Origin of the sequence: Kribbella sp. NBC_00889, assembly GCF_045207705.1 — a bacterium.
Lineage (GTDB): Bacteria > Actinomycetota > Actinomycetes > Propionibacteriales > Kribbellaceae > Kribbella.
In genome coordinates this window covers 2,502,147-2,557,894 of sequence record NZ_CP108783.1, presented here as the reverse complement: position 1 = coordinate 2,557,894, position 55,748 = coordinate 2,502,147, and the positions used below count along the sequence as shown (strand labels likewise).

Below are 55,748 nucleotides of genomic sequence, written 5' to 3'. Positions count from 1 at the left end.
CCGACGGCGGCCTCCCGGCGGTCCGGCTGGTCAACTTCGTCCTGGACGACGACACCATCGTGTTCAGCACCGGCCCGGGTGACAAGCTCAGGGCCGCCGAACGTGGCGATGTGGTCGCCTTCGAGGCCGACGATGTGGACCTCGAGCGGCACCTCGGCTGGACGATCACCGCCGTCGGCCACCTGTCCGTCGCAACCCCGGACGAGACCGCGGCGCTCCGCGCTGCCCTGCCGCTGCGTTCCTGGCTGCCGCTGGACGATCCGCAGGTGGTCCGGCTGGGCATCGAGTCTCTCGACGGCCGGCGCCTTCTCCCGTGGGGACAGCGTCCGCGAGCAGGCGTCTAGGCCACGCTTTTCCAGCTACTGCAGCCACCTGATTCCAGCGCCTTGCGCGAAGACCTCCAGGCACTGGTCACGGAGTACGCCGAACCGCTCGGTTTCCGGCCTCAGTTGATCTGCGCCGGCCCGATCGACACCGTCGTGTGGAGTTCAGGGCCCCCGACCGGCGACCGACCGACCGCCGAACGACTTCCCGAGTCGGGACTCTTGCCCGCAGCGCCACCCTCCTCCCCGGCGCAACGCTGAAGTATCAGCAATGGGAGGAGTAGTCATGACCACCACCCTGCAACAGGAGATCGAGCGCTGGGAGGCCGACCTCGAGCGCATCGCGGAGAACTGCGCGTCGGACAACTGGTTCCTGGAGGAGCGGCGCTTCGCCGAAGCGCAGCACACGATCACGGCCTTTCGCGGCCACATCCTGCCCCTCGTCGCGCACCAGCAGCCACACGACGCGATCGTCTCGCACGAGATCGAGCACCTCGTCGACCACCTCGAGGACCTCCGCAACGACCTCTACCGCACCGTCCACCCGCCCACCTCCCACCAGGAGATCGCCGAGACAACGGCCGCGCTTCGCGCCCTGTCCCGAGTCGCTCTCCGGATCGAGCAGTCACTCGAACACGTGCGATGACCAGCCTTCCTCGGCGCCGCCGAGACAGTGACCGGCACCAGGTTCCTGAGCCACCCCGAGCGGGTCCGGCTCTGATCAGGCGCCGCCTGCGCGCATGCGGCGCGCGTACCAATCGGGCTCAGGGTTGGTCGGCGTCAGGCGCATCCTGACATCGACCGCGAACGCACCGGACGGGCCGGCGATCAGCGGGTTGATGTCGAGTTCAGCCAGTTCGGGGACCAGCTCGGCGAGCCAGGCGATGCGATGAATGACATCCAGGACAGCCTCCTCGTCGGCGGCCTGTGCGCCGCGGTAGCCGGCCAGGAGTGGTGCGCAGCGCAGGGAGTGGAGCATGTCGGTGGCGTCCAGGTCTGTGAGTGGCAGGCCTCGCCATTGGCGGTCGGCCAGGATGTCAGTCAGGATGCCGCCGCTGCCGGCCATGAGCAGCGGGCCGAACAGCCGGTCTCGAACGACGCCGATCACCAGTTCGGTTCCGCTGGGCGCCATGGCCTGGACCACAACACGCGGATCCCCGGTCGCCGCGGTGACCTCGGCGTACGCGGTGCCTAGTTGCGCCGAGTTGACCAGTCCCACCCGGACGCCGCCGATGTCGGTCTTGTGCAGTACGCCGGGGGCGTCGGTCTTGAGCGCGACCGGATAGCCCGCCGACTCAGCCGCCGCGATCGCCTCAGAGCGACTCGAAGCGGAGAGAACCGGGATCGCCGGAACTCCTGCGCACTGCAGAAGCTGACCGGTGTGTAGGGGCTCCAGCCAGCCACCCTCCGGGTTGCGCTCGAGGAACCACCGCACCACAGCCCGCGCCGCGGTCGCATCGACCCGAGGCAGATCCGGTACGACGCCCTGCGGCCGGGACCGCCATTCGGCGTACCGCACGGCGTGGGCCAAGGCGCGGACGGCACTCTCCGGGAACGGGAACACCGCCAACCGGCGACCGTCCGCCAGCGCGATCTCCGGCGCGGCGTGGGTTGAACCGATACAGTTCACGACGATCGGCACATCGGCCTGGACTGCGGCGCCGGCGACAGCGTCGTAGATGCGCTCGACCCGGCCGGCGCGCGTGGCCGCGTAGCAGACCAGCGCGGTGTCGACCTCGCCGCTGTCGACGATGATCTTCAAGGCTTGCGCCAGGCTCGTCGGTGACGCGGCGGCGCCGAGGTCGACGGGATTCCCGCTGCCCACGGCGCCAATCGCAGCCAACTCCCTTTGAACGGTCTCACTCAGCTCCGGCAGCTCGAGGCCCAGGCGACCGGCCGCATCCGCCGCGAGTACGCCTGCACCACCGGCGTTTCCGACAACAGCAAGCCGACGGCCACGAGGCAACGGCCGGACCGCGAGCACCCGGGCCGTCTCCACCAGCTCCTCGACGGTGTCCATCCGCAGCACGCCGGACTGCGCGAACAGCGCGTCCACCGCGGTCTCCGGCGTCGCCGCCGCGGCAGTGTGCGAGGCACCTGCCCGGCGCCCGCCCGCCGATCGGCCGCCCTTGACAACCAGGATCGGCTTGGTCCGGCCGACCAGCCGGGCCAGCCCGCCGAACTTGCGCGGGTTCCCGAACGACTCCAGATACAGGCCGATCACCGCGGTCCGCAAGTCGCCCCACCAGTGCAGCAGCAGGTCGTTGCCACTGACATCGACTTTGTTGCCGAGTGAGACGAACTCCGAGATGCCCAGCCCGGTCCGGGCGGCCTGGTCGAGTACGGCGATGCCGACAGCGCCGGACTGCGCCGCGATCGCCAGCGCTCCAGGCATCGGTGACACCTCCGCGAAGGTCGCGTTCAGGCTGATCGCGGGGTCCGTGTTCACCAACCCGAGGCAGTTCGGACCGATCAGCCGGATGCTGTGTCGGCGAGCAGTTTCCAGGATCTCCCGCTGCAGCTGGCGCCCCGCGGCCCCGAGCTCGGAGAAGCCGGCGGTCAGCACCACCGCTCCCCCGACGCCCTTGGCGGCACAGTCCGTCAGCACGTCTCGCACCTGCTCGGCCGGTAGCGCGATCACCGCGAGATCAACCACGCCGGGCACCTCCACGACCGACGGGTACGACGGAACATCGGCGATCCGGTCCGCGTGCGGATTCACGGCGTACACCGATCCGGTGAAGTTGCCCTTGACAACGTTCAGCAGGACCTCGTGGCCGATCCCGCCCGGGGTCCGGCCGGCTCCGATCACCGCCACCGCGCGAGGTGAGAACAGCCGATGCAACGAACGGTCCCCGGCCGCACGCTCGCGGTCGGCCATCCGCTCCAGCGTGGACGGGCGGTACGCCGTGTCGAGGACCAGCTCGATGACCCCGCTGTCGAGCTTGCGGACCTGTTCGAAGCCGGAGCCGGCGAACACGCGGAGCATTGGGGCGTTCTCGACCAGTGTGTCGGCGCGCAGCCGCTGGATCCCGTTCTCCCGGGCCGTCGCGGCGAGTTGCTCCAGCAGCAACGTCCCGATCCCGCGGCCGTGGACCGAATCTTCGAGCAGGAAGGCCATCTCGGCCTCGCCCGCGCGCAGCGGCTCGTAGCTCGCCACACCCACCAGTTGATCGCCGTACTCCGCCACCAACGCGACATGACCGTCGTGGTCTGTCGCCAGGTGGTGCGAAAACTGTCCGGCCAGTGACCGGCTGATCCCGAAGAAGCGAAGATAGATCGAGCGATCCGAGACCCGCTCGTTCATCGCGTCCAGCGCAGGCTCGTCGTCCTCCCGGAGCGGACGGATCCGCACCACCGAACCGTCCGACGCCAGCACATCCCAGCCCGCGCCCGGCCGTCCGGCCGCCTGCTCGATCGACCTCATGGGCGTCTCCTTCCGACGCCCCACCAGCTCACCGCGGCGCCGCCTGCCGGGCCAGTGCCGATCGGTCCCGCGACGGCGGGACCTTTGACTCTGGGTGACCGCATGCCGCTACCGGGACGCTGGGAGCCATGGATGAGCTCACCGGTAAGCCGTTGTCCGCCGACGAGGTGTCCAACCTCGATGCCTATTGGCGGGCGGCCAACTATCTGTCCGCAGGCCAGATCTACCTACTCGGCAACCCCCTGCTCACCGAGCCACTACGGCCAGAGCACATCAAGCCGCGTCTGCTCGGTCACTGGGGTACAACGCCTGGGCTCAACATGCTCTACACGCACCTCAACCGGGTCATCCGGCGGCGTGACCTGAGCATGATGTACGTCATCGGTCCGGGACATGGCGGACCGGCCATCGCGGCGAACACCTGGCTCGAAGGCAGCTACAGCCACACCTACCCGGACGTGTCCCGTGACGCGGACGGGATGGCGAAGCTTTTCCGGCAGTTCTCGTTCCCCGGCGGCATCCCGAGTCACGTCGCGCCCGAGCTGCCCGGCTCGATCCACGAGGGCGGCGAGCTGGGTTACTCCCTCAGCCACGCGTACGGCGCCGTCCTCGACAACCCCGACCTCGTGGTCGCCTGCGTGGTCGGCGACGGGGAGGCCGAGACCGGACCGCTGGCCACCTCGTGGCACTCGAACAAGTTTCTCGATCCCCGCACCGACGGCGCGGTCCTGCCGATCCTGCACCTCAACGGCTACAAGATCGCCAACCCCACCATCCTGGCGCGCATCGGCGACGACGAACTGACCCGTCTCTTCGAGGGATACGGCTACCGTCCGTACCTTGTCGAAGGCAACGAACCCGAACACGTTCACCAGGCGCTCGCACTCACCCTCGACCAGGTCCTCGACGAGATCGCCGACATCCAGGCCGAGGCACGCACGGGCCATGAGACACCCCGCCGGCCCTGGCCGATGATCGTCCTGCGCACGCCCAAAGGCTGGACCGGACCGCACGAGGTCGACGGCGTACTGGTCGAGGGGACGTGGCGGTCGCACCAGGTGCCCCTGTCGCAGGTACGAACATCGCCGGACCACCTGCGCCTCCTGGAGCAATGGCTGCGTAGCTATCGGCCGGAAGAACTGTTCGACGCCGAGGGCCGGCCCGTGGAGCGGCTCCTCGCACAGGTTCCGCCCGATGACCGCCGGATGGGTTCCAGTCCGCACAGCAACGGCGGCCTGCTCAGCCGGGATCTCGAGCTGCCGGAGCTCGACGGGTACGCCGTACCGGTGGCCGCTCCGGGCGAAACCGAGCACGAGCCGACCCGGGTCCTCGGCTACTACCTGCGCGATGTGATGCGCGACAATCTGGCCCACCGCAACTTCCGCGTCTTCGGTCCGGACGAGACCGCCTCCAACCGGCTCGACGCGCTCTACGAGGTCACCGGCAAGGCCTGGAACGCCGAAGTCCTGCCCACCGACGAGCATCTGACGGTGGACGGCCGGGTGATGGAGATCCTCAGCGAGCACACCTGCCAAGGCTGGCTGGAAGGCTACCTGCTGACCGGCCGCCACGGCTGGTTCTCCTGCTACGAGGCGTTCGTGCACATCGTCGACTCGATGGTCAACCAGCACGCGAAGTGGCTCAAAGTCACCCGCTCGCTCCCGTGGCGACGACCGATCCCCTCACTCAACTACCTGCTCACCTCGCACGTCTGGCGGCAGGACCACAACGGCTTCTCCCACCAGGACCCTGGATTCATCGACCACGTGGTGAACAAGAAGGCCGAGGTGATCCGGGTCTATCTGCCGCCGGACACCAACACGCTTCTGTCGACCGCCGAGCACTGCCTGCGCAGCCACGACTACATCAATGTGATCGTCGCCGGGAAGCAGCCCCAGGCGGACTGGCTCGGTCCGGAGGCTGCCGCCTTGCACTGCGCTCGCGGCCTCGGCATCTGGGACTTCGCCAGCAACGACGACGGCGCCCCCGACGTGGTGATGGCGTGTGCGGGCGACGTACCGACGCTCGAGACGCTCGCCGCGGTGAGCCTGCTGCGCGAGCACCTGCCGTCGTTGAAGGTCCGGGTCGTCAACGTGGTCGACCTGATGCGCCTGCAACCGGCCAGCGAGCACCCACACGGCTTGGCCGACGCCGACTTCGACGCGCTGTTCACGACGGACAAGCCCGTCATCTTCGCGTACCACGGGTACCCGTGGCTGATCCACCGGCTCACCTACCGCCGGACGAACCACCGCAACCTCCACGTCCGCGGGTACAAGGAGGAAGGCACGACCACGACGCCGTTCGACATGGTGGTACGCAACGACCTGGACCGGTACCACCTGGCCCTCGACGTCATCGACCGCGTCCCCGGTCTCGGTCAGCGTGCCGCCGACGTACGCCAGTGGCTCATCGACCAGCGGGCCCGGCACCACGCCTACATCCTGGCCCACGGTGAGGACATGCCTGAGATCACGAACTGGCAGTGGACCGGAACGACGTAACCGAGAAGATGGTCGTCGTAGGCATCGATGACGCCAGGGCGGCCGCGCGGCCGTTGGGGTATAGGTTGGCCGAGTGCTGCTGAAGTGGATCCGGTGCGCGGTGGGTGATCGGGATCTTTTCGATCAGGGGCAACAGGACTGGGCAGATCTCCAAGGCGTCCCGGGATTCCTCGGTCAACGCGGCGGTTGGGACACGGATGCCTCGAGCATCGCTCACATCTTCGGCCTGTGGGCGGAGCGTGGAAGTTATCAGGCCTTCATGCGCGGACCGCACGATCTGCTCGCCAAGCGCCAAGTCGGGACGTACACGGACATAGATGTACGGGTGTACGAGACATTGCAGATCATCGGTCATTCTCCCGGAGACGTTGCCGGGCGGGAGATGCTGCGGGTGGCGCGCTGCGAGATCTACGAGCCACGCATCAGCCATTTCACCGACGTTCAGGCCTCGGTCTGGAATCCGGGCATGATCCGAGCGCTCGGTTTTCAAGGCGGGCTCTTCGCTCGGCGGGACGCGAACGAGTTCCTGGTGGTGACGCAATGGGAGAGCGCCGAGGCCCACAACGAGTACCGGCGGGAGCACTTCCCACGACTGCACGAACGCGCCGAACCGACTCGCGATATCCAGTTCATGATCGGCCACAAGATACCGCTCGAGGCGGCCTGGTACGTGCCGCCCACAACCTGACGCCTCATCAAGCAGCGTTTGAGCAGATAGTCGGGTGGTAGGGCCAATCCCCGGTGGCCGGCCGGGTCTGGTCCTGGTAGATCAGCGGTCCAGGTCGTGGGTGCGTAGGCGGGCGCGGGCTTCGTCGAAGTCGTCGCGGGTCATCTTGCCGGCGGCGAAGCGGCGCTCGAGGATGTCGAGCGGCGACGGGAGCGTGGCCGGGTGCGGACGCGGACGGGAGATCAGGGAGATCGTGACCCAGGTAGCGCTTCCGGCAAGAAGAATCCACAGCGCCACCAGGAAGATGATCCAGCCCGCTCCAAGACCAGTCGAATGCATCAGCATGGCCGCCTCCTCAAGTCAGTACGTCGGTACGGCGAGCTCGCCGCGCCGGGCATCGCGCTGCACTGTCACGTGCTCGCGCTCAGCTGTAGTCAGGTGATGTGGCACGATCGCGACCGGGCACGTCATCGCGGCCACCGAACGGCGCGCGACCGGATCGACCGGCAACGGACCAGCGTGCGATCCGACCACGATCAGTCCGACCTCGCGACTCTCGTGCACCAGAGCGGCAGCCGGCTGACGGCTGCTCAGGAACCGCGTCACTTTCACGTCCGGGAACCGGCTCGTCCATGGGGCGAGGGTCTCCGACAGCAGGTGATCAGCTCGGCTGATCCACGAGTGCTCGGAGTCTTCGTCGTTCCAGGCATGGTCAGTGGGAAGACCAGCGTGCACGACGATGAGGTCCGCCTCCCGGCCCGCCGCCACACCGAAGGCGAACTCGAGCGCCTCCGACGACAGCGTCGTACCATCGATGCCGACGGCAACCTTCCGATCCACCAGTGACGGCTTCCACGACGCCGGTACGACGACCACCGGGCAGCCGGCCCGACTGGCCAGCGTCAGGCTGGCGTGCGTGTTGATCAGCCGCTGCGGACCGCGGCTGCGCGCCCTGCCGACCACCAGCATCCGCGCCTTCCGCGCCGCATGCGCAAGCACTCGCATGCGGGAGCCCTCGCCGGCGACCGCGGCCAACTCCATCGCATAACCGTCTCGATGCCGCACATGCGCGACAGCCGCCCTCAAGGCGGCATCCGCGACCTCGGCCGGCGCCTTCGGCGCATACCCCGGCATCATCGGCGAGAACGAACCATGCGCCGAGTACGGCGCCACCAGCACGAGCTCAGCGCCACTCCGGAGCGCCTCCGCGGCCGCATAATCCACGATCCGCAGGTTCTCCGCGCTTCCATCGACCTCAACCACTACCGGCCCGGTCCGTGTCCACGTACTCATCTCTGTCACCTCTCTGTCAATTCGAGCCTGTCGCGATCTCGGCGGCTTCGGCAGAGCCGAGGATGCCCTCTGCGCCCGCCGGACGGACGGATGTGGGGAGGACCTTCGGCCAAGAGCTTCTACCGCTTGTGGGCCGCCGGTACGACGGCCAGCGGGCACGTCGCGTGGTGGAGCACGCCCCGGGTCACGGAGCCGACCACAAAGGACCGCAGCCTGGTGTGGTGTTGAGTGCCGACGACCAGGAGCTGCGCGTCGTACTCCGATGCCGCTGTGACGACGCCGTCGACCGGGTGGCCACGGCGGACATCTGCGTGGATCTCCAGTCCGGGGTACTTCTGCCGCCACGCGGCTACCACGTTCTCGAAGTGGCCCTTGGCGTTCTCGGTCCATTCGGCGCTGACGCCGGCGACGTTCATCGCGTCCCACCTGTACATCGCCGGCAGGTCCCACGCATGGACCAGCCGCACGGCCAGCCCGCGGCCAGTCGCTTCCTCGATGCCGAACTCGATGATCGCATCGTTGTTCTCGGAATCGTCCACCGCGACCAGCACCGGACCGGAGTGGACGCCGGGCTGCCAGTGCTCGGGCACGATCACGACCGGGACCATCGCGGTGCCCGCGACCGCCTCCGAGGTGGATCCGATCAGCAGTCGCTTGAACGTCCCCATCCCCCGACGGCCGACCACCAGCATCCTGCTGCCGGCGGCGAGTTCGGTCAGTGTCCGAGCCGGTGGCCCGACCACGAGATCAGCCTCGTGGTCGAGCGAGCCGGGGCTCTCGTCCAGGTGCTTCTGGACCTCGCTGACGATCTCCAGCGAGGAGTCGTCGACGACGTCCAGGTCCCAACCCGGCGCGTGCCGGAGTTTGCCCTCGATCACGTGCACCGCCTGGAGTGACTCGTGCCGGAGCAGCGACTCCTGCAGGGCCCACTCCAGGGCACCGGTGTCACGCCAGGAGCCGTCGACTCCCACGTGGATGACCGGCCGGACAGGCATCGTGGTCACCGCAGCCACGGGTAGCGGCGGACGATGTCGAGCTTGCCCCACCAACCGCCCAAGCCCCACACATTGCCAGCAGCAACGAGCGCGAGAACGACGAGCGTGATGGCACCCAGGATGTGCTCATCCAGCACCGGGTTGTTCTCCGGCGGAAGATTCGCCGACCACATCATCAGATACAACAGCGAACCGCTGACAGCCGCGATCCGCATCCCGATACCCAACGTCAGCGCCAGACCGATACCGGCCAGCGCGACCATGAACAACGGAGTCACCCACCAATCACCCACCAGAGACTGATAGAAGTCCGCCAACGGGCCACTGGTGCCCTTACCCAAGAAACCCGCAGTCGGGTCGCCACCGTCAACCCAGCCCTTACCGGCCGGAGTGGCGTAGCCGAACCCGAACAGCTTGTCGAAGAACGGCCACAAGAAGGTCAGGCCGAAGGCAATCCGCAGTACGGCGAGCGCACGCCCGGCCGCCGTGGTGATGACTGGGTACCGATCACCGTCGGGCGTGATCGTGGGAGCCGGTAGGTGGTCCCGGTTCGGCGTGGTGGTCATGGTGTCTTCCTTTCACTCGATTCGGACACCTCGATCGTGGGGTCGTACCCCATCCGCCGGTCAGGGCCGTTCTCACCTCAGCATCATCAGCCGAACGGCCCGTCACCTAGGGACTCTTGCCGCTAGGACCGGACCACCACGCGGCCCCAGGCTGGAAAAGGGCTCTGAGAGCACAGGAGGTCAACACAATGTCGTCACAACCCGCTCCGATCGTCGTGGGCTACGACGGCTCGCCGGGCAGCCAGAGCGCTCTGCGCTGGGCCGTCGGCGAAGCCGTCCGCGAACTGGCTCCGCTGCGGATCCTGGAGGCGTTCGAGCTCATCGTCACCGTGCGCCCCACTCCGGGGCACGTCGTTCCGCTCGACGCCTTGCGAACGGCGCGGCAGAAGGGGCTCGACGCGGTGGCCGAAACCGTCCGGCTGCAGCACCCCGCACTGCAGGTCGCAACGAGTCTCGTCGGCGGAGCGGCCGTGCCGGCCCTGCTCGAGGAGGCTGGACACGCCCGCCTCGTCGTTCTCGGTTCGCGTGGCCTCGGCGGCTGGAGCGGAATCCTGGTCGGGTCTGTCGCGGTCCAGGTGACCACGCACGCTCCGTGCCCGGTCATCGTGATCCCGCACGACCTGCGGCCGCACGCCCACGAGGGATCGACCGTGGCCGTCGGAGTCGACGGGTCCAAGGCATCGGCCAAGGCGATCGACTTCGCCTTCGACCAAGCCGAGGCACTGCACGCCCGGGTCGTCGCCCTGCATGCCTGGACGAGTCCGTTCCTCACATACTCCGACGGCGCATCGATGCTCCAGTTCGACGAGGACAAGATCCAGGAAGAGGGTCGCCTGCTCGTCGCCGAGTCCGTGGCCGGCGCGGCAGCGGATCATCCGGACGTGCAGTGGACGACCGAACTGGTCAGCGGGTCGGCCGCCCAGGCTCTCGTTCGCCGGGCGAATTCGGCCGACCTGATCGTCGTCGGCTCCCGCGGCCGGGGCGGATTCACGGGTCTGCTCCTCGGCTCGGTCGGCCAGAGCGTCCTGCACCACGCCCAGTCTCCCGTCGCCATCGTGCGCTGATCCCATCCTCAGCCTCTCCCGGCCGGCCCGAACAGCACAGCCGCGGTCCGCGACGCCAGGTCGCGGACCGCGGGTGTCATGCTGCTACTCGACTCCGGCTTCGCTGAACAGCGCGACCTTCAGGGCACCGGTCACCGCCGGACGCGAGAAGACGTCGTACGCGTCCTGCATCTCGCCGAGGCCGAACCGGTGCGTGATCAGCTCGGGCACCTCCAGCCGGCCCGCCGCGAGCATCGACAGCAACCGCGGCGTCGACGACGTGTCCACCAGGCCGGTGGTGATGGTGACGTTCTTGATCCAGAGATCCTCCAGGTGAAGGGTCGCCGGCGCACCGTGCACACCGATGTTCGCGACCGTCCCGCCGGGCCGGACGACACGGGTGCACAGCTCGAAGGTGTCCGGGATTCCGACCGCCTCGATCGCAACGTCGGCACCCAGTCCACCAGTGAGCTCGCGAACCGTCTTCTCCACGTCCTCATCCGGACCGAGCGCGACATCCGCGCCCCGCTCCAGCGCCGCCTTACGCCGCGAGTCCGCCGCATCGACCACGACGATCCGCGACGGACTGAACAGCTTGCTGGTGGCGATCGCCGCGAGACCGATCGGACCCGCCCCCACGATCACGACCGTGTCGCCCGGCGAGACCTTGCCGTTGAGTACGCCGACCTCGTACGACGTCGGCAGGATGTCGGCCAGCAGCACCGCCGCCTCGTCACTGACGTTCAATGGCCCACCACACCGGTCCTGACAGCAGCCGAACTACACCTCCAGGCAGGACCTTCTACCCTCCCCGCGGCACCTACCCACGGCTTGACTGGAACTGCAGGAGTACGAACCGAGAGGTGTCTCATGTCAGCGGAACTGCCGGTACTCGTCGGGATCGATGGATCGCTCGACGGCCTGATCGCCCTCGGTTGGGCGGCGTCGTACGCCACCCTGCGCCGGGCGCCATTGCATGCCGTGTATGTCCTGGATGAGCATCGGCAGCTGCCCGCGAGCACACCACCCACCGGACCGGACGATGGCAGCGAGGTGCTGGCAGACGCCCTCCAGGAGCTCGAGCGGCTTCGATTCACGGCCGCCTCGCTGGAGGTGCGCCACGGCCATCCGACCAAGGTGCTCCTCGAGCTGTCCGAGCGCGCCCAGGCGCTCGTCGTCGGCCGTCGCGGCATGGGCGGCTTCGCGGAGCTCGTGCTCGGGTCGACGTCCCAGGCGTGTACGGCGCTCAGCACCGACGTGCCACTGATCGTCGTACCCGATACCTGGAACCCCACGGCACCGCCGCACCGGCGGATCGTCGTGGGCATCGACGGGTCGGTGGAGGGCCAGGAAGCGCTGCGCTTCGCCTTCGAACTGGCCGACGCGACGAACGCTGAACTCCTCGGCGTCCATGCTGTCGCGGTCCGCGAGAGCTACCCCGATCCCAATGTCTGGGTCGACCCGAGCCGACAACCTTGGGCGGGTGCGGCCGACCAACTCCTGGCGCAGACGCTGGACGACTGGAGAGCCAAGTATCCCGAGGTCCGCGTCGACCAACGTGCTGTCGCCGATCATCCGGTCCGTGTGCTCGCACGCGAGTCCGAGCTCGCCGACCTGTTGGTGGTCGGCGGACTGGGCCACACCGCGTTCTCCGAGCTCCGGCTCGGATCGGTGGCCCGTGGCCTGCTCCACCACTCGCACTGCCCGGTCGCCGTCATCCACCACACCTGAGGACGCGTTGCCATGACACCCAAGGGGGACATCGTCATCAAGACCCGGCGACTGACCAAGCGGTTCGGCCACCGGACCGCGCTCGACGGTCTGGACCTGGACGTCCCGGCCGGCGTCATCCTCGGATATCTCGGACCGAACGGCGCCGGCAAGACCACAACGATCCGCCTGCTCGCCGGGCTGATCCGGCCGACGTCCGGCTCGGCGGTGGTCTTCGGGTTCGACGCCAACGATCGGTACGACGTACTCCAACGGCGGATCGGCTACCTGCCCGGCGACTTCGTCGCCTACCCGGATCTCACCGGCGTGCAGTACCTGGACTACTTCGCCCATCTGTACGGCGGTGTCGACCGGGACCGGATCGAGCTCCTGGCCAAGCGGTTCGACCTCGACCTCGGTGTCCGGATCGGCGCACTGTCTCGCGGCAATCGGCAGAAGGTCGGCATCGTCCGGGCCTTCATGCACGACCCCGACCTGCTGATCCTGGACGAACCCACGACCGGTCTCGACCCGCTCATGCAGCGCGAGTTCCGCGACCTGCTGCGTGAGACCCGGGACGCCGGACGGACCGTCTTCCTCTCCTCGCACGTCCTGTCCGAGGTCGACGCCGTCGCCGACACTGTCGCGATCCTGCGAGCCGGCCGGCTGGTGACGACACAGTCCGTGCAGACGTTGCGGGACAGCGCCCGCCGCCGTCTCGATCTCACCTTCGCCGGCACCCCACCCGGCGACCGGATCCACGCCGTACCAGGTGTGCAGGACCTCACGCTCGACGGCCGGACCGCACACGTGGTCGTCACCGGATCGACGGCGGAGCTCATCAAGACGGTCGCGCCGTACGAGGTGATCAACGTCGTCAGCCACGAGGCCGACCTGGAGGCCGCGTTCCTCGACTACTACACCGACCGGGAGTGAGCCATGTTCCGCACTGTCTTCATGAAGTCGATGTACGACGCGCGCCGCGGCCTGATCGGCTGGTCGATCGCGATCGTGGCACTCGTGCTGCTCGAGAGCGCTCTGTGGCCGTCGGTCCGGGACATGCCGAACCTCACCGAGCTGTACCAGTCGTTTCCCGAGGAACTCCGCAGGTTCTTCGATCTCGACGCGATGAACACCGGCGCCGGCTTCCTCAACGCCGAACTGTTCACCCTGTTGCTGCCCGCGCTGTTCCTGGTCTACGCCATCGGGCACGGCGCCCGCGCCCTGGCCGGCGAAGAGGAACGTGGAACGCTCGAACTGCTGCTGGTCACCCCTGTCTCCGGCTTCCGCATCGTCGCCGACAAGGCGCTCGCACTGACGCTGTCGATCACGGTCCTCGGGTTCGCACTGTTCGTCGCAACCACGCTCGGCAGCCTGATCTTCGGCCTCGGTATCAGCGTTCCCGCGGCCGCGAGCGGTGCCCTCGCGATGACGCTGCTCGGCGCGGAATACGGCGTACTGGCGCTGGCCGCCGGGGCCGTCACCGGACGCCGACCCGCCGCGATCGGCATCGCCTCAGCCGCCGCAACCGCCGCGTACGTCGTCTACGCCGCCGGACTCATCCTGCCGCGCTTCGAGTCGTGGCAGCCCTACTCCCCCATCCATCAGGCGTTCAACGGCGGACCGCTCGGCGCCGGCTTCCAGCTCAGCTACCTCTGGCTTCTCGCCGGCGCAGCCATCCTCTTCGTGATCGCCGTCCCGGCCCTCGACGGCCGCGACATTTCAACCGCGCACGGCGGCTGAAGCCATGACCTCCTGTCACAGCGACCTGGCAACGAGCTCGGTCAGGTCGACCAGTCGACTGGTGTAGCCCCACTCGTTGTCGTACCAACCGAAGACCTTGACCAGCTGGTCCTGGACTTGCGTGAGCGGGGCGTCGACGATGCACGACGCCGGGTCGCCGATGATGTCGTGGGACACGATCGGATCCGTCGTGTAGCGCAAGATCCCCTTGAGAGGTCCGGCCGCGGCATCGGCGAAGGCCTCGTTGACCTGCGCGACCGTGGCGACCTCGGACAGCTGCACCGTCAGGTCGGTCAGGGAGCCGTCCTCGACCGGGACCCGCACCGCGACGCCGTCGATCTTCCCCGCGAGCTCAGGGATCGCCAGTCCGACCGCACGGGCGGCACCCGTGCTCGTCGGGATCAGTTCACGGCGCCGGAACGACCGTCGTGTCGACGTCCTTGCCAGGCACCGACAGAATCACCTTGCGGGCGCCGCCGGCGAGATGCGCACCGGCGGTCTCGCGGGTGCGGAACCTGCCGGTCGCCTCGATCACGATCTCCGCACCGACGGCCGTCCAGTCGAGCCGGGCGGGATCACGCTCGGCGGTCGCACGCAAGCTGTGGCCGCCGACCGTGATCGAGTCGTCCGAGTAGCCGACCTCTTTCTTCAAGGGCCCGTACGTCGAGTCGTAGCGCAGCAGATGCGCGAGGGTCGCCGGTGCGGCGACGTCGTTGATCGCGACCACCTCGATGCCGCTCGACGTCCGCTCGAGCACGCAGCGCAGGTAGTCGCGCCCGATCCGCCCGAACCCGCTGATCCCAACCCGTACGCTCATGATCGACCCCTCAGCCGGTTGTCTTCGTCCCTTCATCGACCGGTGGGGCTGGGGTCGACGGGAGGGTCGAAGGTCCCGGCTTCGGCTGCCGTACGACTGCCAGCACGACGGTCAGCCTGCCGAGCGGCCAGGTGATGGTTCGCTCTCCCGGCCCGGCTGCCTGGACCCGCCAGACGAGCTCAGCAGAGCCGAAGGTCCCGCTCAGGACGCGTCTTGGTGCCCTGACCGGACGGCCGGCACCGGCAGACGGTGGAAGTGATGAGCAAGGAGGCAGTCATGGATGAGAAGGTCGTCGATCGGACCCTTCCGGCCGACAACGACGAGACGCTGCGCAAGCAGGCGGTCGAGGATCTCCGCAAGCGGCATGACCTCGCGGGACACATCCTCGCCTACCTGACGGTGAACACCTTTCTGGTGGTCATCTGGTACCTGACCGGTGCGGGATTCTTCTGGCCGGCCTTCCCGATGTTCGGCTGGGGCATCGGAGTCGTCTTCCACGCATGGGACGTGTTCTCGCCGCAACCGAGCGAGACCGCGGTCCGGGCCGCGATGGACCGCATCGCCCGCCATAGGTGACAACAGTCCGGAAGGCCTGCCCCGACTCGGGGCAGGCCTTCGCGCCGTCACTTCGGACCGTGGAGCCGGCGTGGGGCGACCGCGAGCCACTCGTTCTCCCACTCCCGTGCTCGGCGGCCACCTGGTATGTCTCGACTGGACGCAGAGGACCGGCTCACCGGACCGGAACCGTCTTGATGACGGCGGATCTCGTGGCCTGCGGCCACCTGTCCAAGGTCCGCTCCCGGCGAGCCGGTCGTTCCCCTGCATCTCCAGAGTCATCGATTCCACACCGCGAGGTCAGGGCCCAAGGTCCCGAGCTCCCGGACCACCCGACCCATCGCCGGACGAACCGTCAGTCCCGGATCAGCACGTCGGCGATCGGGCGGCGGGGAGTCGGTGGGACGGGGCGCCCGTAGCCGAAGCGGATCACAGTCTGGGGCCGTTGCCAGGGTCCGAGAGGGTCGTTGATCTGCCAGCGCAGGCCCTCGTGCTCGATCACCTGGTTGAGCAGCGACGTCGAGACCCCTTGTGCGGTTGCTTCCAGCAGCACCCCCTCGAGTGCCTGGCCGGCGCGGAGCCACTCGATCGGTCCGTCGTACCGGGTCGCCAGCAGCGCGAACTGTGGTGCACGCTCGAAGTCCGCCACCGGTCTCGACTCATCGGCCTCAGTGGCTGCCAGATCACGCACGACCGGATTGCCACCCGTGATCCGGGGCCCGAGCGCACTCGACGGCACGCCGTCGTACGCGCGGTCGCCCCCGACCCACCGGCGCCGCTCCGCCGTGCGGCCGCGGTCCTCGTCGTCCGCGTCCATCGCCTCATTCGTTGCCATCTGCAACCACCATTGCCCCGGCGGCCGATCGAGCCACTGCAGGACGGCTCCCTCGATCCGCGCACGCAGACCGAGTTCCGCCCGGACCTGGTCCGGCACCCGCTCGTCGCTGAACGGCTCCCGGTTCGTCCGGCGTCGCAGGATGTACGGCGCCAGGCCGGCCATCGCACCGGTCAGCGGTGCGTCGAGTTCCACCACCGCCACGAGGTCAGGCCGGCGCTGGTCCATCAGATGGCGGACCTGTGAACCGATCCCGCGGGCCGCCGCGGCCACCCGCAGATTGAAGATCGCGGCCCCCAGCGAGACGTACAACATCCGCCGCGACGGATCCTCCGCGGGCAGCTCCCGCTCACGATCCCGGTACACCTCGACCGCCCAGCCGGCGAACCGGAACCGCCACGGCTGGGTGTTGTGCATGGACGGGGCCGCCACCGCCGCCCGCAGCATCGCATCGCGATCCGCGTCCGTCGGCTCGGCCCTCGGCCGCATCGTTTCCTCCATCGCTCTCACCTCAGTGGACATAGGCCTGGATCTCGTTGATCAACGCGGTGAGCACGACCTTCGCGTCACCGAAGAGGGTGCGACGTACCGCACGATCGTTCTCCCTACTTCGACGAGTCCGTGCACCTTCGAGCGAACGCCGACTCCATCGACCCCTGTAGGGCCTAAAGCCCCGTCCGCTCGGACCGATTGGCCGATGTGGAGGCTGCCCTGGCGACCGATGCTTGAATCAGATCGGCTCCGGAGGTGGACCGTGCATCAGCTGCACTCGAAGGTCGTGCCCGTGCCCTGGGCCCGGCGACTCGTGATCGACGCCGGCCGGGCGGCCCAACGCCGCCACGCCATCCACGGACTGTTCGAAGTCGACGTGACCTCGGCCCGCGGGGCGTTGCGACGACATCATGAGGCGACCGGTGAGGATCTCTCGTTCACGGCCTTCGTCGTCGCCTGTGTGGCTCGCGCGGTCGCCGCCGACCCCACGGTCCAGGCGTACCGCGACCTCCGCGGCCGGGACGTGATCTTCGACCAGGTCGATGTCGGCCTGCCCGTCGAGGTCGACATGGACGGGAGTCCGTTCGCGTTCACCCATGTGCTGCGCGATGCCGGCAACCGCACCGTGCAGGAGCTGCACCGCGAGATCCACGACGTCAAGGCGGATCCCCACCTCAGCCCGTCGGTCCGCAAGGCACCGTGGGCACGCGCCTACCTGATCCTGCCCAGCTTCGTGCGCGTCCGCTTGCTCGGGATACTGCATCGGTTGCCCCATCGCCAACGGGCGCTGGCAGGAACCGTCGGCGTGACAGCGGTCGGAATGTTCGGCGCCGGTGGCGGCTGGGGCATCGCCTTCCAGCTGCACACGCTGAGCATCGTCATCGGCGGCATCACGCGGCGACCGATTCTGTTCCAGGGAGTGCTCGTCGAACGTGAGTTCCTGCAACTGACGATCAGCCTCGACCACGACGTGGTCGACGGCGCACCCGCCGCCCGCTTCGTCGCGCGCCTGCGCCGCCTCCTCATGGCAGCCGAGGAGATCGGCCTTCCCGCAACGTCAAGGAGATCGGCATGAACGCCAAACCCGTTGTCGTGGGCATCGATGGCTCGCCGGCCGCGGACGTCGCGATCAGGTGGGCGAGCGCCGAAGCCGCCTCGCTGCGCACCCGGCTGCGACTGATCAGTGCCGTCCCTCCCGGCGGATCCGCGTCCGAGACCGGCGACGTCGTCGACAAAGCGGTCGCCCTGGCCCGTGATCTGGCGCCCGGCATAGACCTCGATCCACGGATCGAACACGGACCACCATCCACCATCCTGGTGCAGGCGTCCCGTGACGCGGACCTGGTGGTGATCGGCAGCCGCGGTCTCGGCCTGATGGTCGGCGCCCTCCTCGGCTCGACCGGCCTCGATCTCGCCGCGAACGCCCGCTGCCCGGTGGTCGTCGTACGACCCGATCTCGGCACTGAGGCCGGCAGCCGAGTGGTCGTCGGGTACGACGGCTCGTCCGCCGGCCAGATCGCACTCGACTTCGGCCTGGACTATGCCCGCCGCCACGACCTCGCCGTACGTGTCGTCGCCGCCCAGCCCGCGGGCACCGAGCTCCACCGGATCACGGAGACCGAACTGCGGGAGGCGGTCCATGCGCGCGGTGGCCAGGATGCCGAACTGATCCAGATCACCGGCCACCCCGCCGAACACATCCTCCGCCTCGCCGCCGACGCCAACCTGATCGTCCTCGGCGCCCGCGGCCGCGGCGGCTTCACCGGCATGCTCATCGGCTCTGTCAGCCAGACCGTCCTCCACCACGCCCACTGCCCGGTCGCCATCATCCCCGCAGCCGCGATCGGAGGCTGATCCTCGTGACCACCCAGTCCGCCACGTCCACCGATTCGGCCGGTGTCTACCGTGCGATCCACTGGGGTTTCGTCGCGCTGTTCGGATCAGGCGCCGTGATTCACTTCGTCCTGGCCCTGACAACCCCGCAGTCTTACCGCCCGTTCGCCGACGGAGCGCTCTTCGACTGGGTGTACCACGGCTGGCAGAACGTCTTCATGGCCCACCCGACGCTGTGGGCCTTGCTCCTCGCCGTGGCCGAACTGACCATCGCCGTACTCCTGGTCAAGAGCCCGCGCGCCGGTTATCTCGCGGTCATCGCCTTCCATCTCGCCCTGATGTGCTTCGGCTGGGGCTTCTGGCTCTGGTCCGTGCCAGCCCTGTGCGTCGCGCTCCCGGCGGCCCGGCACGCCTTCCGGGCCAGCCGTCAGCGCGCATCGCGTTGACCTGAAGATGATCTGGCGCCGGCGCTGTCATCAGACGTTCAGGTCGACGACGCCGGACCGCTCGGTCAGCTGTGCAGGCGGATGTGTTCGTGGGTGACCTGCTCGATGTCGGACGCCGCGGCGTCCAGCAGTTCGTGAGCCAGGTTGGACAGCGCCCGCGCAACGGCGAGCTCGTCGCCGATCTCGGCGATGTCAGTGTCGTTCGGATTCCGGCGGGCGGTACCCCGGCCGATCAGATGCGTCTTGTCGTTCGTGTGCAGACGGGCCTCTGCGTGGGTGGTTCGCTCGTCCTCGTGCTCGTCGATGAAGATCTCGACGCTCCAGTGCCTGCTCGCGATCATGATGCTCGCCCCTCCCATCGATGGACCCCTGTAGAGCCATGGTCCGAAGGCGCCGGGGTCCGCGCCAGGGCCGTCAGGTCCACCTCGGCGGGAACTTGTGCCCTTCCGTGCGATCGCAAGCGCGCGTGTGCTGGAGGTGCAGGAAAGGAGCCGGCCATGAAAGACATCGACAAAGCACGCACGCAGCGCGACGCGCAGCTCAACGTGGCCAGCCGCCCGACCATCGGATCGTCGCGATTCGAGCAGGCCGTACTGCGTTACCTCGGCGTCGAGCTCTACAAGCAGCATCACCGCCGCGCCAACGCAACTGACGAAGCCGATGCGGAGCAGCGGACCGATCAGCGCCCTGCCCACTGACTCGGACGGCACCTGCGCTCAGTTCACCGGCACTCGGGCTCGGGCGGCGGCCGGGCTGCGCATGCTCGACAACGACGTACCGATGCCATAGGTGAGGAAGTGCCCCTCGGGGAAGATCTCCACGATCCGGCAGTCGGCCAACCGTTCAGCCGGGACCAGCTTGGCCAGCTCCGGCAACAGCGATGCGATGTGGCGATGGCCGGCCGGGTGAACGACGGCACGAGCGTGGAAGCTGATCGTGGCCGGCGGGATCGGAGCCAGCAGAGCCATCAGACCGCCACGCCGTACCGGCACCGTCACCGCGACCTGGCCGGTCGCCGGGATGTGCAAGGCCTTCCAGCTGTCCGGCGCGACCGCGACGTACAGCCGGCCCCGGCCGCTCGTGTAGACGACACCACTCGACCGAGGCTCGCCGTTCGGTGTCACGTAGCTCAGCACCGCGAACGATGCCTTGGCAACCTGTCGCCAGATCTCTTCCCTGCTCGGTTTCCGGCGTACTCCGTTGCCGATCGCAACCTTCTGCTCTGCCTGCCTGGATGTCTTGCTCACCGTCGTTCCTCCTGTCTTCAGTGGTTGCCCCAGTGCCTGGACGATTCCCAGGTGCCGCAGCCGGCCGCACCCCCTTCCACTCGACTCCACGCTCCCGCTGGTCCCGCCTCGGCATCAGGGTCGATGGGCCCGCGCGTGTCCGGCGTACGCCCTCACTGACCCCGGATGGGCCACAACGTGTCCCGCCGTCTCAGGACCTCCGGCCCTGGCTCGGGAAGGCCCGCGACAGAGTCTGGTTGGGAGGAATCGATGGCGGAGCTGGCGCCGCATCCTGGTCGTGCCCGTAACCATCGCGACTTGGGTTCGTCCGTAGCGGGTGAGGTTGCCGAGGGATGCCCGGCCCTACCGTTTGGTTCGGGCTCGGTCACGGGAAGGACGCGCATGAGCGACGCCGTACAGGTCAGGAGTCAGGCGGGTGGGGTGCTCGCGGCGACGTGCATCTCGACGCTCGTGGTGAATGCGAACACCTCGGCGGTCAGTATTCTCCTTCCGGCCATCTCGGAGGACACCGGCACTTCGGTCGAGACGCTGCAGTGGGCGGTGACCGGCTACTCGCTGGTCGGTGCCGCCGTGATCGTCACCTCGGGCTCGCTGGGTGACGTGTTCGGCCGCAGGCGGGTCTTCCAACTGGGCCTTCTGCTGTTCGTGGCGTCGTGCGTGATGATCGCGCTCGCCGGGTCAGGAGGGATGGTGATCGCCGGACGCGTCATCCAGGGCGCGGCCGGGGCAACCATTCTCGCGTGCGGCCTGAGCCTGCTCACGGTCGCCAACGAGGGCGCCGCGCAACTGCGGGCGGTGTCGCTGTGGGGCGCGGCCGCGGCCGTCGGCGCAGCCGCCGGTCCATTGCTGGGCGGAGTGCTCGTCGAGGTCAGCGGATGGCAGGGGTTGTTCTGGATCGACGCGGGAGTGGCGGTGCTCTGCATGGTGCTGACCGCGGCGACGGTGAGCGAGTCGAGGGACCCGAATCGGCCGCGGACGATCGACTACGCGGGTACCGTGCTCATCGCGCTGACCCTGACGCCGCTCATCCTCGGGGTCACCAAGAGCAGCGACTGGGGATGGCTGTCCTTTGCCACCCTGGGATGCTTCGCGATCTCGATCGCGGCCGGGTACGCGTTCATCGCCGTCGAGGGACGGGTCGCCGTACCGCTGCTGGACCTCTCGCTGCTGCGCAACCGTGTTCTGGTGGGCTCGACCGTCGCGATTCTGATCGGTGCGGGCACGATCAACGGGCTGATGTACCTGCTCAGCCTGTACTTCCAGGATCCCGCCGCCCTGGACTTCAGCCCGCTCGAGGCAGGCCTGGCGACGCTGCCGGCGACCGTCGGGCTCGTCGTCGTCGCCCCCTTCGTACCGCGGCTGGCGGCGAAGTTCGGCGGCCGGCAGACGATCGGCGCCGGGTTCGCCCTCACCACGCTCGGATTCGTTATCGTGGGCTTCGTGGGCGCTTCGTGGATGTACGCCGCGTTCCTGCTGCCGCTGGTGTTCATCGCGGTGGGCATGGGGCTGTCCAACGGTCCCGCGTCGTCGGCGGCGACGGCGGCGGTACCGGAGAACCAGGTCGGCGGGGCCTCCGGTGTCTCCAACATGGCCCGGTACGTCGGAGCCGCGGTGGCCACCGCTCTGGCCGCCACCATCTACGGCACGGTGATCGGCAACCAGACCGGCGATGGCGAGTCGCAGGGTGATGCTCTGGCCTCGGGCCTGGCCGCGGCCTCGTGGATGATGGCGATCTTCAGCTTCCTCGGCGTTCTGATGGTGTTCGTGATCGGCCGGCACCGCGCGGCGACCGGGACGTTGAACGACGCCGCCGCAGCAGCGGCCGCGCACACTCACACTCTGCCGACCTCGGCAACGGCCGGACGAACCGGCCCAGACCAAGGCTGAAGGCGAAGCCTGTATCCGGGAGGAATCGATGACCACGACCCAGCCGACACCACCGGCACCCTTCACGGCCGAGGACTACTCGGCCCGGATGCGACGCGTCGTGGCCGACGCTGAGCGCGCGGGTCTGGACGGGCTCCTCATTTCCCCCGGCCCGGACCTGGTCTGGCTCACCGGATACCAGCCCACCGCCATCACCGAGCGGCTGACGTTGCTCGTCCTGACCCCGGGCCAGGAGCCGACGCTGCTGGTGCCGACCCTGGAGCGGCCGGACGCTGAAGCGGCTGTGGGCGCACCGAGCCTGTCGATCGTGGACTGGTCCGACGGAGAGGACCCGTTCGCGCGGGCCGGCAGCTACCTTGCCGAGACCGCGATCATGGGCATCGCGGACTCTGCCTGGGCGATGCACCTGCTCGGTCTGCAGGAGGCGGTGCCCGGATCCTCGTACCGATCGCTCACGCAGAGCCTGCCGATGCTCCGGGCGGTCAAGGGCTCCGACGAGCTCGCCCGTCTGGATGCGGCCGGCGCCGCCGCGGATGCGACGTACGAGCAGATCCTCGGCGTGCGGTTCGCCGGCCGGAAGGAGACCGACGTCGCGGCCGATCTGGCCCGGCTGCTGCGGGAGTTCGGGCACGAGCAGGTCGACTTCACCGTGGTCGGCTCAGGTCCCAACGGCGCCAACCCCCACCACGAGGCGGGTGACCGCGTCATCGAGGTCGGCGACGCAGTGGTCCTCGACTTCGGCGGGCTGATGTACGGCTATGGCTCGGACACCAGCCGCACCGTGTCTGTGGGCGAGCCGTCCGCCGAGATTCGTGAGGTGCACGAGATCGTGCGACTGGCCCAGCAGGCCGGCGTCGAGGCGGTCCAGCCTGGCGTCGCGTGTCAGGAGATCGATCGGGCGGCCCGGAAGGTGATCACGGACGCGGGCTACGGCGAGCGGTTCATCCATCGCACCGGCCACGGCATCGGCACCACGACCCACGAACCGCCGTACATGATCGAGGGTGAGGAGCAGGCACTGGTGCCCGGGATGTGCTTCTCCGTCGAGCCGGGCATCTACCTGGCCGGGAAGTTCGGGGTTCGGATCGAGGACATCGTGACCGTCACTGGCGCCGGCGGTCGTCGGCTCAACAACACCGAGCGCGACCTCCGCATCGTCCAGTAGGCCCGGCTCATCAGGGCGGATGCCGGGGTGCCGTCGACCCGGCGGGTCATCCACCGCGGATGAGGTTCGGGCAATTGGGCTCATTCCAGACTGTCACCAGGGGCCTACTTACTGAGGCCCGAGGCGGAGGCTCTTTCATGGATGCACGAGCACTACCTCGAGGAATGTCATGAGCGCGGCGGATGTACCGGCCGACGGCGCCGAAGCCGTTGGCGCCGGACGCACGCGCGCCGCCAGCACCCAGTGGATCTCGTGGGTGGCGCTGGCGATGATGACGACGAGTTCGGTGGCCAGCCTCAGGGCGGCGCCGACGATGGCGGTCTACGGACTGGCCTGCGTCTTCTTGTACCTGCTCCCGGCCGTCGTGTTCCTGCTGCCCACCTCGCTGGTTTCCGCGGAGTTGGCGTCGGGTTGGGAGGGCGGGATCTACAACTGGGTCTCGAAAGGCATCTCGAAGCCGATGGGCTTCCTGGCCGTCTGGTGCCAGTTCGCGATGACGATCTTCTACTATCCGAGCCTCCTGGGGTTCGTGGCGAGCACCCTCGCGTACGTGTTCAATCCCGAGCTGGCCACAAGTGGTGTGTGGACCGCGGCGGTCATCATCGTCGTCTACTGGTCCGGAGTCTGGGTCTCCTCGCGCGGCACCAAGGGCGTGGCCGGCCTGGCCAGCGGCGGCCTGATCATCGGGACGTTGATCCCGGGCGTCGTCCTGGTCACCCTCGGCATCGTCTTCCTTGGCCAAGGCAACACCTCGGCCGCACCCATGACCGCTGACAACATCTTCCCGGCCTGGGCAGGGCTTTCGAGCCTCGTGCTCATCGTCAACAACTTCTTGTCCTACTCCGGCATGGAGATGAACGCGGTCCACGTGTCCTCGTTGAGGAAGCCGGCCAAGGAGTTCCCGAAGTCGATCTTCCTGGCCATGGGCCTGGTGCTCGCGATCTTCATCCTCCCCGCCCTGGCGATCAGCTGGATCGTCCCCGCCGAGGAGCTCTCCCTCACCGCCGGCGTCATGCAGGCGTTCGACGCGGTCTTCGCGAACTTCGGCTGGCAATGGCTGACCCCGATCGTCGGAATCATGCTGGTCACGGCATCGCTCGCCGGAATGCTGACCTGGCTGGCCGGGCCTTCGAGGGGCCTGCTGCTGATCTCCCGGCAGGAGGGCTACCTCCCGCCGTACCTCCAGCGACTCAACAAGAACGGCGTCCAGCAGAACATCCTGGTCGTCCAGGGCCTGCTCACCACCGTGATCGGTCTCGCGTACGCGTTGATCCCGGATGTGTCGAGCGCGTACTGGATCTTCTCGGTCATCACCACGCAGGTGTATCTGATCATGTACCTGCTGATGTTCGTGGCCGCGGTCCAACTGCGTCGTAAGGACCCGGATCATGCCCGTGGCTACCGGGCGCCGATGCTGGTCGGGTTGTGCGGCGTCGGGTTCGCGGCCTCGCTGGCGGCATTGCTGGTCGGGTTCATCCCGCCCTCGCAGTTCGAATCCGGCAACTCGGGCTTGTACCTCCTGATCGTCGCCGGCGGCGCCCTCGGTCTCGGCCTGCTCGTGCCTTTCCTGTTCTACCGGTTCCGCAAGCCCTCATGGAAGCAGCCTGAGCCGGAGGCGGTGACTCCGTCATGACCACGCCTGTCGAGACCCAACCCGCACGCGAACGCTCGTGGATCTACATCACCGCCTGTGTCATCCTCGGTGTCCTGCTGATCGTGGGGCTACTCACCTTCCGCTCACAGAAGCAGAGCAACGAGGCCAGCCAGAAAGCCGATCAACTGATCGGCGCGCTCGCGGCCGCCGGGGCCCGCACCCCCGACAAGGACCAGATCGTCCGCGTGCTCGGGAACGACGGAGGCGCGACCTGCGAGAACCCGAACAACGCGCTGGGCCGGGCCGTCCTGTTCACCCAGCTCACCAACGGTGCCGCAGGCCCGGGGGCCAGGCCGGTCATCGTCGACAGCCGGGCGCTCAAGGGTCAGCTGCTCATCATCCAGATCTACTGTCCCGATGAGCTGAAGGAGTTCCAGGAGTTCGTCGACGACCTCAAGACCGATGACGTGGCGAGCGACTGACATGGACGACCTGCGGCAGCGCATCGCGGACCTGATGCCGGCGGCACGCGACGAACTCGCCGAGCTCGTCGCGCTGCGATCTGTGGCCGACCCCCGCCAGTACCCCGCCGCGGAGTGCGAGCGCACCGCCCAGTGGGTGCTGGAGAGGTTCGCGGACATCGGGTTCACCGACGCCCATCTCGAAGAGACCGCAGACGGCAGCATGGCGGTGGTCGGATCCAGGAAGTGCTCCGACACGGGGGCTCCGACCGTGCTGCTCTACGCCCACTACGACGTACAACCTCCGCTCGACGACGCCGCCTGGCACACGCCCCCGTTCGAGCTGACCGAGGTCAACGGACGCTGGTACGGCCGCGGAGCGGCTGACTGCAAGGGCAACATCGTCATGCACCTGGCAGCCCTGCGGGCACTCGGGGATGAAGTCCCGGTCGACCTGAGGCTGGTGGTCGAGGGTTCCGAGGAGCAGGGCACCGGCGGCCTCGAGGCCTTCGTCCCCGAGAACGCCGACCTCCTCCGTGCCGACGCGATCCTCGTCTGCGACACCGGCAACGCCGCGGTCGGCCGCCCGGCCGCCACCGTCAGCCTGCGCGGCATGGTCAACGTCGTCGTCACTGTCGAGGCGCTCGCATCGGAGGTCCACTCCGGGATGTTCGGCGGCCCCGCCCCCGATGCCCTCGCCGCCCTGGTGGCGATGCTGTCCTCACTGCGTGACGCAGACGGGAACACCACGATCACCGGGCTGGACAACACGCGCGCCTGGTCGGGCGCGCCGTACCCGCCCGACCAGTTCACCACCGACGCCGGCGTCCTCGAGGGAGTCTCGCTGCTCGGGGACGGCAGTGTGTCCGACATGCTGTGGGCCCGACCAGCGGTAACCATCCTCGGCATCGACTGCCCACCGGTCGTCGGCTCGGCTGCCGCCGTGGTCCCCAAGACCGCGGCGCGACTGAACCTGCGCATCCCGCCCGGCATGTCACCCAAGGTCGCCCAGCAGGCCCTCATCGACCACCTGAACGCCGCCGCCCCCTGGGGAGTGCACGTCACTGTCGACGTCGAGGCGACCGGTGCTGCGTTCGAGGCGTCCACCGACGGCCCGGCGTACCGGGCGATGGCCAAAGCGATGCAGGAGGCGTACGGCCAACCGATGACGAGCCTCGGACAGGGCGGATCGATTCCCCTGTGCAACGTGTTCGAGGAGACCTACCCCGACGCCGAGCTCATCCTGATCGGGGTAGAGGAGCCCTTGGCCCTCATCCACGCCCCGAACGAGAGCGTGGACCCGACCGAGATCGAAGCCATGGCCCTGACCGAGGCGCTGTTCCTCCGGCACTACGCCTCCATGCGTAGCTGAGACGTCGGCGGCGACGTGCCCGCGTTCGACGTCGTGGTCCGTGTCGCTCGGCTCGCCCTGGCGTGCAGTGCCGAGGGCGTCGAGTCGCTGGAGCGCTCCGTCTCGACGGCGGCCTCGGCCTACGGCGTCGATGTCGACCTGGTGGTCCTTCCCGAGCAGATGCTCCTCACCGAGCGGTCGTCCGGGGAGGTCGGTCGGGCGGCGGTGGTCCGGGCGGCCCCGGGGATTTTCCGGCTCGACCAGGTCGCCGCCCTCAAACGATTTCTCGTCCAGGCGCAGCGACAGCCGGTGGACCCCGACGAGGCCTGCCGTCGCCTCGACGCGATTGCGCAGTCGAGGCCCCGTTGGCCCGCGTGGGCGCGGGTACTCGGCGTCGCGCTGTTCGCAGCGGGGTTCGCCCCGAGTGTTGTGGCGACCTGGGGCGAGGCGGGCGCGGCCGCCATCCTGGGTCTGGTCATGGGCGTGCTGGTCGTCCTCACCGCCGGGCGTCCCCTCGAGGGGCTGCTCCCGTTCTTCGGCGCCTTCGTCGTGACAACGCTGGGGCTCACCGTGCTGTCGGGCCTCGCCGAGCGCACGGGCGTGACGCTCATGGTGCTGCCGGCACTGTTCATCGTGGTCCCTGGCGACACCCTGTCGGCGGCCGCGGGGGAACTCCTGGGTGGCCGCCTCACCGCGGGCACCGTCCGTCTCGTGTTCGGGTTCCTCACGCTCGGTCTGATCGTGATCGGCATTGTCGCGGCGACCGGGGTCACCGGCAACGGAGACGCTCTCGACGAGACGCTGCCCCCGCCGGAGCTCTCCTTCGTCATCGTCCTGGCCGGATGGGTGGTGTTCTGCCTGGGCCTGGTGCTCGCGTTCAACGCCGAACCCGGAGTGCTCGTCTGGTTGGTGCCCGGCGTGATCGGTACGTTCCTCCTCCAGCAAGGTGTCACCCGCCTCGCCGGCGCGGTCATCGGTACGCTCGTGGCCGGTGCCGTGCTCGGTGCCTGTGGCAACCTGGTGGGTTCCCACCCCCAACGGCCCCCGCGCCTCATCCTGTTGCTGGGCGGGTTCTTCGTCCTCACCGTGGGCGGGGTCGGCGTCCGGGGCGCGACCGCGCTTCTCGGCGGGGACATCGTGACCGGACTGCAGAACCTGGCGGACTTCGCCCTCCAGGTCCCGACCGTTGCTCTCGCGATCGCTGCCGGCGTCATCCTCAGCGACCATTCGCGACGACACCACGTTCCAGGGGTGGCCTCCAACGCGTGAACCTACGTGTCCTTGTCGCCGTGGCGCCGGAACGGACCGACCATCCGAGGGCCCGCGAGCCGGGTCTCCAGTCGACGCGCCTCACGCTTGAGCGGCCGCACGAGGTACTGACCGAGGATCACGCCCGCCGCGAGCGCGAGCGCGGTGGCGAGCGCGGAGGCCAGCTGGAGGACGCCGTCCTTGCCCTCGGCGAGGAGCGCGAGTCCCCGGTAGATGTCCAGTCCCGGCAGGAGCGGCACGATCGCGGGAACCACGACGACGAGCGCCGGGACCCGGAAGCGATCTACAGCGAGGTAGCAAACAGCGCCGATGGTGACGGCAGCGACCGCCGAACCCCAGGTGCGGCCGACCCCGGAACTGTCGACGGCGAGCAGGACTCCCTGTCCGAGCGCGGCGACCAGGGCCACGGCTATCAGGGAGCGCGACGGTGCGTACGACGCGAACGCGAAAGCCGCGGCGGCCAGGGCGGCGCCGAACACGGTAACCCCGACCTCCGCCAGGCCGACCGCACCGGGCGTGAAGGTGGTCAGGCCCACCCCGAGCATGTCGCCGACGGTGAGCCCGGCACCCACTCCGGCGATGATGCCCGCCGTGTTCAACACGCCTCCGATCAACCGAGCACTGGCCGTGACCGGGAAGCCGGTCAGGGCGTCCTGGGTGGCACCCATGATGCCGACTCCCGCTAGGAGCATCACGATCCCGGCGGTGACGACGCGGGACGGGTTCACCTCGAGATCCGTGGCCGAGGCGCCGACCGCGATGAGCGTGGCAACGAAGCCGCCCGCCGCATGCTGGTAGAACGCCGGGATGCGGCGCAGGGGCAACAGCAACTGGGTCCCGTCGATCGCGCAGGCCGTCAGGAACGCGAGCAGGCAGACGACCGGGCTGCCGCCCAGGGTGAGCGCGATACCGGTTCCCATCACACCCCAGCCGATGGTCACCGCCCAACGGCGTCGGTGGTGGCCGGTGGACACTATCCGGGCGACCTGGTCCCGAGCCTCGCCCTGAGTGACCTCGCCGGCGACCAGGCGGTTGACCGTCTCGTCGACCTCGATCAGGATCGAGTAGTCGACCGGGCGCCAGGTCACCCGGCGAACCTGTATGGCGGCGGGCACGTCGCGGCTCGGTTGGTGGCGCAGGGTCAGGTCCACGAACGTCACGTCCGCGCTCACGTGGCGCACCTCGCAAGCCTCGGTCACGGCCAGCATGGCGGCCGTCACATCGGCCGCGCCGGCCCCGGACGACAGGAGGACCTCGCCGATCCGCAGCGCCAGATCGAGCGCTTCGTAGACCTCGCGTCGCTCCGTCATAGCCCTGTCCGATCACGGCATCCCGAGTCACGCCACGCACGCTGGGCGCAGGACGGACGACATTTGTCAGGTAGCCATCGTCGGAGCCTCAGACCCGTGCGTCATCGTCCGGTATGGGTGATTGCGTCCTCACCTGCCCCGGAGCCGCGTCGTGGCTAGACCGAGCCGACCACGACGAGCGCGCCGAAACCGCTGTCAGCGCCCGGCCGGTCACACGCGTCCAGACAAGTTGCCTCTGGCAACTGATTGTGCCTGCGCGCGGCGAAGCAGGTCAGAGCCGTGATGGCGGGAGGCTAGGACCAGTGCGGCGGGCGGATCAGCCGCGGCGGGAGCGTCGTACTGGCGTCGCCGCGTGTCGCGTTGACCTGCATCTGGGTGAGGAAGATGCTCGGCGCGAGGTGGGCGCCGCGCAGGTCGGTGTCCCGGAGATCCGCGCCGATGAGGTCGGCGGCTGTGAGATCGGCCCGACGCAGGTCGGCGCCGATCAGGTAGGCGCTGCGCAGGTCCGCGCCACGAAGGTCGGCGCCGCGCAGGTCCGCGCCGATGAGGTCTGCTCCACGGTGGTTCATCGGTGTGTGTGAGACGCGTGCACGGACGAGCTCGCTGGTCCGTAGCAGCAGGTCGTTGATCCGTGAGCGGTGGGCGGACACATCGAGGTCCGCAAGCGACTCCGGGCTGCCGAGCGCTAGCCGTTCGGTGTCGTCGAGCGCACGCCTGAGTGCACCGCGGAGGGGAGGTGCTAGGACCAAGGCCTCGGTCAGGTACCAGAGCAGCTCATGCAGCAGCCGCACTACCGCGAACACCTCGAACATCTGCGCGCCCGAGTCCGCCGCTTGCCGCCAGTCGCGGCCGCCGAAGGTCACCTGCGTCACCTTCTGGCCGGCGCCGAAGCAGTCGTACACGGTGCAGCCGGGGAAGCCACCGTCCCGCAGCCGCGCGTGGATGCCACAGCGGAAGTCGTGCTTCAGGTTCGGGCACGGTTCACCGGCCGGCTTGTCGATGGCGAAGTCGGCGGACGCGGTCAGTGCGAGCGCCACGCAGCACAGGCCAGCGCACTGCGCGCAGTCGGCGCGCAGGTCCGGGCGTCGTACGGGCTGGTGGCTCGGGCACATGTCCCTGCCGAGGCTAGAGCGTGCTGCCGCAGATCGCATCAGATGCGCCGGGCGCGTCGTCATGTCTGAGCAGCTGCAGCACCTCTCGCGCACACGAAGCGGCCGTTGGATGCCCGGAGTCGATAGCGAGTTGGTAGGCCCGCTCGGCACCGGCGAGGTCGCCCTGATCCTCACGGAGTACGCCGAGGTTGAAGGCGGCCTTCGGGGCCATGTCGGCGTGCCCGGACTCGATCACCAGCTGAAAGGCACGCTCCGCCCCGGCGAAGTCCGCCCGGGCGTGGCAGAGCACCCCGAGGTTGACCGCCGCCTGCGGGGCCTGATCGGCGTGGCCGGAGTCGATCACCACGTGGTACGCCCGCTCGGCCCCAGCGAGGTCACCGAGCCCCTCACGGAGTACGCCGAGGTTCACCGCCGCCTTCGGAGCTAGATCGGCGTGCCCCGAGTCGATCGCCAACTGGTACGCCAACTCGGCCCCGGCGAAGTTGTTCCGCCCCTCGCGGAGTACGCCGAGGTTGACCGCCGCCATCGGGGCCATGTCGGCGTGCCCGGAGTCGATTGCCAACTGGAGGGCCTGCTCCGCCCCATCGAAGTCGCCCCGGCCCTCGCGGAGTACCCCGAGGTTGACCGCCGCCTTCGGGGCCTGGTCGGCGTGCCCGGAGTCGATCGCCACCTGGTAGGCGCGCTCCGCCCCGTCCTGATCCTCGCGGAGTACGCCGAGGTTGACCGCCGCCATCGGGGCCATGTCGGCGTGCCCGGAGTCGATTGCCAACTGGAGGGCCTGCTCCGCCCCATCGAAGTCGCCCCGGCCCTCGCGGAGTACCCCGAGGTTGACCGCCGCCTTCGGGGCGTGTTCCGCGTGCCCGGAGTCGATCGCCAACTGATAGGCCCGCTCCGCCCCGGCGAAATCGTCGCAATCCTCACGCAGGACGCCGAGGTTGAACGCCGCCTTCGGCGCCAGGTCGGCGTGCCCGGAGTCGATCGCCAGCTGCAGGACTCGCTCCGCCCGGGCGATCCCGTTCCGGCCATGCTCGCTCGACTTCATCAGGCAGCCCCCCGCCCCCGGCGCGACGCGCCATTCTTCCTACGGTACAGACCACCACGAAATAGACGACCGTGCCGACATCACAGTGAACACGTTGCCGCCGGCAACTCGAGGGGCCATTGGACTAAATCAATTGGATGATGTGCGATGTCGATCGGAGTGCGCGGATCATGCCGGAATGAAACTCTGCACGCTGACTGCACACCGGCAAGACGACGGCGGGCCTGCGTCCCGGGTGACCTGGCCGCTCAGGCCTGAGAGCTGGCCGGGTCGTTCGGGTGCTCCGCGAGAGGCGTCGTCAGGAACTCCTTGGCAGGTGCTTCGTAGGTCAGGCCGGGGTCGTTGGGATGGGCCGCCAGCGAAACTACGTGGTCGGAGCGCCATATGCGCAACGGCATCGAGGCGAGGACGGCCTCGAGCTCCACCTCATCGGCGGCGACGAACCTCCTGAACCACCTCGTCCGCCGTTCCGGCCGGAACCTGCGTCGTCATCGTGACCAGATACTCCATCTGCGAACCTCCTGAGCCGCGGCACCGTCACGGTCAGTGTGAACCGGCACCAAGTCCGAGACCACGACCGATCGGCTCTCTGCTGGGAGACGCAGCCTCCTACCGCAGGCCGGAGGCTTGTACCGGCCGATCGGTGTAGTGGTGATGTCAGGCGTCGACCATGGGTGTGTCGGCGGACACTGTGGTGAAGGGTGGTAGTGCAGCGACGCCGATGGCGAGCAGGACGATGATCGCCATCTGCACGAGTTCGACGGTGGCGAAGGCGTGGGCCGTGTTGTGCTCGGCCCGGGCGAGATAGACAGTGCCGAGGGTGGCGACGCCGAGTGCCAGGCCGCTTTGCTGCAGCGTGATCAGTACGCCGCTGCCGACGCCGCCGAGATGGGTCGGGACATCGGCGAGCACGCTGCGGAACAGTCCGGCGAACAGCATCGACTGGCCGGCGCCGGCCAGGGCGAGTGGCAGGGCCATGTCCCAGAGACTGACGTGCGGCCAGCCGCGGACGACGACGGCCACGAGTGCGGCGAGGCCGGCGAGCTGGATGATCGCGCCAATCGACAACGCGGCCCGACCGAAACGGCCGATCAAGCTCGGTGCGAACACGGAGCCGAGGAAGAACAGCACCGCCATGGGCAGGATTGCCAGCCCCCCGTGCAGTGCGTCGGCGTGCAGACCGTCCTGGATGGTCAGGGCGAACACGAACATGAACGCGCCGAAGCCGATGCTGAAGGCAAACACCATCGCAAGGCCGCGAGACATCGACGGCAGCCGTAGCAGGGATGGCGGCAGCAGCGGGATCTCGCCGCGGCGTTCGGCGCGTCGCTCGACCACCAAGGTGATGGCGCCGAGCACGACGGCCAGAGCGATCATCGCCCAGGTCCACCAGGGCCAGCCCAGCGCGTGACCTTCGGTGAGCGGGACCAGCAGGGCGGTGAGCGTCGCCGCGAAGAGTACTGTGCCAGGCAGATCGATACCGACGGGGTGATCCGAGCGGGTGTGAGGCACGATCCGGGTCGCCACCACCAGCACGATCAGGCCGATGGGTACGTTGACCAAGAAGATCGGCCGCCACGAGGCGCCCGCGATGTCCGCGCTGACCAGCAGGCCGCCGACCAGTTGGCCGACCACGGCGGCGATGCCGGACGTCGCGCCGTACAGGGCGAGCGCACGCGCCTTGCGATCGTGCTCGAGGGTGTGGTGGAAGGTCGCCAGCACCTGCGGGATGAGCAGCGCCGCGGTCGCACCTTGGACGATGCGGGCGGCGATCAGGACACCGACCGTCGGCGCGAAACCGCAGAGCCCTGATGCCACCACGAAACCGACGAGTGCAGCCAGGAAGACGTGACGGCGACCGAGGCGGTCACCCAGCCGGCCGCCGAGTACCAGGAGGGCGGCGTACGCGACGCCGTACCCGGCGATCACCAACTCCAGTTCGGACGCCGAGGCGTGCAGTGAGGTGTTGATGCTCGGCAACGCGACGTTGGTGATGAAGAAGTCCATGATCGGCAGGAACGCGCCGGCGAGCAGGAAGAAGACCCCGACCGGGTGCAACCCACCGGACCTGGCTACCGCACGTGGCGACATCGCGCCGGCCCGCCGCGCCGGAAGAGTGACGGCCATATCGACTCCAATTGATTATGTCTCGATAACTATTACGACCAGATCAGTATGGACACATAACTATGTTCCGACAACCATCTATCCTCGACGTGTGACGAAGAACCCATCGCGGCCGGCGCGCCGCTCCCGCAAACCAGGCGCCGATGAGCGCTGGGCCGAGCTCGCCGATCTGGCGCTGATCATCAGCCGCGAGATCCAGTACCGCGGCTACACCGACGATCAGACTGTCTCCCTGACCCAGTCGGAGGGCATCGTGATGCGGTACCTGCTCCAGTGCGAAGCCGCCGCCCCCAGCCAGATCGCCGCCGCCACCGGACTCCAGCGCACGAATCTCTCCACCACACTGCGCGGTCTCGAACGGAAGAGCCTCATCCAGCGGCAGGCCAACCCCGACGACGGCCGCGGCGTCACCGTCAGCCCGACCGAACACGGACGCAACAACTCCGCCCTCGCAAGACACGAGTGGGCGACCGCCGTCGGCACGGCAGCCGACCACGACACCACGCACCTCGACGCGACCCTCATCCTCCTCACCGCTGTCAAGGACGGTCTCACGAGGACACGGCCATCAACACCGTCCGCGCATCCACCGGCGTAGTCTCCGACACGGCACCGGGGCTGCTTCTTGTGGGGACAGCGACGCTCCTAGTTGCTTTTGGCCACTACGAGTCGTGATGACACGCCGCGATCGCAGGCCGCCAGCGAGTTGGCGCGTTCGAGCGGACGGATGTGGGTGAAGGGTGGCAGTGGAGCGCATCGCCATTCACACTCGAAGGAAGGGCAGTACCAGTATGGGAGATCGGATGACGCAGCAACCATCGGCCAGAACCCCGCCACCGCTCGACGGCGTCGAGACCACGGGCAGCCCGCATGCGCAGTTCCTCGCGACCGAGCACTGGAGCTTGCTTGCCACGCGCAGCATGACGTGGAACGAGATCTTCAGCCGGACCGGCACCTATCTGACCGTCCTCTCGGCCACCGTCATCGCACTCTCACTGGTGGCGAACGCGTCCGGGTTCGGGCCGAGCTTCCGGACGTTCGCACTGCTTGTGCTCCCCGTTGTCCTCCTTGTCGGCGTAGGCACGTACTTCCGTCTGATCGAGGCGGATATCGAGGACGCCTGGCTGGTGATCGGCATGAACCGGCTACGGCACGCCTACCTCGAGCTCGCACCCGAGCTGGAGCCGTACTTCGTCGCAAGTCACCACGACGACGCGCCCGGGATGTTGAAGACCTACAGCTTTCGCAACCGGGTCGGCCTGACCCACTGGCTTTCGGGATCTCCCGTCATTGTGGGCATCATCGACGCCGTCGTCACCGGCGTGCTGGCCGCGGTGATCTGCGACGCCGCCGACGCTGGAGCCACGCTTCGCACCATCACCGGTGTCCTCGCCGCCGTGGCGACCGTGATCCTGCTCGCCCTCCTCGGTTACCGAAAGGTTCGCGAGGTAACGCGCACTTACCAGCCGCGTTTCCCCAGCTGACAACCCGGCCGACGTGGTCCCCCGGCGACGGGGGTGAAGGTCCGGTCTGTCACTGGCCGGCCAGGGCCGAGACGGCCGCGGCGACCTCCGCCGGGAAGTCCTCCTGGAGGAAGTGCTTGCCAGGAACCGTCGGTACGTCGTCGAGCCGGGCCGCGAGGCGAGCCTGTACGCCGTACGTCCGCAGCGGCAACGCCGTGTCCTTGCTGCCCCACAACAGTCCCACCGGACGGGCGCCGGAGCCGAGTACGGCCTCATATCGCCGCCGCTTCTCGACGGTTCGCTCGAACGAACGCATGATCCGCAGGAAGGCCAGGCCGTTGTCCTCCCTCAGAAGCAGACGCAGGTGAGCGTCGACGTCCGCGGTCGGCACATCAGGACCGAAACCGATCGTCCGCATCAACGTGCGAAATACCACCGGTACTCGCGCAGTCGTCAGCCACGCACGCCCGAGAACGCGGTGGGCGAACGGCTCCATCATCCACGGCCGACGAAAGGTGTCGACGGCAACGATCGTGTTCAGCAGGAGGATGGAGCGCACCCGGTCGGGCGCCGCGGCCGCGATCTCGAAACCGACCGGCCCGCCGATGTCATGCACCACGAGGTGCACCCGATCCAACCCCAACGCGTCGAGCGCAGAAACTGCCCACCTGCCAAGCCCGGTCCAGGAGTAGTCGAAGTCAACCGGTCGCGCCGCCAACCCCAGACCGGGCAGGTCGAAGGCGATCCCGCGCAGCCCACGCTGCGCCAGCTCAGGCAATACCGCGCGGTACACGAACGAAGAGGCCGGTACGCCGTGCAGGCAGACGACCGGTTCAGCGTCCGGCGCCCCGTGATCGAGGACGAAGCTCCGTACGCCGTCCGCCGTGATCTCGCGGCCGGCGGCCCGATGAGCAGCCAGAACCTCATCAACCGTCACAACCTCACTCTCCCACCGATCAGACCAGCTCTGGGATGTCAGGGTGTGCTGTTCTGTGGGGCGGGAGGTCCGGTGTGTTGGGGGGCCCAGTTGGACAGGAAGCGCAGGGCCTCGGCGGCCGGGCTGTCGGGTTCGGCTGTGTAGGTGATGATCACCAGTCCGTCGCCGGTCAGTTCCATGGCTTCGCCGGTGAGTTCGAGGTCCCCGACGAGCGAGTTGTGGAGCCGCTTGGTGGCGGTGCGATGGTACTTGACGTTGTGACGCGCCCACCGGGTGCGGAACTCCTCGCTTCTGGTGGCGAGTTCGCCGACGAGGTCGGTGAGGCTCTTGTCGTGAGGGTTGCGGCCCGCCTCGGCGCGGAGTGCGGCCACGGCGTCATCGGCGACGGTCTCCCAGTCCAGGAAAAAGCCCGGCGCGCGGTGGTCGAAGAACAGGAACTTGGCGACGTTCAACGGCAGCCCAACGCGGTCGAGGATCCCGTCGTACAGCACGAAGGCGAGGTCGTTGGCGGCGAGGATGTCGGTACGGGCGTTGCGGACGTACGCCGGCGTGGTGAGCGACTCGAGGATCCGAAGGACGCCGGGGCGCACCTTCGAGACCGCCGTACGCCGGGATCCACGGACCGGGCCGGTGGAAGCCCTGGCGAGATCGAACAGATGGGCGCGCTCGGCGTCGTCGAGGCGCAGCGCTCGCGCGAGCGCCTCGAGTACCTGTTCGGAGACGCCGGCAAGGTTCCCGCGTTCGAGCCGGGTGTAGTAGTCGGCGCTGACGCCCGCGAGCAGGGCGACCTCCTCGCGGCGCAGCCCGGTCACGCGGCGCTTGTCGCCGAAGGTCGGCAGACCGGCTTGTTCGGGTGTCACTCTCGCGCGTCGGCTGGTGAGGAACTCCTTCACGTCCTCCTTGATGCTCACGCCTTCCACCGTACGGGCGGGCTCGTTCGCGGTGGGAGGGTCTACCAGTACCCGTTACACCGGGGACTCCCACTTGCGATGCAGACAGGTGTTGGCTGGCGACATGGATCAGACCGTCACGTTGAACAACGGCGTCACCATGCCCATCATCGGCTTCGGCGTCTTCCAGATCCCCGACGGCCAGACCCAGGCCGCCGTCGAGGCCGCGCTCGAGGCCGGCTATCGCCACCTGGACACCGCCGCGGCCTACGGCAACGAGGTGGCCGTCGGCGCTGCCATCGCCGCCACCGGACTCCCCCGCGACGACCTGTTCGTCACCACCAAGCTGTGGATCCAGCACGCCCCGGCCGGCAGCGTCGAGCACGACACCGTGCGCGCCTTCGACGCCTCTCTGCGCCGGCTCGGCCTCGACCACCTGGACCTGTATCTGATCCACCAGCCACTCGGCGACTACTACAGCGAGTGGCGAGCCATGCAGCACCTCTACACCGAAGGCAGGATCCGGGCGATCGGCGTCTCGAACTTCCATCCCGACCGGCTCGTCGACCTGATCGAGCACAACGAGATCACCCCCGCGGTCAACCAGATCGAGACCCACCCCTTCCACCAGCGCGCCGCCGACCAGGAACTCATGCGCGAGCGCGGTGTCCAGATCGAGTCCTGGGGCCCGTTCGCCGAAGGTCGCAACAACCTGTTCACCGACCCTGTCCTCAGCACCATCGCCGAGGCGCACGGCAGATCGGTCGCGCAGGTCGTACTGCGCTGGCTCGTCCAGCGCGATGTCGTCGTGATCCCCAAGTCGGTCCGCCCCGACCGGATGGCCCAGAACCTCGACATCTTCGACTTCACCCTCACCGATGACCAGATGAAGCAGATCGCGACCCTGGATGCCGGCGACAGCCTCTTCTTCGACCACCGCGACCCGGCCATGGTCAGCGCCCTCGGCAGCCGCAGGATCGGCTGACGAATGGCGCGCGCCTCGCATCCACAGCGGAACAGGCTGCGCTGACACCACCCGAGCAGGATCCAGAAAGGAACCCCATGACCACCTGGCTCATCACCGGCTGCTCCACCGGCCTCGGCCGCGCCTTCGCCGAAGCCGTCCTCGCACACGGACACAACGCCGTCGTCACTGCCCGCGACGTCGCGAAGGTGCAAGACATCGCCGACAAGTACCCCGACACCGCCTTGGCCCTCCCGCTCGACGTCACCAACGACAACCAGGTCACCGCGGCGGTCAGCGCCGCCGAGACCCGGTTCGGCGCCGTCGACGTCCTCGTCAACAATGCCGGCTACGGCTACCGCGCCGCTGTCGAAGAAGGCGAGGACGACGCCGTCCAGCAACTCTTCGACACCCACGTGTTCGGCACCGTCCGCACCATCAAGGCCGTCCTACCGGGCATGCGCGCCCGCCGTACCGGCACGATCGTGAACCTCTCCTCGATCGGTGCACGGATCTGCCCGGAAGGATCCGGCTACTACTCCGCCGTCAAGGCCGCGATCGAAGCCCTCACACTCTCGCTGCGCAAAGAGGTCGCGCCACTCGGCATCACCGCGATAGTCGTCGAGCCCGGCGGGTTCCGCACCGACTTCGCCGGCCGCTCACTGACCCAGGCCGCCGAACCGATCGCCGACTACGCCAACACTGCAGGCAAACGCCGCAAGGAACACGACACCGGACATGGCAAGCAACCGGGAGACCCCGCGAAGGCCGCCGCCGCGCTGATCCAGGCCGTCGAGTCCGACACCCCGCCGTACATGCTGCTGCTCGGCAACGACACGTCCGACGGCTTCCGCGCCGCCCTTGACGCCCTCCGCGCCGAAGCCGACGCGTGGGAAACCCTCAGCCGCAGCACCGACTTCGACGCCTGACCGAAAGAGATGATGATGCCCGAACCAACCCCAGCCCAACGCGCCATCGGTGACTTCGCGCCCAAGCTTGTCGAACTCACCGACGACGTCCTGTTCGGCGACGTCTGGAAGCGGACCGAGCTCTCCCCGCGCGACCGCAGCCTCATCACTGTGGCCAGCCTCGTCACGTCCAGCAGCTTCGAACAGCTCCCCAACCATGTGCGCCTCGCCCGTCAGAACGGCCTGACCGAGACCGAACTGAAGGAGGCGATCATCCACCTCGCGTTCTACGCCGGCTGGCCAAAGGCGATGTCCGCCATCCAGGTCGCCAAGACCGTCTTCGCCGAACACCAGTAACACCGATCGCTCGGAAGGCTGTCGCCATAGTCAGGCCACCGGGCCACTGTGCACGGCACTCCAGACATGGCCGGTCTCCGTCGTCGCCAGATGACCCAGCAGGATTGCGGCGGACCTGTCGAAGTCGACCGTACCGATGTCGGTCTGGCTGAAAATGAACCGCCGGATCAACGGATCGTCGATCGCCGCGGGATCTACTGCAGCGAGCCACGTCCGCACCGAAGTACCCATCCTCTGCACACGCAGGGCGTTGACCGTGATACCGGTGCCGGTGAGCTCCGCGGCGAGGTTCACGGTATGTGCTTCCAGCGCAGCGGCACAGGCCGCGTAGATGTTTCCTCCGGCCCACGAGGCCAGGTTGCCGATCACACCGCAGACATTGGCGATCCGGCCCCAACCGCGACGGCTCATCGCTGGGATCACCACGCCGGCGAGGGTCACCACGCTGGCCACATTGATGGTGAGGGCACGCAGTACAGCCGCCGAGTCGAGGTCGGCGACAGGGCCGAGCGGTGTCACCGTCGCAGCGTTGTTGACAAGGATATCGACCTCGCCGAGTACCTGCTCGACGGCATGGACGAGGCCAGGAATCGACCCGGGATCATAGAGGTCAGCGGTGAAGCCCTCCGCCTCGCCCCCGGCTGCCCGTACAGCCTCCACCGTGGCGTCCGCACGAGCCCTTGACATGGCAACGACCGCGACGGCGACGCCGGCGGCACCCAACTGCCCGGCAATCGCCCGTCCGATCGCACTGCCTCCGCCGGTCACCATGGCAACTCTGCCGGCGAGGGGTCTTGCCGGATTCACGCCTGCGTACATGGTTTGTTGGAGTCGCTCCGACGCCCGGCTCTTACCTGTACGACGGTGATCACGCAGACGGCGGACGATCCGTAGAAACCCGGCGGATCGCCGCTCTACTTCTCGTCGGCCGACTTCGCGCGCGCTCGGACCGAGTCCATCGCCAGCTCGAGTGCGGTCTGCATCGGTCCGGGATCGCGGGCCGCTTGGGCGAGAACATATCCGCCCTGGAGTGCGGCCATGATGCCCGTTGCCAGCGTCGGCGGATCGGCATCCTCAGACAGTGTGCCGTTGGCCTTCATCCGCTCGAGCGCAGCGGTCAGCAGGGAGATCCAGGACGTCAGGGCTGCGTCGAGATCGATGCGGGCTGCCTCGTCCTGGTCGGAGAGTTCGGTCGACAGTGAGCCCAGTTCGCAGCCCAGCGCTCCACGGCGTGCTGTGACTCGCTGGAGTATGGCCCGGCGCCAGCGGTCGAGGCCACTGAACGAGTCAACCCTGCGCAAGTACTGTTCCTCACGCTCGAGCACCCGGCTGGCCCGCAGCGCAACGACCGCCTGGACCAAGGCGCTCTTGTCGCTGAAATGCCGGTAGAACTGTGACTTGCTTGTCCCGCTCGCCGCTGTCACGTCGTCGAGCGTCGTCGCTGCAGCACCCTTGAGGGACATCAACTCGTCGGCGGACGCAACGATCCGGGCTCTCGTCGCCGCGCCGCGGGCGGTCAGGCGGCGATCGAGCTCGTTCACTGTCTCGGGCACGCACAGAGCTTATCGGGACCGAGCAACGATCGACGGGTAAGCACCTCGGCTGGGGCCGACACCAATCCTCGTGAGGAGCCGGCACGTCGCCGGCCTGCGGTCAGGAGGACGTGTGAGCGAGGTCAGCCGGGAGTATTACGGCAGTTACAGCGTGGACGACGAGGATCAGCTCCAGCCCTCCGACACGCTCGACGGGCGGGGGGTCTCCGACCTTCTCGACGAAGGCTACTCGCCCCCGGAGAAGTGGTCGGCCGGTGAGGGCTTCGGTACGACTGCTGCGGAGGCGTTGCGGGGTGAGACGCTCGAGCAGCGGCTTGCGCAGGAGGAGCCGGACATCGACTCGCAGGCCACACCGTCGGAGTACGTCGACGGCCCGGAGATCGGCCGGGACCGTGCCGGTCGACTGGTGGCTCCGGACGAGGGGTCGCACTTCGATTTCGAGGAAGAACTCGTCGCGACCGACGTCGGGATCGACGCAGGCGCTGCGAGCGCCGAAGAAGCTGCGATCCACGTTGTGGACGACGAGCCGCTGGAGCTCGATGAGGTCAACTGATCGACGCAGCAACGACACGATCACGCCGGCCAGTCACCAGCGCGTGCGGTGCTGGATTCGGAGGAGGGCCGCACAACCATGAGAATCCTGATGAACGACTCCCAGCGCAACTTCACCGTGGTCGAGAACGACGAGTTGCGAAGATACGAGCTGCTCGCCGCGGGGACGCCGGTCGGGACCCTCGACTTCCGTGTCCTGGGCCGACGGCGTGTCCTGGGGCATACCGAAGTCACAGCGGATCAGCGGGGCCGTGGACTCGCCACGGCACTGATCAAGGCGGTCCTCGACGACCTCATCGCCGAGGGAGTCCGGGTCACGAATTACTGCCCTGCGGTCGAGCGGTTCCTTCAGGGCCATCCGGAGTACCTGGTGGTCCTCGATCCGTCACACCCACCAATCCAGCCCGGCTCCACGTCCCAAGTAGACGAGAACCATCAGGATGGCGGTTCCACCCCACTGCAGCGGCTCGTGCAGGCCCAGCACTCCAGGCTCAGCGAGCTCGCCGTACGTTCTCAGGATCCGAACATCGACGGGTTCGAGAGACGTCGCGTTACAGACCAGTTCGCAGCTGTTGCCGCACAGCATGCCGCAGCCGTCGCCGACGTACTGCTCACTGCTTCCAGGTCATCGTCCGGTGAGGACGCCGCGGTCCTTCTCCACAATCTCAAACAGTTCGAGCAAGCACTCCGGGTACTCAAGGGCAGGGTGTACGGCGACGCGCGCTTTCTGAATCTCAGCACATCCGAGATCTGGCGAGAGACCGAACGGCTACTGGATGAGCACGACTCGTTGGAGACGAGAGTCGTATCCGGCCTCGAGCAACGCCATGATGCCGGCAGCGCCGCGGATCTGGCCCGGGCATTGGCGAAACGGCAGTGGAGCTCGCCGACCAGACCGCACCCCAACTCCCCGCATGCAGGTGTGGCCGGACGAATAGCACACCAGCTGTGGCGCATAGCCGACTCGACCTGGGACGAGCTGGAAGGACGGGGGCTTCCGGCCGAGCCGACGGAACACGCGAATCGTCATTCGGCCTTCTCTCATTACCTGTTCGGAACGCCCGACGACGCCGACCTGACAGCCGGACCCGATACCTCTCAGACTCACCGGGATCTCGGGAACCAGTAAGGGCGCCCCCCGTTCGGCACACGAACAAGGACATCCGGGTCAAGCCGGCCTGGCAGACATCAAGGGGAAGCTCATGAGTGGATACTTCGAAGGCCGCAAGCTCATCGTGGTCGGTGGGAGCAGTGGCATGGGGCGACAGACCGCGACGGACGTTGTCGCGCAAGGAGGCAAGGCCGTCATCGTCGGCCGTCAGCAGGCGAAGGTCGACGAGACGGTCGCTGAGCTCGGCGACAAGGGAGAGGCCTGGGGGATCACTGCCGATCTGGCAGATCGCAAGCAGGTAGAAGACGTACAAGCGCAGCTCGCGGCGGAGCATGCCGATGCGACACTGCTGGTGAACGCGGCCGGATTCTTCATTCCCAGGGAGTTCCTCGACTACGGCGAGGAGAACTACGACGCCTACCTGGAACTCAACCGGGCGACGTTCTTCCTGACCCAGACCGTGGTGCGGGGTATGAAGGCTGCGGGCTCTGGTGGTGCGATCGTCAACATCGGCAGCATGTGGGCACATCAGGCGGTAGCGGCGACGCCGTCGACGGGGTACTCGATGGCGAAAGCCGGTCTGCACGCCCTGACCCACAACTTGGCCATGGAACTGGCGGCCGACGGCATCCGTGTCAACGCTGTGGCTCCCGCAGTGGTGGCCACGCCGTTGTACGAGGGCTTCATCCCCGCCGACCAGCTCGAGGAGACCGTGAAGGGATTCGACGGCTTCCACCCGTTGGGACGGGTCGGAACAGCCCAGGACATCGCCTCCTCGATCGTCTTCCTCCTCTCCCCAGAGGCCAGCTGGATCACCGGGGCGATTCTCAACGTCGACGGGGGCGTGATGGCCGGGCGCAACTGACCCGGCGACGGTGAAATCGTCAGGTAAGAAACCGATCTGTCACTGAGGCCAAGTCGTACGAGCGCGGTCGCTGGACCGATCAGATGATCCCGAACGACGCCGCTGACGAGCGCTCGATCACGTCCCTGTGGAATGAGTGTGGAGTGCCCATGACGAGATTTCAGACCGTGTCCGCCGGCGGGTTGGAGGTCTTCTACCGCGAAGCGGGTAAGCCTGGAGCACCGAAACTCCTGCTGTTGGGTGGATTCCCCTCCTCGTCTCACCAGTTCCGGAACCTCCTGCCGGCCCTCGCCGACAGATTCCACCTGGTCGCGATCGACTACCCCGGCTTCGGGAACACCGAGATGCCAGATCCTGCGGAGTGGGACTACACCTTCGACCACCTCGCAGAGATCGTCGATGAGGCGTTGCTGGCCATCGACTTCACCGGACCGATGGGGCTGTACATGCAGGACTACGGCGGCCCGATCGGCAACCGGCTGATCTCGCTTCATCCGGACTGGCTCCAGTGGCAGATCATCCAGAACGCCAACCTCTACGACGAGGGATTCACCGAGATCTGGGACAGGATTCGTCACGTCCTCTGGGCCAACCGCAACGCCGAGACCGAAGCGCCGCTGGAGGCTCTCCTCCGGCCGGAAACAGTGAAAGCGATCTACCTGGCCGGTCACCCTGATCCGACGAAGATCAGCCCGGACAACTGGAACCTGGATCTGCACTTCCTGGCGCGGCCGAATGCGCACCGGGTGCAGCTGGATCTCTTCTACGACTACCAGACGAACACCGCCCAGTACCCGACCTGGCAGGGTCGGCTGCGCCGTGACCAGCCCAAAACGCTGATCTTCTGGGGCCAGGGAGACATCTTCTTCACCCCGGCCGGCGGAGAGGCGTATCTGCGCGATCTCCCCGACGCACAGCTGGTTCGCCTCGATTCCGGACACTTCGCGGTCGAGGACTGCCTGCAGGAGATCGTGGACGGGATCAACAGTTTCTACGACGAGACCGTCAGGTAGCCCCGGACTCCGACCTCTCCCCCGGCGCGTCACGCAGGAAGCGATGCAGTGCCGTCGAGACGATGCTCAGGCGATCTGCTGCTCCGGCAGGTAGCCGGCGTCGACCAAGGCGGTCCGCAGCTTACGGCGGGCGTCGAACATCATCTTGTAGATCGCGTTGTGTGTCGCGCCGAGCTGATCAGCGAGCACATCAGTGGGCATCCCGTTCATCACCAGCGCGACGAAGACCGTCCGTTGCTTCGCCGTCAGCTTCTCATCGACGGCGCGATGTACGGCGTTCATCAGATCCCGGCTCTCGGCCTGCGCCTCTGGCTCGATCCCCAGCCGGGCGGGAAGGCGGTCCCAGTCCTCGTCGTCGAACGCGACCCCGGCCCGCTGCCAGAAGTGCCGGTTGACCTTGGCGGCCACGTCGAAGATCACGAACTTGTACGCCCAGGTGGTGAACTTGCAATCACCGCGGAACGTCTCGACCTTGCCGCAGATCGCCAGTAGGGCATCCGCGGCGGCCTGGTGCGCAATGTCGTCCAGTTCCGGCCCCATGAGTCGGAGCCTGGCCCCCCGCCGCCCGACCTCCGCCCTCGCGGCTCGCAGGAGAACCTCGTACAAGCGTCGGCTCGCAAGCTCACGCCGATCTCCATCGCTGCTCAAGTCGCGAACCCAGGCACGGTTCTCCCGGGCCACCTCTGGGCAGACGACCCGTACCTGCGACAACGACTCAGAACCTTCGCTCTTCATGGATCTCCGGCGATCAACGCAACGTAGTGATCACAGGTCCGGCACGTCTGTGTCGAACAGTGAAACAACAAGATGGACGATACAGTCCATTCAGCATCGCGTCCAACCCAGCGGAGCACAGTGAGTCGGAACACATAACCCTCAGGTCTGCCTTGACATCTAGCACGGCATGGCTCGCCGCGCGACATCTGACGATCACTCACTAAATGGTCGAGATCGTCCTGTTCTCATCGTGCCAGACTAGGTCGTCGGCCGCGCGAAACCCGGAAGGTCGACCGAGCCGGCCGACACGAATATGCACCGGGGCGTGGCACCTCCGACCGTGAGAAGGGAACTCCATGTCGAAGAGCGAACAGACGCCGACATCGCATTCAGGCCGCGTGGACGATCTCGCGGCGATACGTGACGAGATCAGGAACCACGCCTCGAACGCGTGGGCGACGGAGCGTGGGTACGAACCGATCTACTCCGCATCACCGCGATCGAAGATCGTTGTCATCGGCCAAGCACCCGGCAGGCAAGCTCAGGACAGCCGGATCCCCTGGAACGACGCCAGCGGCATCAAACTGCGGCAGTGGCTCGGCGTCACCGAGGCACGGTTCTACGACCCGGACACGATCGCCCTGCTACCGATGGATTTCTACTACCCGGGCAAGGGCACCCACGGCGATCTCCCCCCACGCCCAGCCTTCGCGCCACTGTGGCACCCACGCATCCTGCAGATGATGACCGGACTTCGTCTCACCGTTCTCATCGGGAGCTACGCCCAAAAGCACTATCTGGGAACCAGCGCCAAGAAGAACCTGACCGAAACCGTCCGCGCCTATCGAGACTACGTTCCGGACCGGATCCCGCTGGTCCACCCTTCACCCTTGAACTTCAGGTGGCAGACAAAGAACCCGTGGTTCGAGACGGACGTGATCCCCACTCTGCAAACGCTTGTCGCGGATGCTACCCACGACCGGCCGCCCAGGGGCTACCCGTAGCGGCCTTCGAACGTCACACCATCACGAAAGCCGGTGAACCTGAGCCCGACGATCCGCGTGTCTTCGACCATCCAGCGAAGCGCGTAGCAGGCCCGATAAGACGGCGGCCAGAACGAACAGAACCGACTGTGGTCATCGAGGTACCACTCGCCTGTGCTGTCACCGCTTCGTTCGGAGTAGGTGGTCCGCCCGTCGATCGTGAAGACCTGAGTCGCACCGTCGACGTACACCAATCGGCCGGCCGTCACCGCCTTCGGGATGTCGGCAGCGGCAACCGCTGTGTCGTCCTCGGCTCGGATTCCCTGCAACATGTCATCATTCATCGCGTCCAAGGCCTCTCATCCTCGAGACTTCATCCGCGGGATCCTCGACCAGCAGGTTGTGGCGATCGTGAGAAGTTCCCGTCCCGGGGACGTGGGGATGGTGCAGGTCGAAGGCGGGGCTTTCGGACCGGATCCGTGGCACCTTCTCGAAGTTGTGCCGCGGCGGCGGGGAACTGGTCGCCCACTCCAGCGAACGTCCCCAGCCCCACGGGTCGTCCACGCCCACCAGCGGCGACTTGCGCGACTTGTAGACGTTGTAGAAGAACGGCAGCATCGACACGCCGAGGATGAAGGCACCGACGCTGGAGACCTCGTTCAGCGTGGTGAAGCCCTCGTTCGCGCCGTACGACGCGTACCGCCGCGGCATGCCCTCGACACCCAGCCAGTGCTGCACCAAGAACGTGGTGTGGAAGCCGATGAACAGCAACCAGAAGTGCAACTTCCCCAGCTTCTCGTCGAGCATCCGGCCGGTGAACTTCGGCCACCAGAAGTAGAACCCGGCGAACATCGCGAACACCACGGTGCCGAAGACGACGTAGTGGAGGTGCGCGATCACGAAGTACGAGTCCGACAGCTGGTAGTCCAGCGCCGGCGAAGCGAGGATGACTCCTGTGAGCCCGCCGAACAAGAAGGTCACCAAGAACCCGATGGACCACAGCATCGGCGTCTCGAACGAGACCGAGCCGCCCCAGATCGTGCCGATCCAGTTGAAGAACTTCACCCCGGTCGGCACCGCGATCAGGAAGGACATGAACGAGAAGAACGGCAGGTTGACCGCGCCGGTGACGAACATGTGGTGCGCCCACACGGTCGTGGACAACGCACCGATGCCAAGTGTGGCCGCAACGAGTCCCATGTAGCCGAAGACCGGCTTGCGGCTGAACACCGGCAGGATCTCGGTCACGATGCCGAAGAACGGCAACGCGATGATGTACACCTCGGGATGCCCGAAGAACCAGAACAAGTGCTGCCACAACAGCGGCCCGCCACTCGCGGCATCGAAGACGTGAGCCCCCAGGGCTCGATCCGCCTCCAGCATCAGCAGCGCGCCGCCCAGGATCGGGAACGCGATCAGCACCAGCAGCGACGTCACCAGCACGTTCCAGGTGAACAGTGGCATCCGGAACATCGTCATACCCGGTGCCCGCAGGGTGATGATGGTCGTCACGAAGTTGACCGCGCCGAGGATCGTGCCCAGACCGGACATCCACAGACCCATGATCCACAGATCCCCGCCGATGCCCGGCGAATGCGCAGCATCGGACAGTGGCGAGTAGCCTGTCCATCCCCAATCCGCCGCACCGCCTGGGGTAGCGAAGCCACCGATAGTGATCAGGGCGCCGAACAAGTAGAGCCAGTAACTGAACATGTTCAGCCGCGGGAACGCGACATCGGGCGCACCGATCTGGATCGGCATGATCACGTTCGCGAAGCCGACGAACAGTGGTGTCGCGAACAACAGCAGCATGATCGTGCCATGCACGGTGAAGAGCTGGTTGTAGACCTCCTCGTTCACGATCTGCAGACCCGGCCTGGCCAGCTCGGCCCGGATGATCAGAGCGAGAACGCCTGCCAGCAAGAAGAAGCTGAACGAGGTGATCAGGTACAGGGCGCCGATCCGCTTGTGATCGGTGGTGGTCAGCCACCCGGTCAGTTTCGTCCCGGGGTACGCCGTGACCGACGACGTCTCCACATCCCTGAGCGCAGCCCGCTCGGTTGTCGTCATCGCGCCTCCCGCAGATTGTCGTGGCACCCAGAGTCAGTGGACGATATCGTCCATCAGCTTCCTAGACAAGCGTCCTGGAGCCGTTGACTGGCGAGGGATCACAACACCGCAAGTGGACGATACGGTTCCTTCTCAAGGGTCTGCACATGTCGGAGGCGTACGCCTCGACGCTGCACATCTCGTTCGAGGTCCGCGGGGGTCTGCTGATGCGACAGGTCCACCACTGGGCGGCGGTGCTGTTCATCGCCTCGATGATGGTGCACCTGCTGCGCGTCTTCTTCACCGGTGCGTTCCGCAAGCCGCGTGAGCTGAACTGGCTGATCGGCTTCGGGACACTGTTCCTCGGCATCGTCGAGGGCTTCATCGGCTACGGCCTCCCCGACGACCTGCTGTCCGGCACCGGTCTGCGGATCACCAACGGCATGATCCAGGCGTCACCGGTGATCGGTACGTACCTGAACTTCTTCATCTTCGGCGGTGAGTTCCCCGGCGACACGTTCGTTCCGCGGTTCTTCACTGTTCACGTGCTTCTCCTTCCGGGTCTACTGCTGGCACTGATCGCTGCCCATCTCTTCCTGATCGTGTACCACAAACACACGCAGTGGGCCGGTCCCGGCCGCACGGAGCGCAACGTCGTCGGCTACCCGTTCTTCCCTGACTACGTCGCCAAGGCCGGCGGCTTCTTCTTCGTGAACTTCGGCGTCACCGCACTGATGGGCGCACTGATCCAGATCAACCCGGTCTGGCTCTACGGGCCGTACAACCCGGCCGAAGTCACCGCCGGATCGCAGCCCGACTGGTACATGGGCTGGCTGGAAGGCTCGGTCCGGATCTTCCCCGGCTTCGAGTCGCACTTCTGGGGCATCACGCTGAGCTGGAACCTGATCATCCCCGCGCTGATCGTCCCGCCCGCCTTCGTCACCCTGGTCGCGCTCTATCCGTTCATCGAAAGCTGGATCACCGGTGACAAGCGCGAACACCACCTGCTCGACCGGCCGCGCGATGGGCCGACCCGGACCGGTATCGGCGTCGCCTTCATGACCTTCTACGCGCTGCTGTGGATCGGTGGTGGTAACGACGTGGTCGCCACCCACTTCGGCCTCTCGCTGAACAGCGTCACCTGGTTTCTGCGGTTCGCGGTGATCGTCGGCCCGATACTGGCCTTCTGGATCACACGGCGCTGGGCGATCTCGCTCCAGCGGGCCGACCGGGAGCGGTTGCTGCTTGGTCTGGAGACCGGTGTCATCGTCCGGTCGCCCGAGGGCAAGTACACCGAGAAGCACCAGCCGATCTCGACGTACGAGGCGTACTCGCTCACCGCGCGGGAACGGGTTCTACCGCACGAACTCGGCGTGGAGACCGACGACAACGGCGTCCGCGCCCCGCGCCGGACCCTGCGCAAGGTGCGCGCCCGCTTGTCCCGGTTCTACTTCGCCGACGCGGTGCAGAAGCCGACCGCGCACGAGATCGAGGCCGCACACGCGCACGACGCCGACGCAATCCACGAGCTGACTGAGGACACGGAGACCTATCGAGCGATCACCATCGACACGTCCGCTCGGTCCCGCCCGTCCGAGTGACGCGGAACTGGCTGTCCGTGATCCTCCTGAGCGCCTCCGGCGTGTTGCATCCCCCTGCGTGGTAAGACGTCGAGGGTGTGGTGCCGCCAACGCTTAACGAGCTGAAATTGCGTAGGCGATGACTGGATACAAGGAGGTGCCGGATGAGGGCGATTGTGGTGACGGACGAGGCCGCGGGAACGGCCGGGATGACGCTGGCGGAGCGGCCCGAGCCGCCGGCGGCGATCAACGACGTCGTCGTTGAGGTTCATGCCTCGGGGTACGTCGCGACTGAGCTGGAGTGGCCTTCGACCTGGACCGATCGCGCCGACCGTGGCCGAGCACCGTCGATCCCCGGGCACGAGCTGGCCGGAGTGGTCACCGCGCTCGGCTACGGCACGACAGGGCTGTCAGTGGGACAGCGGGTGTTCGGTCTCGCCGACTGGCATCGCGACGGCACTCTGGCGGACTATGTGGCGATCGAGGCACGCAACCTGGCACCGCTCCCGGGCGACGTCGACTTCACGGTAGGCGCGAGTCTGCCGATTTCAGGGCTGACCGCCTGGCAAGGACTGTTCCAGCACGGGCGCGTTCAGGCGGGCCAGAGTGTGCTCGTACACGGCGCGGCCGGCGCAGTCGGTTCGATGGTCACTCAACTCGCACACGAGGCCGGCGCCTACGTCATCGGCACCGGACGCGCCGCCGACCATCAAAAGGCACTCGACTTCGGCGCACAGGAATTCGTCGACCTTGCCAACGACTCGCTCGAAGACGTCGGCGGAGTTGACCTGGTCTTCGATGTCATCGGCGGAGACATCCAGCGACGCTCCGCGGCGCTGATCAAGACCGGAGGGACGCTGGTGTCCGTCGTCGGCCCGGTCGAGGCGCGGCCGGCCGACGGCCTGGCGGTGGATTTCGTTGTCGAGGCCGATCGCACCCAACTGAGTGAGATCGTCCAGCGGGTGCGGGACGGGCGGCTGCGGACGAACATCGGCACGGTGGCGACTCTCGAAGATGCCGTGGCGGCTTTCAATCCCACCGAGCGGTCCAAGGGAAAGACGATCATCCGCCTTCGCCCGTAGCCACACCTGGCGATACGGAGCCAACGGTGCTGAGGAACGGCCGGCCGAAGGCCGTTCTTCAGCACCGTTGAAGGACGAGACGTTCGGGCGTCAGGGAGCGATCTCGAGCTTGGTGATGAGGTCGTTGGCGAGGGTGAAGCGGTAGATGATGTCGACGACGCCGCCGGGGAAGTCGCCCTCCAGGTGGTTGGTGACGACGTAGTGGGTGTCGTCGAACTTCTCGACGTGGCTGACCGCGACCGTGTAGGTGTACTCGCTGGTTTCGGTCTCCCGCCAGCGGTGGATCTCGTCGTGACCGGTGTAGGTGTTGCCGTCGTCGTCGATGACGGTGGCGTCGGTCGCGAAGGCCGACAGCAAGTCGTGAGCGTTCGCCTTGTGCTGGGGATCGGCCTCGCGCAGGTACGTCGTGATCGCGTGCGGCAGGTGCTTCGCCAGGTCGGCGGCGGTCGGGTCGGGCGGGGTCTGGATGGTCATCAGGTTCCTTTCAAGGTAAGGGTGAAGGCAGCCAGGGCTAGGCCGGCGGGAGCGCTGTCTGTGCCATTCCAGGCATGTCAATGCAGTACATCCCGTGGCGTTCAGTGAGCATCAGCAGGATCGTGTCGCAGTCCCTGCAACGCGCCACCGTGCCGGGTCCTGACATGTACACGACCATCTCCGCCACGACTCCGGTGCGGCGACAACTCGTGCACTTGTATCCCGTGGTCGTCATGTCTCGCGCAAAGAGATCGTGCATCACGCCGGCCAGAGCATTGCCATCGAGAGTCCTCATCTTCGTCACACCCCTGTCCCGCCGAAGCGTTCGGTCCGGATCCGTCCCGCGTCGTATCCCAAGGCCACCAATCCGGCCGCCGCCGTCTCGACGAACGCTGTTGGTCCGCAGACATAGGTGAGCGGCTCTTCATCAGCTGCCCATCCGGCCGTGGACAAGAGCGCCGTGTCGATGCGTCCGCAGTACCCACGCCAGCTACTCGGGGCCTCGCGAGTCAGTGTGATCGAGACATCGACGAGGTCGCAGGTCGCCATCTTCACGAGCTCCTCACGATAGATCAGCAGCTCGAGCGAGCGCGCCGAGCACAGCACGCGAACGGGCACCTGGCTACCGATGGCACGGTGATGCCGAAGCATCGACCGCAACGGGACCACTCCAGATCCGCCGGCCACCAAGAACAACGGGCCACCGAATTCGTTGTCCCAGACGAAATGCCCGCCGATCGGACCACGGAACTCGAGCTCGTCGCCTTCTCGCAACTCGTCCACCAGATAGGGAGACACCTCACCGTCGTCGAGTCGCTCGACAGTGAGCGACAGGTAGTCGTCCCCCGGCGCCGACGCGATCGAATAGCTCCGCTGCGTCTGATACCCATCGGGCGCCGTCAGCCGCACATCCACGTGCTGACCCGCACGGTGCCCTGGCCAATCAGGTACGGCGAGCGCGATGGTCTTCACCCGCGGAGTCTCGATGGTCGTCGCGATCACCGTGCCGGTCTGCCACGTCAGTCGCCGTAGTAGCGCTGCTCTTTCCACGGGTCTCCATAGTTGTGATAGCCGAACATCTCCCAGAAGCCGGGCTGATCGTCGGTCCGCAGGTCCAACCCACGGATCCACTTCGCGCTCTTCCAGAAGTACAGGTGCGGTACCAGCAGACGCGCCGGCCCACCATGCTCCGGATCGAGCGGCCGCCCGTCGTACTCATCGGCGATCCAGGCCTTTCCACCTCGCAAGTCCGCCAGCGGAATGTTTGTGGTGTAGCCGCCGTCGGAGAATGCCAGGGCATGAAGTGCCTGGGTCGGCGCCGCATCAAGGATGGTGTCGAGAGAGACCCCCGACCAGGTCATGTCCAGTTTCGTCCACTTCGTCACGCAGTGGATGTCGACGGTGACCTTCTCGCGGGGCAACGCCTGGAACTCCGTCCACGACCACGAGACCGGCCTGTCCACGGCCCCACTGATCGTGAAATCCCACGTGTCCAGCTGCGTGTACGGGGTCGGCCCGGCCGACAGCACAGGGAAGTCTCGCGTGACGTACTGGCCGGGCGGTACCCGCGAAGGGTCTGCGGCGCGCCGGCCCTGGAACCCTCTGGTGACAGCCATCAGGCCTTCTCGCCGAGCTGCACACGCAACAGCCATTGCTGCTTCTCCAGCATCCCGACCACTCTGATCAGTACGTCCTGCGTCACCAGATCCGCAGCACCGACCGAGCCCAGCCGTGCACGGATCCGCTCAGCCACCGCCGCCACCCGCCGACCCAGCTCCCAGACCACTGCGTGATCGGCCAGCGACCGCACCACGACAGGTTCGACACGTGATCCGGCCGCCACCGCCGAGCTCTGGCCATCCGGGACAAACCCCAACGTCACTGCACGCTCGGCGACGACATCCGCGAGTTCGCGCCACTGCTCGACCAACTCATCGAGGAACAGATGCACCCCGTGGGCGGCCGCCCCGACCACGCTCCAATGCAACTGCTTCCCGATGAGCGACAGATCGATCAGATCCTGCAGCACGAGCTGCAGCCCCTCACCAACCGCCACCCGCTCGTTCGGATTGTCCAGCGGCGGCAACTGCACCGAGTTCGCAACAGATTCCATAGACATATCTCCCCTGTGTCACGGCCACCGCCCGACCTTTCCCCACCACCTGGACCAATCCTCACCCAGCAGCTGATCCGAGCCTGGGGCGTCGTATTTGTCGTTTCTGGTCGTAGGGAGCTGCAAGGATGGCGGGGTGGATCGCCGAATCGCGGGAGACGGTGCGGTTGGGCGTGCTCGTGTGCGGAGGCGCGGGAACGAGCGGTTCCTCGATGTACTTGGCGCGGCTGAGCACAATCTGCGTGCTGTCGATGTGTCGTTCGGGCCAGGGCTGACCGCGGTCGTCGGCGTGTCGGGGTCGGGTAAGTCGTCGTTGGCGTTCGACGTGGTTTATGCCGAGGCGCGTCGCCGGTTCGTCGAGTCGTTGGCGCTCGGCGGCAACAGCGCGCGGGTTCCCGCTGCGAGGGTCCGGCGCATCGAGGGTCTGGGGCCGGCGGTCGCGGTTGCCCAGAACGTCCTCAACCGGAACCCGGCCTCGACGCTGGCGACGTCGGTCGGGCTGCACCCGTTCCTGCGGATCCTGTACTCACGGTTTGCCGAGGTCACCTGCCCCCACTGCCACGTGCCGGTCCGAGCGCTCTCCGCCGAGGAACGCCTCACCACCGCGCTGGACCTGCTCGCCCACAACGACAGTCTCGACGTCGATGTCGCGATCGTGCGAGGGCTGGTCGGAAGTCACGCGCGTCTGCTGGCCGGCATCCGAGGAGAGTTCGCCCAGGTCACCGTCGATGGACGCCCGTGGGCGGCAACAACCGCGCGGCTCGACCCGCTGCGTCCTCACGACATCGTCGTACGAGTAGCCACGCTTCGGCGCGGGTGGCGGGCAGCCGAGGTCCGGGCCACCCTGGAGCGGGCCGATGCGTTGGGCCGACCCGAAGTGCTGCTCGGTGGTGCGCCGGTCCTGCGGGCGCCGATCTGCCCGCAATGCGGCGCGTGGGTCCGGCCACTCGCGCCGTCGGCCTTCCGCGGTGACAACGACACCTCGTCGCACCGCATCGACGGCATCACGTTCCAGGAGCTGATCGGCCGATCGGTGACCGAGGTCCTCGAATTCGTGCAGCGGCTCCCGTTCGGGTCGCGTGCTCGACGCATTCAGGATGAGTTGCTGCGACGCCTGCGTCCGCTGCGAGAGTTGGGCCTTGGCTACCTCGCCCTCGACCGGTCGATGCCGACGCTGTCACGCGGTGAGGCGCAACGTACCCGGCTCGCTGTCGTGCTGTCGGGGCGTCTCGAAGACCTCCTGCACGTCCTCGACGAGCCGACCATCGGGCTACATCACAGTGATCTTCGTCGACTGCTCGACGCCATTGCCGCCCTGCCGGGTCCGGTGCTGATGGTCGAACACGACCCGCTGGCTGTCGCCATGGCCGACGACGTCGTGGAGATCGGGCCCGGCGGTGGAGACGCCGGCGGACGACTGGTGTTCCAAGGCCCGCCCGCGGATCTGTGGAAGGCTGGTACGGCGTCGGGCACCGGCTTCTCCGCCGGCGCTCGTCGGCAGCGATCACGACGTCCGGTTGCCGCTGACCGGATCTGCGTCACCGGGGCGAGCCTGCGCAACCTCCGCGCTGTCGACTGCGAGATCCCGCTCGGATCGCTGACGGTGATCACTGGGCCGTCAGGAGCAGGCAAGACCACCCTGAGCCAGGAGGTGCTGTTGGCGTCCTTGCGCGAGCGTGGCCCGGTCGGCTGCGCGAGATTCGACGCGCCGGTGACACGGGCTCGTGCGGTGGATCAGGCGCCGCTGGGCAACAACCCCCGGTCGAATCCGGCGACGTACACCAAGGTGCTCGACCGGATCCGCGACGTCTTCGCGAGCGAGACCGGACGCTCGGCATCGGACTTCACCTTCAACCGGGCCGAGGGCGCCTGCCCGGACTGCGAGGGGATGGGATCGGTGGCGATCGGCATGAGCTATCTGGCGCCGATCTGGGTCCCGTGCGAGGCCTGCGATGGCCGGCGCTATCGCCCTGAGGTCCTCGAGGCGACCTGGGCGGGTCGGTCGATCGCCGATGTGTTGGCGCTGAGCGTTGACGAGGCCACCGCGATGTTCGTCGAGCACCCGTCGGTGACCCGCATTCTGGGATCCCTGCAGGAGGTTGGGCTGGGCTACCTGACGCTCGGGCAGCCGTCTCCGAGCCTTTCGGGTGGGGAAGCCCAGCGCGTGCGGCTGGCCCGCGAGGTGGCCAAGGCGCGGTCCGGCGACTTGGTCCTACTCGACGAGCCCACAACGGGTCTGCACCCGGGCGACCTCGATCGGTTGCTCGCGGTGCTCGACCGGCTGACGGACAACGGCTGCACGGTGGTCGTGGTCGAGCACCAG

56 protein-coding genes and 3 pseudogenes (2 of these 59 cut by a window edge) are annotated in these 55,748 nt (G+C 67.5%); 32 read left to right on the top strand and 27 right to left on the bottom strand.

All coding sequences use genetic code 11. The features are described 5' to 3' along the window. Positions 1 to 344 carry the 3' portion of a pyridoxamine 5'-phosphate oxidase family protein gene (locus tag OG817_RS12355; protein WP_406054217.1) on the top strand. The gene continues 103 nt to the left of window position 1, outside the view, so only the last 344 of its 447 coding nucleotides appear in the window; its start codon lies off the left edge, out of view; the stop codon is at positions 342 to 344. Positions 345 to 609: 265 nt separating this feature from the next. Beyond that, entirely contained in the window at positions 610 to 969 is a 360-nt protein-coding gene (locus OG817_RS12350; RefSeq protein WP_406054215.1) for a hypothetical protein, read from the top strand. 75 nt (positions 970 to 1,044) lie between these two features. On the opposite strand, the gene OG817_RS12345 is transcribed toward OG817_RS12350, so the two are convergent. Continuing rightward, positions 1,045 to 3,750, bottom strand: a complete 2,706-nt coding sequence (locus OG817_RS12345; protein WP_406054213.1) for a GNAT family N-acetyltransferase — start codon at positions 3,748 to 3,750, stop codon at positions 1,045 to 1,047. A 128-nt stretch (positions 3,751 to 3,878) separates the two neighbouring features. On the opposite strand from OG817_RS12345, the gene OG817_RS12340 reads away from it, so the two are divergent. Together OG817_RS12340 and OG817_RS12335 are read left to right on the top strand one after the other, a co-directional pair. Beyond that, the gene (locus OG817_RS12340; protein WP_406054211.1) at positions 3,879 to 6,254 is read left to right on the top strand and encodes a phosphoketolase; all 2,376 of its coding nucleotides are present in this window, start codon (positions 3,879 to 3,881) and stop codon (positions 6,252 to 6,254) included. Between the two features lie 73 nt (positions 6,255 to 6,327). Further along, the gene (locus tag OG817_RS12335; protein WP_406054209.1) at positions 6,328 to 6,942 is read left to right on the top strand and encodes a DUF4937 domain-containing protein; all 615 of its coding nucleotides are present in this window, start codon (positions 6,328 to 6,330) and stop codon (positions 6,940 to 6,942) included. Positions 6,943 to 7,023: 81 nt separating this feature from the next. Here the strand turns inward: OG817_RS12335 and OG817_RS12330 are convergent, their stop codons facing one another. The 4 genes from OG817_RS12330 to OG817_RS12315 all read right to left on the bottom strand — a co-directional run bounded on the left by OG817_RS12330 (position 7,024) and on the right by OG817_RS12315 (position 9,775). Next, positions 7,024 to 7,266 (bottom strand): hypothetical protein, encoded by a 243-nt coding sequence (locus OG817_RS12330; protein ID WP_406054207.1) that lies wholly within the window; start codon positions 7,264 to 7,266, stop codon positions 7,024 to 7,026. Between the two features lie 15 nt (positions 7,267 to 7,281). Then, on the bottom strand, positions 7,282 to 8,214 hold the full coding sequence (locus OG817_RS12325) for a universal stress protein (protein ID WP_406054205.1): 933 nt from the start codon (positions 8,212 to 8,214) through the stop codon (positions 7,282 to 7,284). 119 nt (positions 8,215 to 8,333) lie between these two features. Next, positions 8,334 to 9,209: a universal stress protein gene (locus OG817_RS12320; protein ID WP_406054203.1), complete on the bottom strand. Its 876-nt coding sequence runs from the start codon at positions 9,207 to 9,209 to the stop codon at positions 8,334 to 8,336. Between the two features lie 5 nt (positions 9,210 to 9,214). After that, the gene (locus OG817_RS12315) at positions 9,215 to 9,775 is read right to left on the bottom strand and encodes a hypothetical protein (protein ID WP_406054201.1); all 561 of its coding nucleotides are present in this window, start codon (positions 9,773 to 9,775) and stop codon (positions 9,215 to 9,217) included. A 188-nt stretch (positions 9,776 to 9,963) separates the two neighbouring features. On the opposite strand from OG817_RS12315, the gene OG817_RS12310 reads away from it, so the two are divergent. Beyond that, on the top strand, positions 9,964 to 10,839 hold the full coding sequence (locus tag OG817_RS12310; protein WP_406054199.1) for a universal stress protein: 876 nt from the start codon (positions 9,964 to 9,966) through the stop codon (positions 10,837 to 10,839). Between the two features lie 84 nt (positions 10,840 to 10,923). Here OG817_RS12310 and OG817_RS12305 read toward each other — a convergent pair whose 3' ends face one another. Further along, positions 10,924 to 11,565 carry a zinc-binding dehydrogenase gene (locus tag OG817_RS12305; protein WP_406054197.1) on the bottom strand — a complete coding sequence of 214 codons (642 nt, stop codon included), beginning with the start codon at positions 11,563 to 11,565 and terminating at the stop codon, positions 10,924 to 10,926. 123 nt (positions 11,566 to 11,688) lie between these two features. Between OG817_RS12305 and OG817_RS12300 the strand changes: the two genes are divergently transcribed. The 3 genes from OG817_RS12300 to OG817_RS12290 are packed head-to-tail and all read left to right on the top strand — an operon-like array spanning position 11,689 to position 14,271. Then, positions 11,689 to 12,549 (top strand): universal stress protein, encoded by an 861-nt coding sequence (locus OG817_RS12300; RefSeq protein ID WP_406054195.1) that lies wholly within the window; start codon positions 11,689 to 11,691, stop codon positions 12,547 to 12,549. A 12-nt stretch (positions 12,550 to 12,561) separates the two neighbouring features. Further along, positions 12,562 to 13,464, top strand: a complete 903-nt coding sequence (locus OG817_RS12295; protein ID WP_406054193.1) for an ABC transporter ATP-binding protein — start codon at positions 12,562 to 12,564, stop codon at positions 13,462 to 13,464. Between the two features lie 3 nt (positions 13,465 to 13,467). Next, positions 13,468 to 14,271 carry an ABC transporter permease gene (locus OG817_RS12290; RefSeq protein ID WP_406054191.1) on the top strand — a complete coding sequence of 268 codons (804 nt, stop codon included), beginning with the start codon at positions 13,468 to 13,470 and terminating at the stop codon, positions 14,269 to 14,271. A 15-nt stretch (positions 14,272 to 14,286) separates the two neighbouring features. Here OG817_RS12290 and OG817_RS12285 read toward each other — a convergent pair. Further along, positions 14,287 to 15,088: pseudogene (locus OG817_RS12285) on the bottom strand (type I glyceraldehyde-3-phosphate dehydrogenase). Between the two features lie 276 nt (positions 15,089 to 15,364). Here OG817_RS12285 and OG817_RS12280 point away from each other — a divergent pair. Beyond that, a complete protein-coding gene (locus tag OG817_RS12280) occupies positions 15,365 to 15,664 on the top strand; it encodes a 2TM domain-containing protein (protein WP_406054189.1) in 300 nt (99 codons plus the stop codon). 334 nt (positions 15,665 to 15,998) lie between these two features. On the opposite strand, the gene OG817_RS12275 is transcribed toward OG817_RS12280, so the two are convergent. Continuing rightward, the gene (locus OG817_RS12275) at positions 15,999 to 16,979 is read right to left on the bottom strand and encodes an Acg family FMN-binding oxidoreductase (protein WP_406054187.1); all 981 of its coding nucleotides are present in this window, start codon (positions 16,977 to 16,979) and stop codon (positions 15,999 to 16,001) included. A gap of 253 nt (positions 16,980 to 17,232) precedes the next feature. On the opposite strand from OG817_RS12275, the gene OG817_RS12270 reads away from it, so the two are divergent. The 3 genes from OG817_RS12270 to OG817_RS12260 are packed head-to-tail and all read left to right on the top strand — an operon-like array spanning position 17,233 to position 19,249. Beyond that, complete coding sequence (locus OG817_RS12270; RefSeq protein ID WP_406054185.1) at positions 17,233 to 18,045, top strand: 2-oxo acid dehydrogenase subunit E2; 813 nt, start codon at positions 17,233 to 17,235, stop codon at positions 18,043 to 18,045. Further along, a complete protein-coding gene (locus OG817_RS12265; RefSeq protein WP_406054183.1) occupies positions 18,042 to 18,824 on the top strand; it encodes a universal stress protein in 783 nt (260 codons plus the stop codon). The genes OG817_RS12270 and OG817_RS12265 overlap by 4 nt, the downstream gene beginning before the upstream one ends. 5 nt (positions 18,825 to 18,829) lie before the next feature. After that, complete coding sequence (locus tag OG817_RS12260; protein ID WP_406054181.1) at positions 18,830 to 19,249, top strand: hypothetical protein; 420 nt, start codon at positions 18,830 to 18,832, stop codon at positions 19,247 to 19,249. Between the two features lie 65 nt (positions 19,250 to 19,314). Here OG817_RS12260 and OG817_RS12255 read toward each other — a convergent pair whose 3' ends face one another. Continuing rightward, positions 19,315 to 19,590: a DUF1876 domain-containing protein gene (locus tag OG817_RS12255; protein ID WP_406054179.1), complete on the bottom strand. Its 276-nt coding sequence runs from the start codon at positions 19,588 to 19,590 to the stop codon at positions 19,315 to 19,317. A 156-nt stretch (positions 19,591 to 19,746) separates the two neighbouring features. Between OG817_RS12255 and OG817_RS12250 the strand changes: the two genes are divergently transcribed. Next, positions 19,747 to 19,947, top strand: a complete 201-nt coding sequence (locus OG817_RS12250; protein WP_406054177.1) for a hypothetical protein — start codon at positions 19,747 to 19,749, stop codon at positions 19,945 to 19,947. A gap of 18 nt (positions 19,948 to 19,965) precedes the next feature. Here OG817_RS12250 and OG817_RS12245 read toward each other — a convergent pair whose 3' ends face one another. Next, the gene (locus OG817_RS12245; protein ID WP_406054175.1) at positions 19,966 to 20,496 is read right to left on the bottom strand and encodes a pyridoxamine 5'-phosphate oxidase family protein; all 531 of its coding nucleotides are present in this window, start codon (positions 20,494 to 20,496) and stop codon (positions 19,966 to 19,968) included. Between the two features lie 381 nt (positions 20,497 to 20,877). On the opposite strand from OG817_RS12245, the gene OG817_RS12240 reads away from it, so the two are divergent. The 6 genes from OG817_RS12240 to OG817_RS12215 all read left to right on the top strand — a co-directional run bounded on the left by OG817_RS12240 (position 20,878) and on the right by OG817_RS12215 (position 28,223). Continuing rightward, on the top strand, positions 20,878 to 22,383 hold the full coding sequence (locus OG817_RS12240) for an MFS transporter (RefSeq protein ID WP_406054173.1): 1,506 nt from the start codon (positions 20,878 to 20,880) through the stop codon (positions 22,381 to 22,383). A gap of 28 nt (positions 22,384 to 22,411) precedes the next feature. Continuing rightward, positions 22,412 to 23,548 (top strand): aminopeptidase P family protein, encoded by a 1,137-nt coding sequence (locus tag OG817_RS12235; RefSeq protein ID WP_406054171.1) that lies wholly within the window; start codon positions 22,412 to 22,414, stop codon positions 23,546 to 23,548. 169 nt (positions 23,549 to 23,717) lie between these two features. After that, positions 23,718 to 25,181, top strand: coding sequence for an APC family permease (locus OG817_RS12230; protein WP_406054169.1), 1,464 nt, complete (start codon positions 23,718 to 23,720; stop codon positions 25,179 to 25,181). Continuing rightward, on the top strand, positions 25,178 to 25,624 hold the full coding sequence (locus OG817_RS12225) for a hypothetical protein (protein ID WP_406054167.1): 447 nt from the start codon (positions 25,178 to 25,180) through the stop codon (positions 25,622 to 25,624). Before OG817_RS12230 ends, OG817_RS12225 begins: the two co-directional genes overlap by 4 nt. A gap of 1 nt (position 25,625) precedes the next feature. Beyond that, the gene (locus tag OG817_RS12220; protein ID WP_406054165.1) at positions 25,626 to 26,975 is read left to right on the top strand and encodes a dipeptidase; all 1,350 of its coding nucleotides are present in this window, start codon (positions 25,626 to 25,628) and stop codon (positions 26,973 to 26,975) included. Between the two features lie 15 nt (positions 26,976 to 26,990). Beyond that, positions 26,991 to 28,223: a threonine/serine exporter ThrE family protein gene (locus tag OG817_RS12215; protein WP_406054163.1), complete on the top strand. Its 1,233-nt coding sequence runs from the start codon at positions 26,991 to 26,993 to the stop codon at positions 28,221 to 28,223. Between the two features lie 2 nt (positions 28,224 to 28,225). Here the strand turns inward: OG817_RS12215 and OG817_RS12210 are convergent, their stop codons facing one another. The 5 genes and pseudogenes from OG817_RS12210 to OG817_RS12190 all read right to left on the bottom strand — a co-directional run bounded on the left by OG817_RS12210 (position 28,226) and on the right by OG817_RS12190 (position 33,814). Further along, positions 28,226 to 29,533, bottom strand: coding sequence for a threonine/serine exporter ThrE family protein (locus tag OG817_RS12210; protein ID WP_406054161.1), 1,308 nt, complete (start codon positions 29,531 to 29,533; stop codon positions 28,226 to 28,228). A 293-nt stretch (positions 29,534 to 29,826) separates the two neighbouring features. Then, a complete protein-coding gene (locus OG817_RS12205; protein WP_406054159.1) occupies positions 29,827 to 30,570 on the bottom strand; it encodes a pentapeptide repeat-containing protein in 744 nt (247 codons plus the stop codon). Between the two features lie 88 nt (positions 30,571 to 30,658). After that, positions 30,659 to 31,687, bottom strand: coding sequence for a tetratricopeptide repeat protein (locus OG817_RS12200; protein WP_406054157.1), 1,029 nt, complete (start codon positions 31,685 to 31,687; stop codon positions 30,659 to 30,661). A 248-nt stretch (positions 31,688 to 31,935) separates the two neighbouring features. After that, positions 31,936 to 32,139: pseudogene (locus OG817_RS12195) on the bottom strand (muconolactone Delta-isomerase family protein); the annotation flags it as partial. Between the two features lie 205 nt (positions 32,140 to 32,344). Further along, positions 32,345 to 33,814, bottom strand: a complete 1,470-nt coding sequence (locus tag OG817_RS12190; RefSeq protein ID WP_406054155.1) for an MFS transporter — start codon at positions 33,812 to 33,814, stop codon at positions 32,345 to 32,347. 91 nt (positions 33,815 to 33,905) lie between these two features. Between OG817_RS12190 and OG817_RS12185 the strand changes: the two genes are divergently transcribed. Next, positions 33,906 to 34,412: a MarR family winged helix-turn-helix transcriptional regulator gene (locus OG817_RS12185; RefSeq protein WP_406054153.1), complete on the top strand. Its 507-nt coding sequence runs from the start codon at positions 33,906 to 33,908 to the stop codon at positions 34,410 to 34,412. Positions 34,413 to 34,617: 205 nt separating this feature from the next. Then, positions 34,618 to 35,298 carry a hypothetical protein gene (locus OG817_RS12180; RefSeq protein WP_406054151.1) on the top strand — a complete coding sequence of 227 codons (681 nt, stop codon included), beginning with the start codon at positions 34,618 to 34,620 and terminating at the stop codon, positions 35,296 to 35,298. A 49-nt stretch (positions 35,299 to 35,347) separates the two neighbouring features. Here OG817_RS12180 and OG817_RS12175 read toward each other — a convergent pair whose 3' ends face one another. Then, entirely contained in the window at positions 35,348 to 36,214 is an 867-nt protein-coding gene (locus tag OG817_RS12175; protein WP_406054149.1) for an alpha/beta fold hydrolase, read from the bottom strand. Between the two features lie 38 nt (positions 36,215 to 36,252). Further along, positions 36,253 to 37,125 carry a helix-turn-helix transcriptional regulator gene (locus tag OG817_RS12170; protein WP_406054147.1) on the bottom strand — a complete coding sequence of 291 codons (873 nt, stop codon included), beginning with the start codon at positions 37,123 to 37,125 and terminating at the stop codon, positions 36,253 to 36,255. Positions 37,126 to 37,228: 103 nt separating this feature from the next. On the opposite strand from OG817_RS12170, the gene OG817_RS12165 reads away from it, so the two are divergent. The 3 genes from OG817_RS12165 to OG817_RS12155 all read left to right on the top strand — a co-directional run bounded on the left by OG817_RS12165 (position 37,229) and on the right by OG817_RS12155 (position 39,333). Then, a complete protein-coding gene (locus OG817_RS12165; protein WP_406054145.1) occupies positions 37,229 to 38,089 on the top strand; it encodes an aldo/keto reductase in 861 nt (286 codons plus the stop codon). Positions 38,090 to 38,166: 77 nt separating this feature from the next. Beyond that, complete coding sequence (locus OG817_RS12160; protein WP_406054143.1) at positions 38,167 to 38,997, top strand: oxidoreductase; 831 nt, start codon at positions 38,167 to 38,169, stop codon at positions 38,995 to 38,997. Between the two features lie 15 nt (positions 38,998 to 39,012). Further along, positions 39,013 to 39,333 carry a carboxymuconolactone decarboxylase family protein gene (locus OG817_RS12155; protein WP_406054141.1) on the top strand — a complete coding sequence of 107 codons (321 nt, stop codon included), beginning with the start codon at positions 39,013 to 39,015 and terminating at the stop codon, positions 39,331 to 39,333. A 30-nt stretch (positions 39,334 to 39,363) separates the two neighbouring features. On the opposite strand, the gene OG817_RS12150 is transcribed toward OG817_RS12155, so the two are convergent. Next, a complete protein-coding gene (locus tag OG817_RS12150; protein WP_406054139.1) occupies positions 39,364 to 40,104 on the bottom strand; it encodes an SDR family NAD(P)-dependent oxidoreductase in 741 nt (246 codons plus the stop codon). Positions 40,105 to 40,247: 143 nt separating this feature from the next. Further along, positions 40,248 to 40,886, bottom strand: a complete 639-nt coding sequence (locus tag OG817_RS12145) for a TetR/AcrR family transcriptional regulator (RefSeq protein ID WP_406054137.1) — start codon at positions 40,884 to 40,886, stop codon at positions 40,248 to 40,250. Between the two features lie 112 nt (positions 40,887 to 40,998). Between OG817_RS12145 and OG817_RS12140 the strand changes: the two genes are divergently transcribed. The 4 genes from OG817_RS12140 to OG817_RS12125 all read left to right on the top strand — a co-directional run bounded on the left by OG817_RS12140 (position 40,999) and on the right by OG817_RS12125 (position 44,427). Next, entirely contained in the window at positions 40,999 to 41,439 is a 441-nt protein-coding gene (locus OG817_RS12140) for a DUF5709 domain-containing protein (protein ID WP_406054135.1), read from the top strand. A gap of 78 nt (positions 41,440 to 41,517) precedes the next feature. Continuing rightward, complete coding sequence (locus OG817_RS12135) at positions 41,518 to 42,567, top strand: GNAT family N-acetyltransferase (protein WP_406054133.1); 1,050 nt, start codon at positions 41,518 to 41,520, stop codon at positions 42,565 to 42,567. A 73-nt stretch (positions 42,568 to 42,640) separates the two neighbouring features. After that, a complete protein-coding gene (locus OG817_RS12130; RefSeq protein ID WP_406054131.1) occupies positions 42,641 to 43,414 on the top strand; it encodes an SDR family NAD(P)-dependent oxidoreductase in 774 nt (257 codons plus the stop codon). A gap of 149 nt (positions 43,415 to 43,563) precedes the next feature. Further along, positions 43,564 to 44,427: an alpha/beta fold hydrolase gene (locus OG817_RS12125; RefSeq protein ID WP_406054129.1), complete on the top strand. Its 864-nt coding sequence runs from the start codon at positions 43,564 to 43,566 to the stop codon at positions 44,425 to 44,427. 66 nt (positions 44,428 to 44,493) lie between these two features. Here the strand turns inward: OG817_RS12125 and OG817_RS12120 are convergent, their stop codons facing one another. Next, on the bottom strand, positions 44,494 to 45,162 hold the full coding sequence (locus OG817_RS12120) for a sigma-70 family RNA polymerase sigma factor (protein WP_406054127.1): 669 nt from the start codon (positions 45,160 to 45,162) through the stop codon (positions 44,494 to 44,496). A 338-nt stretch (positions 45,163 to 45,500) separates the two neighbouring features. Between OG817_RS12120 and OG817_RS12115 the strand changes: the two genes are divergently transcribed. Next, positions 45,501 to 46,148 (top strand): uracil-DNA glycosylase family protein, encoded by a 648-nt coding sequence (locus OG817_RS12115; RefSeq protein ID WP_406054125.1) that lies wholly within the window; start codon positions 45,501 to 45,503, stop codon positions 46,146 to 46,148. Here the strand turns inward: OG817_RS12115 and OG817_RS12110 are convergent. Beyond that, positions 46,139 to 46,459: a hypothetical protein gene (locus OG817_RS12110; protein ID WP_406054123.1), complete on the bottom strand. Its 321-nt coding sequence runs from the start codon at positions 46,457 to 46,459 to the stop codon at positions 46,139 to 46,141. The genes OG817_RS12115 and OG817_RS12110 overlap by 10 nt on opposite strands. A 4-nt stretch (positions 46,460 to 46,463) precedes the next feature. Continuing rightward, entirely contained in the window at positions 46,464 to 48,197 is a 1,734-nt protein-coding gene (ctaD, locus tag OG817_RS12105) for a cytochrome c oxidase subunit I (protein ID WP_406054121.1), read from the bottom strand. Positions 48,198 to 48,325: 128 nt separating this feature from the next. Between ctaD and OG817_RS12100 the strand changes: the two are divergent. Both OG817_RS12100 and OG817_RS12095 read left to right on the top strand, forming a co-directional pair. After that, positions 48,326 to 49,777: pseudogene (locus OG817_RS12100) on the top strand (cytochrome bc complex cytochrome b subunit); the annotation flags it as partial. Between the two features lie 143 nt (positions 49,778 to 49,920). After that, positions 49,921 to 50,838: an NADP-dependent oxidoreductase gene (locus OG817_RS12095; protein WP_406054119.1), complete on the top strand. Its 918-nt coding sequence runs from the start codon at positions 49,921 to 49,923 to the stop codon at positions 50,836 to 50,838. Between the two features lie 90 nt (positions 50,839 to 50,928). Here OG817_RS12095 and OG817_RS12090 read toward each other — a convergent pair whose 3' ends face one another. The 5 genes from OG817_RS12090 to OG817_RS12070 are packed head-to-tail and all read right to left on the bottom strand — an operon-like array spanning position 50,929 to position 53,425. After that, positions 50,929 to 51,312 (bottom strand): nuclear transport factor 2 family protein, encoded by a 384-nt coding sequence (locus OG817_RS12090; RefSeq protein ID WP_406054117.1) that lies wholly within the window; start codon positions 51,310 to 51,312, stop codon positions 50,929 to 50,931. Between the two features lie 37 nt (positions 51,313 to 51,349). Beyond that, the gene (locus OG817_RS12085) at positions 51,350 to 51,607 is read right to left on the bottom strand and encodes a DUF6510 family protein (RefSeq protein WP_406054115.1); all 258 of its coding nucleotides are present in this window, start codon (positions 51,605 to 51,607) and stop codon (positions 51,350 to 51,352) included. Between the two features lie 5 nt (positions 51,608 to 51,612). Then, positions 51,613 to 52,362, bottom strand: a complete 750-nt coding sequence (locus tag OG817_RS12080) for a ferredoxin reductase (RefSeq protein ID WP_406054113.1) — start codon at positions 52,360 to 52,362, stop codon at positions 51,613 to 51,615. After that, on the bottom strand, positions 52,332 to 52,928 hold the full coding sequence (locus OG817_RS12075; RefSeq protein ID WP_406054111.1) for a sulfite oxidase-like oxidoreductase: 597 nt from the start codon (positions 52,926 to 52,928) through the stop codon (positions 52,332 to 52,334). The genes OG817_RS12080 and OG817_RS12075 overlap by 31 nt, the downstream gene beginning before the upstream one ends. Next, entirely contained in the window at positions 52,928 to 53,425 is a 498-nt protein-coding gene (locus tag OG817_RS12070) for a Dps family protein (protein WP_406054109.1), read from the bottom strand. The genes OG817_RS12075 and OG817_RS12070 overlap by 1 nt, the downstream gene beginning before the upstream one ends. A 181-nt stretch (positions 53,426 to 53,606) precedes the next feature. On the opposite strand from OG817_RS12070, the gene OG817_RS12065 reads away from it, so the two are divergent. Then, a protein-coding gene (locus OG817_RS12065; RefSeq protein ID WP_406054107.1) for a hypothetical protein crosses the window boundary here: on the top strand, positions 53,607 to 55,748 show its start. It continues 2,538 nt past the right edge of the window; only the first 2,142 of its 4,680 coding nucleotides appear in the window; its start codon is at positions 53,607 to 53,609; the stop codon falls past the right edge of the window.

Coding starts and splice junctions, on each gene's coding strand:
- OG817_RS12350 (WP_406054215.1), top strand. CDS start 610: ATGACCACCACCCTGCAACAGGAGATCGAGCGCTGGGAGGCCGACCTC.
- OG817_RS12345 (WP_406054213.1), bottom strand. CDS start 3,750: ATGAGGTCGATCGAGCAGGCGGCCGGACGGCCGGGCGCGGGCTGGGAT.
- OG817_RS12340 (WP_406054211.1), top strand. CDS start 3,879: ATGGATGAGCTCACCGGTAAGCCGTTGTCCGCCGACGAGGTGTCCAAC.
- OG817_RS12330 (WP_406054207.1), bottom strand. CDS start 7,266: ATGCTGATGCATTCGACTGGTCTTGGAGCGGGCTGGATCATCTTCCTG.
- OG817_RS12325 (WP_406054205.1), bottom strand. CDS start 8,214: ATGAGTACGTGGACACGGACCGGGCCGGTAGTGGTTGAGGTCGATGGA.
- OG817_RS12320 (WP_406054203.1), bottom strand. CDS start 9,209: ATGCCTGTCCGGCCGGTCATCCACGTGGGAGTCGACGGCTCCTGGCGT.
- OG817_RS12315 (WP_406054201.1), bottom strand. CDS start 9,775: ATGACCACCACGCCGAACCGGGACCACCTACCGGCTCCCACGATCACG.
- OG817_RS12310 (WP_406054199.1), top strand. CDS start 9,964: ATGTCGTCACAACCCGCTCCGATCGTCGTGGGCTACGACGGCTCGCCG.
- OG817_RS12300 (WP_406054195.1), top strand. CDS start 11,689: ATGTCAGCGGAACTGCCGGTACTCGTCGGGATCGATGGATCGCTCGAC.
- OG817_RS12295 (WP_406054193.1), top strand. CDS start 12,562: ATGACACCCAAGGGGGACATCGTCATCAAGACCCGGCGACTGACCAAG.
- OG817_RS12290 (WP_406054191.1), top strand. CDS start 13,468: ATGTTCCGCACTGTCTTCATGAAGTCGATGTACGACGCGCGCCGCGGC.
- OG817_RS12280 (WP_406054189.1), top strand. CDS start 15,365: ATGGATGAGAAGGTCGTCGATCGGACCCTTCCGGCCGACAACGACGAG.
- OG817_RS12275 (WP_406054187.1), bottom strand. CDS start 16,979: ATGGAGGAAACGATGCGGCCGAGGGCCGAGCCGACGGACGCGGATCGC.
- OG817_RS12265 (WP_406054183.1), top strand. CDS start 18,042: ATGAACGCCAAACCCGTTGTCGTGGGCATCGATGGCTCGCCGGCCGCG.
- OG817_RS12255 (WP_406054179.1), bottom strand. CDS start 19,590: ATGATCGCGAGCAGGCACTGGAGCGTCGAGATCTTCATCGACGAGCAC.
- OG817_RS12250 (WP_406054177.1), top strand. CDS start 19,747: ATGAAAGACATCGACAAAGCACGCACGCAGCGCGACGCGCAGCTCAAC.
- OG817_RS12240 (WP_406054173.1), top strand. CDS start 20,878: ATGAGCGACGCCGTACAGGTCAGGAGTCAGGCGGGTGGGGTGCTCGCG.
- OG817_RS12235 (WP_406054171.1), top strand. CDS start 22,412: ATGACCACGACCCAGCCGACACCACCGGCACCCTTCACGGCCGAGGAC.
- OG817_RS12230 (WP_406054169.1), top strand. CDS start 23,718: ATGAGCGCGGCGGATGTACCGGCCGACGGCGCCGAAGCCGTTGGCGCC.
- OG817_RS12225 (WP_406054167.1), top strand. CDS start 25,178: ATGACCACGCCTGTCGAGACCCAACCCGCACGCGAACGCTCGTGGATC.
- OG817_RS12220 (WP_406054165.1), top strand. CDS start 25,626: ATGGACGACCTGCGGCAGCGCATCGCGGACCTGATGCCGGCGGCACGC.
- OG817_RS12210 (WP_406054161.1), bottom strand. CDS start 29,533: ATGACGGAGCGACGCGAGGTCTACGAAGCGCTCGATCTGGCGCTGCGG.
- OG817_RS12200 (WP_406054157.1), bottom strand. CDS start 31,687: ATGAAGTCGAGCGAGCATGGCCGGAACGGGATCGCCCGGGCGGAGCGA.
- OG817_RS12190 (WP_406054155.1), bottom strand. CDS start 33,814: ATGGCCGTCACTCTTCCGGCGCGGCGGGCCGGCGCGATGTCGCCACGT.
- OG817_RS12180 (WP_406054151.1), top strand. CDS start 34,618: ATGACGCAGCAACCATCGGCCAGAACCCCGCCACCGCTCGACGGCGTC.
- OG817_RS12165 (WP_406054145.1), top strand. CDS start 37,229: ATGGATCAGACCGTCACGTTGAACAACGGCGTCACCATGCCCATCATC.
- OG817_RS12160 (WP_406054143.1), top strand. CDS start 38,167: ATGACCACCTGGCTCATCACCGGCTGCTCCACCGGCCTCGGCCGCGCC.
- OG817_RS12155 (WP_406054141.1), top strand. CDS start 39,013: ATGCCCGAACCAACCCCAGCCCAACGCGCCATCGGTGACTTCGCGCCC.
- OG817_RS12150 (WP_406054139.1), bottom strand. CDS start 40,104: ATGGTGACCGGCGGAGGCAGTGCGATCGGACGGGCGATTGCCGGGCAG.
- OG817_RS12135 (WP_406054133.1), top strand. CDS start 41,518: ATGAGAATCCTGATGAACGACTCCCAGCGCAACTTCACCGTGGTCGAG.
- OG817_RS12130 (WP_406054131.1), top strand. CDS start 42,641: ATGAGTGGATACTTCGAAGGCCGCAAGCTCATCGTGGTCGGTGGGAGC.
- OG817_RS12125 (WP_406054129.1), top strand. CDS start 43,564: ATGACGAGATTTCAGACCGTGTCCGCCGGCGGGTTGGAGGTCTTCTAC.
- OG817_RS12120 (WP_406054127.1), bottom strand. CDS start 45,162: ATGAAGAGCGAAGGTTCTGAGTCGTTGTCGCAGGTACGGGTCGTCTGC.
- OG817_RS12115 (WP_406054125.1), top strand. CDS start 45,501: ATGTCGAAGAGCGAACAGACGCCGACATCGCATTCAGGCCGCGTGGAC.
- OG817_RS12110 (WP_406054123.1), bottom strand. CDS start 46,459: ATGTTGCAGGGAATCCGAGCCGAGGACGACACAGCGGTTGCCGCTGCC.
- ctaD (WP_406054121.1), bottom strand. CDS start 48,197: ATGACGACAACCGAGCGGGCTGCGCTCAGGGATGTGGAGACGTCGTCG.
- OG817_RS12095 (WP_406054119.1), top strand. CDS start 49,921: ATGAGGGCGATTGTGGTGACGGACGAGGCCGCGGGAACGGCCGGGATG.
- OG817_RS12090 (WP_406054117.1), bottom strand. CDS start 51,312: ATGACCATCCAGACCCCGCCCGACCCGACCGCCGCCGACCTGGCGAAG.
- OG817_RS12085 (WP_406054115.1), bottom strand. CDS start 51,607: ATGAGGACTCTCGATGGCAATGCTCTGGCCGGCGTGATGCACGATCTC.
- OG817_RS12075 (WP_406054111.1), bottom strand. CDS start 52,928: ATGGCTGTCACCAGAGGGTTCCAGGGCCGGCGCGCCGCAGACCCTTCG.
- OG817_RS12070 (WP_406054109.1), bottom strand. CDS start 53,425: ATGGAATCTGTTGCGAACTCGGTGCAGTTGCCGCCGCTGGACAATCCG.